Annotated in this window: 44 protein-coding genes (1 of these 44 running past the window's edge); 27 read left to right on the top strand and 17 right to left on the bottom strand. The window is 51.9% G+C overall.

Features of this window, described 5'->3' with window-relative positions; genetic code table 11:
• The 7 genes from nifE to H1S01_RS11565 form a co-directional block, all read right to left on the bottom strand.
• Positions 1–937 carry the 5' portion of a nitrogenase iron-molybdenum cofactor biosynthesis protein NifE gene (nifE, locus tag H1S01_RS11595; protein ID WP_188040649.1) on the bottom strand. 425 nt of this gene lie to the left of the window's left edge, so the window shows 937 of its 1,362 coding nt (coding positions 1–937); its start codon is at positions 935–937; the stop codon falls past the left edge of the window.
• A gap of 109 nt (positions 938–1,046) precedes the next feature.
• Positions 1,047–2,489, bottom strand: a complete 1,443-nt coding sequence (gene nifK, locus H1S01_RS11590) for a nitrogenase molybdenum-iron protein subunit beta (protein ID WP_188040648.1) — start codon at positions 2,487–2,489, stop codon at positions 1,047–1,049.
• Positions 2,489–3,955, bottom strand: a complete 1,467-nt coding sequence (nifD, locus tag H1S01_RS11585; RefSeq protein ID WP_188040647.1) for a nitrogenase molybdenum-iron protein alpha chain — start codon at positions 3,953–3,955, stop codon at positions 2,489–2,491. The genes nifK and nifD overlap by 1 nt, the downstream gene beginning before the upstream one ends.
• 70 nt (positions 3,956–4,025) lie before the next feature.
• Positions 4,026–4,880, bottom strand: coding sequence for a nitrogenase iron protein (gene nifH / locus H1S01_RS11580; RefSeq protein ID WP_155476315.1), 855 nt, complete (start codon positions 4,878–4,880; stop codon positions 4,026–4,028).
• 28 nt (positions 4,881–4,908) lie between these two features.
• Complete coding sequence (locus tag H1S01_RS11575) at positions 4,909–5,292, bottom strand: P-II family nitrogen regulator (protein ID WP_188040646.1); 384 nt, start codon at positions 5,290–5,292, stop codon at positions 4,909–4,911.
• A gap of 3 nt (positions 5,293–5,295) precedes the next feature.
• Complete coding sequence (locus H1S01_RS11570) at positions 5,296–5,613, bottom strand: P-II family nitrogen regulator (protein WP_155476313.1); 318 nt, start codon at positions 5,611–5,613, stop codon at positions 5,296–5,298.
• Between the two features lie 229 nt (positions 5,614–5,842).
• Positions 5,843–6,286 carry a HutP family protein gene (locus H1S01_RS11565; protein ID WP_188040645.1) on the bottom strand — a complete coding sequence of 148 codons (444 nt, stop codon included), beginning with the start codon at positions 6,284–6,286 and terminating at the stop codon, positions 5,843–5,845.
• A 597-nt stretch (positions 6,287–6,883) separates the two neighbouring features.
• Between H1S01_RS11565 and H1S01_RS21975 the strand changes: the two genes are divergently transcribed.
• Positions 6,884–7,897 (top strand): methyl-accepting chemotaxis protein, encoded by a 1,014-nt coding sequence (locus tag H1S01_RS21975; protein ID WP_279286997.1) that lies wholly within the window; start codon positions 6,884–6,886, stop codon positions 7,895–7,897.
• 203 nt (positions 7,898–8,100) lie between these two features.
• Complete coding sequence (locus H1S01_RS11555; protein ID WP_188040644.1) at positions 8,101–8,316, top strand: hypothetical protein; 216 nt, start codon at positions 8,101–8,103, stop codon at positions 8,314–8,316.
• A gap of 8 nt (positions 8,317–8,324) precedes the next feature.
• Here the strand turns inward: H1S01_RS11555 and H1S01_RS11550 are convergent, their stop codons facing one another.
• A complete protein-coding gene (locus H1S01_RS11550) occupies positions 8,325–10,349 on the bottom strand; it encodes a molybdopterin-dependent oxidoreductase (RefSeq protein WP_188040643.1) in 2,025 nt (674 codons plus the stop codon).
• A 266-nt stretch (positions 10,350–10,615) separates the two neighbouring features.
• Between H1S01_RS11550 and nifX the strand changes: the two genes are divergently transcribed.
• The 4 genes from nifX to H1S01_RS11530 all read left to right on the top strand — a co-directional run bounded on the left by nifX (position 10,616) and on the right by H1S01_RS11530 (position 14,422).
• Positions 10,616–10,990: a nitrogen fixation protein NifX gene (gene nifX / locus H1S01_RS11545; RefSeq protein ID WP_188040642.1), complete on the top strand. Its 375-nt coding sequence runs from the start codon at positions 10,616–10,618 to the stop codon at positions 10,988–10,990.
• Between the two features lie 29 nt (positions 10,991–11,019).
• Positions 11,020–12,591, top strand: a complete 1,572-nt coding sequence (locus tag H1S01_RS11540; protein ID WP_188040641.1) for a hypothetical protein — start codon at positions 11,020–11,022, stop codon at positions 12,589–12,591.
• Between the two features lie 107 nt (positions 12,592–12,698).
• Positions 12,699–13,400, top strand: a complete 702-nt coding sequence (gene cobI / locus H1S01_RS11535; RefSeq protein ID WP_188040640.1) for a precorrin-2 C(20)-methyltransferase — start codon at positions 12,699–12,701, stop codon at positions 13,398–13,400.
• A gap of 395 nt (positions 13,401–13,795) precedes the next feature.
• Positions 13,796–14,422, top strand: coding sequence for a tetratricopeptide repeat protein (locus H1S01_RS11530; protein WP_188040639.1), 627 nt, complete (start codon positions 13,796–13,798; stop codon positions 14,420–14,422).
• Here H1S01_RS11530 and H1S01_RS11525 read toward each other — a convergent pair whose 3' ends face one another.
• On the bottom strand, positions 14,423–15,421 hold the full coding sequence (locus H1S01_RS11525; RefSeq protein WP_188040638.1) for a helix-turn-helix transcriptional regulator: 999 nt from the start codon (positions 15,419–15,421) through the stop codon (positions 14,423–14,425). It lies immediately after the preceding gene.
• Between the two features lie 120 nt (positions 15,422–15,541).
• On the opposite strand from H1S01_RS11525, the gene modD reads away from it, so the two are divergent.
• Positions 15,542–16,387, top strand: a complete 846-nt coding sequence (gene modD / locus H1S01_RS11520; protein WP_188040637.1) for a ModD protein — start codon at positions 15,542–15,544, stop codon at positions 16,385–16,387.
• A gap of 112 nt (positions 16,388–16,499) precedes the next feature.
• Here the strand turns inward: modD and H1S01_RS11515 are convergent, their stop codons facing one another.
• The 6 genes from H1S01_RS11515 to H1S01_RS11490 all read right to left on the bottom strand — a co-directional run bounded on the left by H1S01_RS11515 (position 16,500) and on the right by H1S01_RS11490 (position 23,686).
• Positions 16,500–17,588 (bottom strand): ATP-binding cassette domain-containing protein, encoded by a 1,089-nt coding sequence (locus H1S01_RS11515; protein ID WP_188040636.1) that lies wholly within the window; start codon positions 17,586–17,588, stop codon positions 16,500–16,502.
• On the bottom strand, positions 17,534–18,283 hold the full coding sequence (gene modB, locus H1S01_RS11510; RefSeq protein WP_243237255.1) for a molybdate ABC transporter permease subunit: 750 nt from the start codon (positions 18,281–18,283) through the stop codon (positions 17,534–17,536). Before modB ends, H1S01_RS11515 begins: the two co-directional genes overlap by 55 nt.
• Positions 18,284–18,320: 37 nt before the next feature.
• Positions 18,321–19,124, bottom strand: a complete 804-nt coding sequence (gene modA, locus H1S01_RS11505; RefSeq protein WP_188040635.1) for a molybdate ABC transporter substrate-binding protein — start codon at positions 19,122–19,124, stop codon at positions 18,321–18,323.
• Positions 19,125–19,564: 440 nt separating this feature from the next.
• Positions 19,565–20,011 (bottom strand): hypothetical protein, encoded by a 447-nt coding sequence (locus H1S01_RS11500; RefSeq protein ID WP_188040634.1) that lies wholly within the window; start codon positions 20,009–20,011, stop codon positions 19,565–19,567.
• A 26-nt stretch (positions 20,012–20,037) separates the two neighbouring features.
• Positions 20,038–20,742 (bottom strand): nitrite reductase, encoded by a 705-nt coding sequence (locus H1S01_RS11495; protein WP_188040633.1) that lies wholly within the window; start codon positions 20,740–20,742, stop codon positions 20,038–20,040.
• A gap of 247 nt (positions 20,743–20,989) precedes the next feature.
• Complete coding sequence (locus tag H1S01_RS11490; protein ID WP_188040632.1) at positions 20,990–23,686, bottom strand: ATP-binding protein; 2,697 nt, start codon at positions 23,684–23,686, stop codon at positions 20,990–20,992.
• A gap of 246 nt (positions 23,687–23,932) precedes the next feature.
• Between H1S01_RS11490 and H1S01_RS11485 the strand changes: the two genes are divergently transcribed.
• From H1S01_RS11485 to H1S01_RS11465, 5 genes are all read left to right on the top strand, one after another.
• Entirely contained in the window at positions 23,933–25,192 is a 1,260-nt protein-coding gene (locus H1S01_RS11485; protein WP_188040631.1) for a threonine/serine exporter family protein, read from the top strand.
• Positions 25,193–25,245: 53 nt separating this feature from the next.
• On the top strand, positions 25,246–25,983 hold the full coding sequence (locus H1S01_RS11480; protein ID WP_341479089.1) for an HAD family hydrolase: 738 nt from the start codon (positions 25,246–25,248) through the stop codon (positions 25,981–25,983).
• Between the two features lie 95 nt (positions 25,984–26,078).
• Positions 26,079–27,320: a threonine synthase gene (thrC, locus tag H1S01_RS11475; protein ID WP_188040630.1), complete on the top strand. Its 1,242-nt coding sequence runs from the start codon at positions 26,079–26,081 to the stop codon at positions 27,318–27,320.
• Between the two features lie 74 nt (positions 27,321–27,394).
• A complete protein-coding gene (locus tag H1S01_RS11470) occupies positions 27,395–28,753 on the top strand; it encodes a PLP-dependent cysteine synthase family protein (protein ID WP_188040629.1) in 1,359 nt (452 codons plus the stop codon).
• A gap of 200 nt (positions 28,754–28,953) precedes the next feature.
• Positions 28,954–29,358 (top strand): VOC family protein, encoded by a 405-nt coding sequence (locus tag H1S01_RS11465; RefSeq protein WP_188040628.1) that lies wholly within the window; start codon positions 28,954–28,956, stop codon positions 29,356–29,358.
• 303 nt (positions 29,359–29,661) lie between these two features.
• Here the strand turns inward: H1S01_RS11465 and ssnA are convergent, their stop codons facing one another.
• Positions 29,662–30,993 carry a putative aminohydrolase SsnA gene (gene ssnA, locus H1S01_RS11460; protein WP_188040627.1) on the bottom strand — a complete coding sequence of 444 codons (1,332 nt, stop codon included), beginning with the start codon at positions 30,991–30,993 and terminating at the stop codon, positions 29,662–29,664.
• A 16-nt stretch (positions 30,994–31,009) separates the two neighbouring features.
• Positions 31,010–34,159, bottom strand: coding sequence for a putative selenate reductase subunit YgfK (ygfK, locus tag H1S01_RS11455; protein WP_243237253.1), 3,150 nt, complete (start codon positions 34,157–34,159; stop codon positions 31,010–31,012).
• Positions 34,160–34,456: 297 nt separating this feature from the next.
• On the opposite strand from ygfK, the gene dpaL reads away from it, so the two are divergent.
• From dpaL to ade, 15 genes are all read left to right on the top strand, one after another.
• On the top strand, positions 34,457–35,680 hold the full coding sequence (gene dpaL / locus H1S01_RS11450) for a diaminopropionate ammonia-lyase (protein WP_188040625.1): 1,224 nt from the start codon (positions 34,457–34,459) through the stop codon (positions 35,678–35,680).
• A 153-nt stretch (positions 35,681–35,833) separates the two neighbouring features.
• Positions 35,834–37,606 (top strand): sigma-54-dependent Fis family transcriptional regulator, encoded by a 1,773-nt coding sequence (locus H1S01_RS11445; protein ID WP_188040624.1) that lies wholly within the window; start codon positions 35,834–35,836, stop codon positions 37,604–37,606.
• 177 nt (positions 37,607–37,783) lie between these two features.
• Complete coding sequence (gene xdhA, locus H1S01_RS11440) at positions 37,784–40,066, top strand: xanthine dehydrogenase molybdenum-binding subunit XdhA (RefSeq protein WP_188040623.1); 2,283 nt, start codon at positions 37,784–37,786, stop codon at positions 40,064–40,066.
• Positions 40,067–40,097: 31 nt separating this feature from the next.
• Positions 40,098–40,979, top strand: a complete 882-nt coding sequence (xdhB, locus tag H1S01_RS11435; RefSeq protein WP_188040622.1) for a xanthine dehydrogenase subunit XdhB — start codon at positions 40,098–40,100, stop codon at positions 40,977–40,979.
• A complete protein-coding gene (xdhC, locus tag H1S01_RS11430) occupies positions 40,976–41,464 on the top strand; it encodes a xanthine dehydrogenase subunit XdhC (protein WP_188040621.1) in 489 nt (162 codons plus the stop codon). The genes xdhB and xdhC overlap by 4 nt, the downstream gene beginning before the upstream one ends.
• Positions 41,465–41,752: 288 nt before the next feature.
• Positions 41,753–43,102 carry a nucleobase:cation symporter-2 family protein gene (locus H1S01_RS11425; protein WP_207708791.1) on the top strand — a complete coding sequence of 450 codons (1,350 nt, stop codon included), beginning with the start codon at positions 41,753–41,755 and terminating at the stop codon, positions 43,100–43,102.
• Positions 43,103–43,249: 147 nt separating this feature from the next.
• Positions 43,250–44,491 carry a YgeY family selenium metabolism-linked hydrolase gene (locus H1S01_RS11420; RefSeq protein ID WP_188040620.1) on the top strand — a complete coding sequence of 414 codons (1,242 nt, stop codon included), beginning with the start codon at positions 43,250–43,252 and terminating at the stop codon, positions 44,489–44,491.
• A 281-nt stretch (positions 44,492–44,772) separates the two neighbouring features.
• Positions 44,773–45,777 carry an ornithine carbamoyltransferase gene (locus H1S01_RS11415; protein WP_155476289.1) on the top strand — a complete coding sequence of 335 codons (1,005 nt, stop codon included), beginning with the start codon at positions 44,773–44,775 and terminating at the stop codon, positions 45,775–45,777.
• 4 nt (positions 45,778–45,781) lie between these two features.
• On the top strand, positions 45,782–46,732 hold the full coding sequence (arcC, locus tag H1S01_RS11410; protein ID WP_188040619.1) for a carbamate kinase: 951 nt from the start codon (positions 45,782–45,784) through the stop codon (positions 46,730–46,732).
• Positions 46,733–46,837: 105 nt separating this feature from the next.
• Complete coding sequence (gene hydA / locus H1S01_RS11405) at positions 46,838–48,220, top strand: dihydropyrimidinase (protein WP_188040618.1); 1,383 nt, start codon at positions 46,838–46,840, stop codon at positions 48,218–48,220.
• 15 nt (positions 48,221–48,235) lie between these two features.
• A complete protein-coding gene (xdh, locus tag H1S01_RS11400) occupies positions 48,236–50,797 on the top strand; it encodes a selenium-dependent xanthine dehydrogenase (protein ID WP_188040617.1) in 2,562 nt (853 codons plus the stop codon).
• 140 nt (positions 50,798–50,937) lie between these two features.
• Positions 50,938–52,383 carry a selenium cofactor biosynthesis protein YqeC gene (gene yqeC, locus H1S01_RS11395; RefSeq protein ID WP_188040616.1) on the top strand — a complete coding sequence of 482 codons (1,446 nt, stop codon included), beginning with the start codon at positions 50,938–50,940 and terminating at the stop codon, positions 52,381–52,383.
• Positions 52,384–52,803: 420 nt separating this feature from the next.
• A complete protein-coding gene (locus H1S01_RS11390) occupies positions 52,804–54,156 on the top strand; it encodes an NCS2 family permease (protein WP_188040615.1) in 1,353 nt (450 codons plus the stop codon).
• Positions 54,157–54,361: 205 nt separating this feature from the next.
• Positions 54,362–55,705, top strand: coding sequence for a 5'-deoxyadenosine deaminase (locus tag H1S01_RS11385; RefSeq protein ID WP_480035607.1), 1,344 nt, complete (start codon positions 54,362–54,364; stop codon positions 55,703–55,705).
• 11 nt (positions 55,706–55,716) lie between these two features.
• Entirely contained in the window at positions 55,717–57,432 is a 1,716-nt protein-coding gene (gene ade / locus H1S01_RS11380; protein WP_341479088.1) for an adenine deaminase, read from the top strand.
• Positions 57,433–57,671: the final 239 nt, after the last annotated feature.

Here is a 57,671-nt window from a genome sequence, read left to right as displayed (position 1 = left end):
GTTGCGCCTTAAGGGGCTCGATGACGGCTCGCGTTTCCGCTTCCTTCTGGAGAATATGGGCTTCCGTCCGTTCGATCAGGCCGGCGTCTCCGAAAGCTTTGGCGATGGCTCGGAGTGTAGCACTTGTATCGTGGATGCCATAGAAGGATCCTTCGATGTATGGAATTCCATATTTTTGTTCCATCTGTTTGACCAGGTTGGTCAAGCTCTTCGAGCAAACCAGCACATTCAGTTTGGCTCGGTGTGCCGTACGGATGTCATCAAAACGAGCATCGCCGCTGATGCACGCTTGCAGCTTAATACCGATAGCCTCTAAGGAGGGCTGGATCCCCCACAAGTCGCCGGCGATGTTGTATTCACCGATGAAGTTGATGGCGAAAGGGTGGACTGTTTCTGGTTCAGCCGTGCCGATGATCTGGCGGAAGAGGACTTCGCCGGCGACACGGTTGCCGATGTTTTTATCGCCCATAAAACCAGGAGCGTTTACCGGGATGACCGGGACTGAGACGTCTTTTTGCGCTTCCTTACAGGCCGTTTCCAGATCGTCTCCGATTAAAGCCGAGACACAGGTGGCATAGACGAATACCGCTTTGGGCTGGTGTTTCCGGGCCACATCGATGATGGCTTGAATGAGTTTCTTCTCTCCACCGTAGACGACATCCATTTCCATCAGGTCTGTCGTCAATCCGCGGCGATAGAGTTGGGGTCCCGAAGACTTGGCGCCCCGGTTGTCCCAGGAGTTCCCCGCGCAAGCGATGGGACCATGGACAACGTGGGCGGCATCGGTCACCGGCATGAGGACGACTCTTGCGCCGTCGAATGCACAGGAACGCTCAGCACCTTCACCGGGCAGAGCTTTCATACACAGTTTCGGCGCCCCTTTATCAGTAAGGGGACATGTTTCTTTTAAGTCCAGTTTGGTAAGATTGACAAACACCGGTGACACCTCCTATATCACTGTTCCTCGGTTGTTTTTAGGTACCCCGGTGGCGGGCCGGTGGCGAATCCGCCACCGGAGCCGAATCCAACCTGGAGCATTAAAAGGTTTAGCGCAGCAGTTCGAAGAATCTGTCGGGGCAGGTCCGATCGGTCTGTTCCATGAAGGTGTTCGCGATCATGGTGACCAAGTTGATGGCGCCTTCGTAGCCAACGATGGGGCTGCGGTGCATATTCACGCGGTCGACAATCGGGAAGCCGATGCGAACGAGGGGGATGTTGGCATCTTTCGCATCGAACTTGCCGTGGGAATCACCCAGCAGCATGTCGACAGGTTCCGTCATCAGCAGGGAGCGCAGGTGCCAGAGGTCGCGACCAGTGTGTACGGTAGCTTCTTTGCCGAAGGGACTGCCGTCGAGGACCTTTTGCAGTTCTTTCCGGAAAGCTTCCGTACCGTTGGTGCAGACGATGTGTACGGGGATACCGCCCATTTCGAGCAGGAAGCCCGTCAGACCTAAGAGCAGGTCCGGGTCGCCAAACATGGCAAATCGTTTGCCGTGGATGTACTGGTGAGCGTCGGTAGCCGAGTCAACAGCGCGACCACGTTCTTTTTCCAGTTCAGCCGGGATGGGTTTGCCGGTCATTTCAGACAGCGCCATCAGGAAGTTGTCTGTATTCTTGATACCGATCGGCATGGTGACCATTTCGGTGTTGATTTTTTGGACGTTTTTGACGAATTTGTAAGTACCGGAAGTGGAGAACTTCTGGGTGAAGATGAAGCCCGAAGCATTGAGCGCATCGGCCAGTTCCGCCATAGTGGTCCCTTTCGGGTACATGTTGTATTCGCCCGTATGCGGTGCATCCATGGCTTCTTCGGCGTCAGGCAGTACGGTCAAGGGGATGCCCATCGCATGGACAAGCTTCTTGTATTCCCGAAGGTTACCGGGATAGGTGTCAAAGCCAGGAACCAGGTACAGGCGACCATTGGTCCATTTGCCATGACGAGTGTCGGCGAGGGATTGCAGCAGGGCTTTCAGCATGTTATCAAAGCCGGTGATGTGGGAGCCTACGAAGGACGGCGTTTGGGCAAAGGCGATGGGGAAGTCTTTCGGAATCGACTCGGCAGCACGAGCGTTATTGATAAAGGCGTTCAAGTCATCACCGATAACTTCGGCCATACAGGTGGTGAACACAGCCATCATGGAAGGTTTGTAGACTTGGTAGGCGTTTTTCAGACCTTCGATCAGGTTGTTCTGACCGCCGAAGACGGCTGAGTCTTCCGTCATGGAGTCCGATACGGTGGGAATCGGTTCACGGAAGTGACGGTTCAAGGTGTTGCGGAAATAGGCGGCGCAGCCTTGGGAACCGTGTACGAAGGGCAGGCAGCCTTCGATGCCGAGGGCGCAAAGGAGCGCTCCGAGGGGTTGACAAGCTTTGGCAGGGTTAATGGAGAGCGCTTTGCGGGCAAAGTTTTTCTCCTTGTATTCGACAGAGTTCAGGTATTCAACGGCTGCTTTTGTCGACGTGCAGGCACAGGTTGTGTTCTCGCTCATTAGCGCACCTCCTTCACGGTTTCTTTCTTCCAGGGAGCCTTCGCTAGGCCCCAGGTCGGGCTGCTCAGTGCGATATCCATGTCACGGGCGAAGATGGGGAAGCCGTCATAAGCGTGGTAGGGGCCGGAGTAATCCCAGGAGTGCATCTGACGGAAGGGATAGCCCATCTTTTCGAAGACATATTTTTCTTTGACACCGGATCCGATCAGGTCGGGTTTCATCCGGTTGACGAACTCTTCCAGTTCGTAAGCGGTGACATCGTCATAGATGACGGTGTTATCGCCCATCATCGGCATGGTGCGATCATAGTCGTCTTTATGAGCGAACTCGTAACCGGTACCGACGACTTCCATACCCAGGTCTTCGTAAGCGCCGATGACGTGGCGGGGACGGAGACCACCGACATAGAGCATGACTTTTTTGCCTTCGAGACGGGGGCGATATTTGTCGATGACGGCCTGCATCATCGGTTCATACTTAGCGATAACCGCTTCGCCTTTTTCTTTGATGTAGTCATCAAAATGGGCAGCGATCGCGCGAATGGATTGTTTAATCTTGGTGGGGCCAAAGAAGTTGAATTCCATATGGGGGATGCCATATGTTTCTTCCATGTGCTTACAGATGTAGTTCATACTGCGATAACAGTGAATCAGGTTCAATTTGACTTGGTGGGCCGTCTGCAGCATTTCGATGGTGGAGTCACCCGTCCAGACGTTCCGAACACGGAGGCCCATCTCTTCGAGAATCTTGATGGAGGCCCAGGCGTCACCACCGATGTTGTAGTCGCCGATGAGGGACACATCATAGGGGCCGACTTCTTCTTCTCGCTCTTTTTTACCGAGCAGGTGGTCGCGAACAGCATCGTTGGCGATGTGGTGGCCTAAGGACTGGCTGATACCGCGGAAACCTTCGCAGCGGACAGGAACGATAGGCAGATCCAGTTCCTTGCTCATCTTTTTAGAGACGCTCTCAATGTCATCACCGATGAGGCCGACGGGACACTCGGACATGACGGAGATCCCTTTGACGGTGGGGAACAGTTCTTTGACTTCCCGGCAGATTTGCTCCAGTTTCTTGTCGCCGCCGTAAACGATGTCGTTTTCAGAGAAGTCAGAGGTAAACTGGAAAGGCACGAAGTTGTTGACACCCAGTTCCCCTTCTGCCAGGTTACGGCGGTTACCCCAGGAGTAGTAGCCGCAACCGACAGGGCCGTGGGAGATGTGGACCATATCTTTGACAGGGCCGAAGACGACACCCTTGGCGCCGGCGTAGGCGCAACCGCGGGCGGTCATCAGACCCGGAACGGTTTTGGAGTTCGATTTGACGGAGCAGGAGGCGCAGCCTTCTGTTTTAACGGTGATGTGCTTGGCGCGCATCTTTTTCGCACGATCGGGGTATGCCGACAGGACTTCATCCACCATCTCTGGTGTGGCTGGGGTATATTTCGGCGTTTCTTGCTCAGCCATGAAAGCTACACCTCTTTCTATCTAAAGAATTGATGTACGATGAGACCGATAGGGGAGAGAGAAGGGGCGATTAGCCCAGTTTGGCCATCGCCGTTTCTTCGTCTTCCAGGATGCCGTAGGAGATGAGGAGGTCTTCCAGTTCGTCCATGGAAAGCGGTGTGGGAACAACGAGCATTTTGTTCTCGTCGATTTTCTTGGCCAGAGCGCGATATTCGTCGGCTTGGGGATGTTCGGGAGAGTATTCGATAACGGTCATGCGGCGCAGCTCGGCCCGTTGCACTTGGTTGTCACGGGGCAGGAAGTGAATCATTTGCGTGCCCAGACGGCTGGCCAACTCGGCAATCAGTTCGTATTCCTTGTCGGTTTTACGGCTGTTACAGATGAGGCCGCCGAGGCGAACTTTACCGGTAGCAGCGTATTTAAGGATACCGCGGGCGATGTTGTTGGCAGCGTACATGGCCATCATTTCACCGGAGGTCACGATGTAGATTTCTTGGGCTTTGTTTTCGCGGATAGGCATGGCGAAACCGCCGCAGACAACGTCACCGAGAACGTCGTAGAACACATAGTCCAGGTCAGGGGTGTAAGCGCCGTTTTCTTCGAGGAAGTTGATGGCGGTGATAACACCGCGGCCGGCACAGCCTACACCAGGTTCGGGACCGCCGGACTCGGCACAGCGGATGTCGGCGAAACCGGTGAGGAGAACGTCTTCCAGTTCGAGGTCTTCCACAGTACCTTTTTCACGGGCCAGGTCCATAACCGTCGCTTGGGCTTTGGAGTGAAGAATCAAACGAGTAGAGTCGGCTTTGGGGTCACAACCGACGATCATGATTTTTTTACCCATCTCGGCGAGGGCGGAGACGGTGTTTTGGGTGGTCGTAGATTTACCGATACCACCTTTTCCGTAAATGGCTATCTGACGCATTGGGGAATTCCTCCTTTTGTTGTGGGCCTTAGCTTACCGCTTGAGCGCCCCGTTCTTCTGTCCGAACACGAACGACTTCTTCCATGGGACAGACAAATATTTTTCCATCGCCGATGTGGCCCGTTTTGTTGGCCAGCATGATGGCATCAACAGCGCTGGAGACTTGGTCATCTTGGACGATGATGGTGATCATCCGTTTGGGGATCCATTTGATTTCGGGTTCAATATTTTGCAAGGCGTTTCCAAACTTGTTCATTTCCGGGTCCACTTCAGCGGCCCATCCGCCAATCCCCTTTTGCTTCCCACGGCCTTCGACGCTTTGGATGGTCATGGCCGGGAAGCCGGCTTCTTCAAGGGCCTTTTTGGTAGCCGGCAGCTGATGCCGGCGAATGAACGCCACGATTTCCTTCATGATTTATAACCCCCTTGCCCCCGTACGTACGGTGTAGGCTTCTTCAACCGGGGTAACGAAGATTTTGCCGTCGCCCATGGAACCGGTTTTGCCGGCTTCAACGATGATTTGAACGGCTTTTTCCACGCTTTCGTCTTCGACGACCATCAGAAGCATCGTTTTCGGGAACTCATCGTACACCACATCGCCGATGCGCATTCCTTTGGTTTTGCCGCGGCCAAAGACGTGCATTTTGGTCAAAGAGAACAGATTTTCTTGCGCTAATGCTTCAGCGATAACTTCCGCCCGTTCCGGCCGGATAATGGCGCGGATCATTTTCATGGATAAACGCCTCCCTCAATTTTCTTAAGATTGTGATAACAAGGTACATATAGGTATAAACGATTTGCTGGGCATCACCTCCTTAGCGACTGCAGCCCCAGGGAAACAAAAAGAGTCCTTGGTTTTTAGGTGCCAAGGGCTCTCTATCTCACTGACTCGCTACGACCCGCTATCGGGTCGGCGCCCATAATGAAGTTTTTAGATGGGAAACCTTGTTGATAGTACGATTCTAGAGATGCATAAATCCTAACCCGACCCGGCAGTGTTCGGTGAGCGGATGGACAGAGGATTTTCCAAAGATACCTACAGCTAACCACTTTCCATCACTGATCACGCTGATTTTCAGTGCCAGGCTAGCGTTTTGTGCATAATCCAGAAATATGCCTTTTAGTGCTTCGATGGTTGCATGGATTACAGCATGGACGTTTTCAGGTTTACTCTCAATCACTTTGGCCTTGAGCGCCGCGGTAACCACCGAGTTGGTTAATTTACCGGAGGTTTGAAGCGCACCGATGGTGCCTCCAACTTCTGTAACCACACAAGGAAGATGCCAAGTCTCTCCGTAGTATTGGCGAAGGCGAAATTCGCTCTCTCGCGTTTCACTCATCGCCAACATCATCGCGGCGCGTTCCAAAGAGGGTTTGGGTCGGCTCTCGTGGATAGTTTCCTTCATTTACCTTGCCCCCTTTATTCGCGCATGAGCCCGATAAAACATAAACGCCATTCCGAAGCGGTTAACTTCAGAATGGCGTCTCTGCCATCGTTTTCTTAATCTCTGTGGCTTAAAGATACTCCCAATTGATACCTTCTGTCACCTCTGATTTTCGAGCTAAAAAGGCCGGTTTCACACGAATATAACATTCGTGCTCAAAATATCTCCTGTTATCTCCTGATTTCAGTATAAACCATGTTTTTAAATTCAAATATAATCATGAGCATCCTATTTATGAGAGGATTTGATATGCGTGGTAAGCCAACGACAGCGATTGAATATTTACTCGCGATGAAGAAGGCAGTTAATGGTGGAGAGTCATAGTCATAAGGTAACCTGCGGTAAATGCCAGCTACAGGTATTAAACAGGATTAAAAATAAATGTTCGAGCTAGATTGCTTTTCCTGTAATACTATGGGAAGATAATGTGGTGAATTTTCACTATGGAACGACGATGTTCCGTACGCATCTCATCATAAGATGTGTCGGGCATCGTTTTGTTTTTTAGGGAAAAAGTGTGAAAGTGAAAGAAGGCGATAAGAAAAAGGAGAGCGAAACATGATGACTGGAAACCATGTGAACGTGTCGGCGCTGCTTAAAAAACTGAACACCGGTACAAGTCGGATGCGCCAATCTGTGAACACGATCGATCGGATTACCAAAAAGACGAATTTGATTGCCTTGAATTCAGCGATCGAAGCAGCCCGTGCTGGTGAAGCAGGCCGTGGCTTTCGGGTGGTCGCCGAGGAGATTCGTAATCTGGCCGATCAAAGTTTTCAAGTGACCAAAGATAGTTCTGATATTATCAGTGAGATACAGTTGACGGCGATGCAAGTCATCGCCGTTCGTACTGCTGATGTCGCATTCGATACGATAGACAAAATCGATCGCAATTTGTTTGAACGCAACTGTGACGTGCAAGCCTGGGCAACTTTTAAAGAGATCATCAACTGCGTATCTGGAGAAGAACCGGACCGGCAAGCACTGGCAACACAATTGATGCGAAAGATTATTGAGATCTATGAGGTCTATCACGACCTCTATCTAGCCGACGTACAGGGGAATATGGTATCCGTAGGGAAAAATCAAGGGTTGGTCGGAAAAAATGTGTCTCAGGAAGAGTGGTTTCGGGAGACCTTACGGTCCGGTAAGGTCTATGTGACCGATCTGTACTATTCGAATACCTTACAGAAGCCGACGATCGCATACTCCTGTCCGGTACGGGAAAAAGACGGACGAATCGTCGGTATTTTCTCTACACGATTCAATTGGGATTACATCTACGATATCATTGATTCGGCTAAAGTTAGCCCCGAGGGTAAGCTCTTTGTCGTTAATAAAGCGGGAATCGTCATTGGAACTCGAGATCGCCAGGGTATTTTGGAGACCGATTTGAGCAGCATATCGGCAGTGCAAAAGGCGATCTCTGGGGAACAATATGGATATACATTAGAACGAGAAATGAATGGGAAAGTTCAAATTTATGGATATGCCCACACCAAGGGTTATAATGCTTATTCCGGTAAGAATTGGTCTGCTGTCGTCAAAGAAGTAATGGAGACTGGAAAATAATCACCGAAACCTGAGTCGTTCCGCAAAATGGAATGGAATAGAATTGAAAGTAGGAACCTGTTGGATTACAATAAGAACATAACAGAGCGCAGACCGACAAGGCTATCTTGAACGCTTGCCAATGAGGGCTCTCGAAAGGCTTTAACTAACCTTTCGGAGCCCTTTTTTGATTCCCTTTTGATTCAGAATGGTAGGTGAAGTGTATGTATTGGCTGCTCGTGTTCAACCCCAATGAAATCTTCGATTTTCAAGTCCTTGACTTTGACCGCAACGAGGAAGTTGTTTATCGAACCATGTATGACTACGTGAATACGGGCATTTATCCGCAGAAAAAGATGATCATCTTGCAAGCACCATCATCGGCAGCTGCCTTACATTTAGCAGCGAAGAACCGTAGTTTATATCGTGGTAACAAGTGAGAATAAAGTTAGGCCAATTTCCTTACGGTTACTCTCGTCTCATAATAGGGGGCTCCGGAACCGACGTCACTGACCAGATCTAGCGTGAGCACGTTGGCGCTGCTTCCGCTTTGCAGCCACTTCCCCCGTGGAAAGACAATCGTGTCTCTGCGCTGCCGCTCGTCGAAGTGGACCCGGGCCTTCGTCTTTCCTACGGAGCTGGTAATCTCCACAATATCCGATTCTGCAATTCCCCATTTCGATGCTTCCGAGGGATGCATCCTGATCAGTGTCAGTTCTGATTGGTCCTCTGGGGTCAATTCGGAACAGAGCCACTCGAAAGGGGAGACTGACAGCAGGTGATAGGGATAGATAGTGATACTGTCAACATCCCTATTCTCGGCAGAAATCAAGCTTTCTTTTACCGAATCGGTAATGGGTAATCCACTATGAACAGGACTGGTATGTTTTTCAGGCAGTGTAAAATCCGTCATAAACCGGAATTTGCCGGAAGGTGTAGGAAAGATGCGGTCTTGGTAAGGGACGAGCGGCGCCCCCGGCATACGTACATAACCTGACCACAAGTCTTCCATGGTGACGCCTTGTGACAGCGTCGGCGCCAGCAACAATGACAGCCATTGCTCGGGGGTTCGATCGAAGTCTTTGGCAAAGGGAAAGCGTGATGCCAAAGCCCGGAACATCTCGAAATCGGATTTACACTCGCCCAACGGGTCGATCGCCCGGTTAACCGGCCCGATGTAGTTATGACCATAGCTGGCGACGATATCCTGTTCCTCCAAAAAGGTCGTACTCGGCAGGAAGATATGGGCCTGCTTCGCCGTATCGTCCAGAAAGTGACCGGAAACGACGACAAAGGGCGTCTTCGCAAAGGCTTCCGCTACCTTGTTGGCATTCGGCGCCATGCAGACGGGATTACCGGCTGTAACGAAGATCATCTCGATCGGGGGAGCTTGGGCGTCAAGAATCTCCTGACCGATGCGAGGCATCAGGAAGCGCCGGCGATTTGGATGGAGATGATCACCCGTCCAAGAGAGATCATAGGGCGCATACTCTTCAAAGCCTTGGCTGATACCACCGCCAGGTACGCCGATGATGCCGGCGATGGCACCGAGCCCGTCAATCGCACGGATCCCATGATGAGCATGGACCCAGCGGTGCAGTCCCCATCCAAGCAAAATCGCCGCCGGGAACTGGTCGATCAAAACCTGGGCGAGCAATTCGATCTGATCTACCGGAACATCACAGCGAGCCGCCAATTCATCGACGGTGAAACAGTCTAAAATCTGATGAAACGCTTCAAATCCTTCGCTGCACTCAGTGAGAAAAGTGCGATTCGCCTTCCCTAGATCGAGAATTCGTTTCGCCGCAGCCATAGCTAAGAAGGCGTCAGTTCCCGGGGCCGGTTGGATGTGGTGATCACAATGCTTTCGGGTCTCCGAAGTAACGGGGTCGATCAGGATGACTGTGCCACCAGCTTTTTGGATCCAGGCCATGATGGGAAGCAGATAGGGGTTCGTCGCCGCCGGATTTCGCCCCCAGAGAATCATGGACCGGCTATTCTGGTGGTCGAGGGGATCGTGAGAGATGCGCTCACCGAAGTCCAAATTTTGCGATGCCTGGCCAGTTCCGCCGCATAAGGTACCGCGAGTACCGGTGACTCCGCCGAAGAGATTAAAAAAGCGCTCATTGAGAAGTTTTAAGGCGGTACGTTGAGCAAAACCACGGTAATACAAAAGGGCTTCCGCCCCGTGACGGGATTTGATATCGTTCATTCGCCAAGCGATCTCATCAAGCGCCTCATCCCAGGAGATGCGACGCCACCGATCGCCTTCCCGTCGAAGGGGACTCGTCACCCGTTCGGGGCTGTAGGCTCGTTCAATGAATTTAGCGCATTTGTGGCAGCCTTGACTGCTGATCGGATGGGCGCGGTTGCCGAGCAAGGAGCGGACCCGGCCATTCTCCACCTTGGCAATAAGCCCGCAAGCATTCGGGCAATCGCGGGTACAAGTCGTGATGATTTCGCGGGTGGACATAACATTCCTCCTCTCCCTTCCTCCGTTGCTTTTTTTCGCATATTCGCTACCTATGAACGTTTCCCTCTATGTGACAAGCGATAGAAGGGAATTCCCTTATTCGCTTGACGGATCATTTGTAATTCCTTATGATAAGGGAAAAATAATCGATTTAAAACGAGGTAGAGTCTCATTGGCGAGATCGTCTGTTCGAAAGACTGGGAAGTCATAGAACAATCGGTCTCGCCTTGTTGTTTCCAACCGGGATGGTGAAGGGAGACGATGGCATGCGTATCGCTTTTGCGACGGATAATCAAAAGGAGATCGACGCCCATTTTGGTCAAGCAGAAGCATTCGCCATCTTCGAGGTAACCCCGCATGGATATGAGAGTCGGGGTATCGCATGTCCTCAAGAACTACAGTCTTCTGAAACCGATAAGATCGTTGCCCGTCTGGAAGTCCTGCAAGGCTGCACCTTGGTCTATTGCACCGATATCGGCGGCCCGGCGGCGGCCCGATTAATCCAAGAAAAAATGCATCCTTTGAAAGTCGAAGCTGGCACTCCTTTTGAATATGAATTGCAACGCTTGCAAAAGGCTTTAGCCGGGAATCTTCCACCATGGCTGTGCAAAATCGTACATAGGTCAGATAATCGCAGGTAACTGATTGGGAAAGAAAGGTGATGAACCTGATGGGGAAGGAGGATAGGGAATACAGCAATCAAGAGATCCCTCAGGTATCGGTTATCGCCTTTCGGACTTGTCCAATCTGCCGGAAGAAACATAGCCAAAAAGTATGTGAGCAGATTTCTGAGGCAGATTTGATGCATACCGATGCCATGCTGGTTGGCAAATGGTTGTATCCCATTCCAAAACTAACTTGTTGTGACGGTGCGATTGAGGCTACCCATGCCAAGCTGGTGTGGACCATTCCGCAACCGGGCGAATCTGTACCCTTTCGAATCGGCTCGAAAGATATTCCTGCCGTTTCTGAAAAGACCAGCCTCTATGGCGAGATCATATCGCCCAGGCGGTTGGCGGAACTGCAAAACCTATGGATCGCTCAAGAATGTCTATGGCTAGAGCAAAAGGAGGACTACGTCAAGCACAGCTTGGCCTTTTTTCACGCTTGCTGGCCTCAACCGGCAAAAGAGATGGATCCTTGGCAACTGGTTGATCTGTTAGACGAACTGAACATGCTGCCGGAAGATCTAAAAAACCTCACGAGAGACAAGTCCGTCCGGACGCGACCCCGGGGCGATAAGAAGCGTTACATGGTGGTTAAGCGAATCAAAGAGTATGTGATTCGCGAGTTTCCCAAATCGCAGTTAGACCTGTTTTTTTATCACACCGTCGATAGAATCATCTATTTTTCGCTGCTTCCCGGGATCTATTCGGGAAAATGGGATGTGTTCACTCACGAGAAAAGCCTGGGGCAAACCCTGCTGTCCTTCCTGCTGCTTACCTTTCCACTGATCGATCCATTGCGCTATTTACGTACCGAAGCGACGGTTGCCTTGCTCTCCGGTGCTGAGGGGAATCACGAATCAGAACTGAGGCGGTACGTAAAGCTAGTCAAAAAACAACTGGGTGAAAAGGAAGCCTCACTGCAGCGGGTAACGGTAGAACTACAGCAAACACGGGAGCGAACGGCCTTACTGGAGAGAAAGCTGTATGAAGCTAAAGAAGAGGTACGGAAGCTGCAAGAGCAATTAGTGGCCCTGCGAAAGGAAGTCTCGGAAACTGACTATATCCGAAAAATTAAGAATTTAAAGGGCTTGATCGACGATCTGCAATCGGAAATCAACCGATATCAAACCGAACAAAAAAAGAATTCACTGGCGAATTCCGCATCGAATCTACTGGTGAATCGGTCAGACGAACTATCCGATGTCATGTATATGGGGCAAAGACGTGCTGAACAACCACTCCAAATAGACGTTCTGAAAGGAAAGACTGTCGGAATCTTTGGGGCGGTTCGAGACCATGGCGAACGGGAAAAGTTACCTATCCGGATTCTTTGTCAGGATGGGGAAAAGCAAGCTGAATGCAAGAGGATTCTGCCTCAGTGTGATGCCATCGTGGTGTTAACCCAGCATATCGCTCACGGGACCATGTGGATGATCAAAGAATATGCCGCGATGACAAGTAAACCGCTGATATTCTCACGCCACACAAGCATTCCGCTCATCTTGCAGCAGTTGTCTCAAGTGTTGCCGAGAGAAAATGCTAACACATTATTTTCCCCTGAGGACAGAGGCTGAACGACCTCAGTTCGTTCCATTTCTCATGCCATCTCATGTAAAGAAGTGCACTTTCAGTACCTAAAAAGTAAATACGTTGATTTAGATTATGAAAGGAGAACTCTCTCATGACAGGTAAGCTATATGGAATTGGCGTTGGCCCTGGCGATCCGGAGTTACTGACGGTAAAAGCCGCATTGGCTTTAGGCAAGGCCGATGTCATCATCGCCCCTTATTCCAAGAAAAAAGGAACCCGTTGTTCTGCCTTGGGGATCGTCGGAGAATACATCCGAAAAGATGCGGAAATATGTGATTTGCCGATTCCGAGAGCGCAAGACGAAGAAAAATTAGCGGAAGCCTGTAGGCAGATCGCCAATCTGTTAGAAGAGGGAAAGAATGTCGCTTTTATCGCCCGAGGCGATTCGATGCTGTACAGCAAATATGTTCCCATCTTTGAACGGTTATCAAAGCAAAAATACGAAATCGTCAACATACCGGGAATTATCTCTTTCTCTGCCATCAGCTGCGCGGCTGGATTTCCCATCGCTGACGGCGACGAGGCGGTGACGATTATTCCTGTGAATGATAGCTGTGACAATATTGAACCATCGTTGGCCTCAGCAGATACAATCATATTATTGAAAGTACATAAAAATCTCGATCGTATCATAGACCTCTTAGCGATCTACGGTTTCAAAGAACAGGCCGTACTGGTCGGGCGCTGCGGGCTACCTGGGGAAATCATCGAAAAGGACCTGGAGAAGATGAGAGGCAAGACGCTGACCTACTTGTCGACGATCATCGCCAGAAGGCAGCCAAGTTCGGATTAACTTAAGTCACTATAAAGTGAACCGATTAAAAAAACCGCTCTGGGACTAAAGACGTTAGTCTCAGAGCGGTTTTTTCGTGATCAACTGCCATGCTTATTATTCCATGAACAACAGGTCAGGAACGTTTTATTTGAGAGAACGTCTTGACTTGTTTTATGTTATGTTTTATCATCTTGGTAACGAAAGTTAAACAGTGTTGAGTTGTGTTAAATCACATTTTATTATCTTTCGTTTTACTTACATCATCATTAACGATAAACGTAGAATCTCAGTGACGAGATTGTTCCGCGTGAACAGGAGGTCACTGAGATTTTTTTTACGAAGGAGGCAATTGAAATTTTTTTACAAAACACAAGAAGAGGATATTTTATATTAAAATGGAAGGGGAAAAACATATGCCTTTGCAAAGAGTGAGTCCTACTGAAGAATTGACTTCTTCCATTGAATATCCCAATGATCTAAAGTACAAACTGGACGAAAGAGAAGACTGGTTTTTTTTAGGACTTTGTTTTTTAGAGGGAATCGGAGTGGCCAAGGAAGCTGTCCTGGCGGCTGAACTATTTAAAAAGGCCGCGGAACGAGAACATTCCGGCGGCCAGTACGAACTAGGTGTCTGTTATTGTATGGGAAGGGGAATCGCCCAGGATGGGGAAGAGGCGTTAAGATGGTTTGTGCGTTCCGCAGACCAAGGATATGCCAAGGCACAACACAACCTAGGTGTACGTTATAGCATCGGCAAAGGGGTACCGCAAAATGCTGCCCAGGCAGCCCAGTGGTTTTTGAAGGCAGCCAAGCAAGGGCATGCCCTTTCCCAGTTTAAGCTGGCAGTGATGTATGCGCTAGGCTGGGGAGTTTCTAACGATCCAGAACAGGCCTCCGTTTGGTTTCATTGCTCCGGGGAATTCGGTGCTCGCGAAGCCGCTGTTTCAATTAATTCTATTCTGCAGGAAACGAACGATAGGGCCCTATGGTTTCAAGAGGCCCTCAAAAATGGATACACAGGAAGGGAATTCGTTCGCTAGTTACAGTTCTTCGACGATTTCTCCCATCTGTTCGATGCTGTAACCGCCCATGGTGGACACGCGATCTCGAAAGTCTTTCGAACGGAGCACATCCATGAGCGCCCGGAATCGAGCATCGTTGGCGTCGTTTTTCCGAATGATTAAATCGTAATGCTCCCTTTGCAAGGGGATGAAATCAAGGTTTTGGAACAGGGTGGTCACTTTTTCGATGCCTAAACCGACGTCGGCTCGTCCGGCCGATACGGCGCCGGCGACGGCCATATGGGAGAGTTCCTCCTGTTCATATCCTTGAATCATACGGCTGTCGATATTTAAACGGCGGAGCTGCTCGTCGAGAAGAACGCGAGCCCCGCATCCTCGCTCCCGGCTTACCATGGTGATATCGGCACGGGCAAGATCGTTCCAACCTTGAATCCCTTTCGGATTTCCCGATGGGACGTAAAAACCAGCCATTCGCGATACGAAACGGATAACGACCGTGCGGACGCCCGGTACGAGGCGTCGAACATAAGGGACATTGTACATACCAGTATCGCCGTCCCAGAGATGAGCTGTAGCCAGGTGAACACGGCCGCGATAGAGCGCAAGCAATCCATCCATACTTCCCGCATGATACCGCAGTGACTGAACGCCCGGCGAGTAGAGTTCCAGGTATCGACTTAACAAATCGAGGACCACATCTTGCCCGCAGATGATGAAGTTCTGAGCGTTATTGTTTGAGTCGCCGTAGCAGTGGGCGCCCCGGATCTCCAGTTCCGGTTGCGCCGCAGGATAAGTGGCAGTCGGAACAGGGCCGAGAAGGGGATGCTCTACTTCCGCTGCGCTGCCCTGTTTGCCACGATTTTTATAGTCATTCACGTCTTTCAGATCGACACGAAGTTTTCGACCCACACGGTAAGCAGGTAAATCGCCCCGTTTTATCATTTCATAAACGGTATTTTTACGTATTTTCAGTATTTCAGCGACTTCTTCAGGCGTTAACGATGCATTTTCGGTCATATCAATTCTCCCTTTGCATCTTACTAAGAAGAAAAACGGGACATTCCTGTTTGATTCCATTATAAATGAAGACGGAGTCGATGAGTAACTGCCGTCAAATTAATTTTTGAGGTGAAAATCATGATGTATATTGCCGAAGAGACGATTGAGAAGTTAATTCGGGAAGACGTCCCCTATATAGACCTGACCTCATTGGTCCTTGGAATCGACCATCAAGAGGGAGTGATGAGGTACTCAACTCGAGAAGAAGCTGTTCTTTGCGGCACCGAAGAGGCGCAGAGAATTCTTCTCAAATTGGGATGTCAAGTACGGTCCTTCGTCGCTTCCGGAGCCATCGTCCAACCGGGGGATACGGTCCTAGAAGCGATCGGGCCTGCCGGGCGGTTGCACATGGCCTGGAAAGTGACGGCCAATCTCCTGGAATACTGCTCGGGTGTAGCGACGAGAACAAAGAGGTTGATCGACTTGGCTCGGATGGTAAACCCCCATATCCAGGTCGTCACGACTCGAAAAAGTGTTCCCGGTGCTAAAGACACCTCGGTGAAAGGGATGATCGCCGGCGGCGGACTCCCTCATCGGTTGGGATTGTCGGAAACGATCCTCGTCTTCAAACAGCATTTAAACTTCATCGGAGGGATAGAGGGTCTGTTGATGAAATTAGATGACATGAAAAGACGATGTTGCGAAAAGAAAATCCTCGTCGAAGTGGAAAGCCTCGATGAGGCCCTCCGTCTGAGTGCAGCCGGCGTCGACGGAATCCAGTTCGATAAGTTTTCACTAGAAAAGCTGCAGCAGGCCGTCGATGAGATTCGAAAGATCAATCCACAGGTGACGCTTATCGGCACCGGCGGAATTAATGAGAAGAATGTAGCCCAGTATGCGAGTACGGGGATTGATGTGATCAACACGTCATCGGTTTTCTTCGGAAAGCCCATAGATATGGCTGTCACTATCCATGAGCGATAAAGAAAAAACGAAAATAGAATAGCTTTCATGATCTTCCATGATCGCTATCATGAATAAGCCCCGCCGGATCGGCGGGGTTTTTGGTACCCGAAAGTCATTCGCTTTATTTTATTTACCGTTCCTCATCCATGAAAAATAGGTCCTTGGTGTCGATTTCAAGCTGTAAAGGTTGAGCTTCCTTTTGTAAAAACTCCCACTCTTTCTTCGAAAGTTCCACTTGAAGAGTCGAGGAAGAAGCAGAAGTGGTAGGTCCTTTTACCGTCACCCGGATCGTTACGCGATGGGGAGACTCAATGGTTTGAACGATACGGCAGGGAAAGGTGTTCTGACGATGATCCTCTGCAGGCTCTGTGACTAAGCGAAGATGGTTAGCTCGAATGCCTGCGTGTTTCCAGTTGGGAGAGACGAGATGGTCTAATGTCAATAGACATCCCCAATCCAAGGCTTCTACCTGATGAGTTCCGGCGATGCGGATAGGTGATGTATTTTTACACCCTGTCAACTGGGCGACGGTGACGGTGGGCGGATGGGAAAAAATCCGTTTCTTTTCATCCAAGGCGATCTGTTTTCCTCTGGAAAGGACGAGGAGATGATTACAGACCCGATAGGCTTCTTCCAAATTATGAGTCACAAAGAGCGTAACGCCGGAATATTGCCTTAACGTATCGAGGAGCACCGTTTCCATTTGCGTGCGCAAGTGATGATCGAGCGCGGAAAATGGTTCATCGAGCAAAAGCACTTCCGGTTCAGTCGACAAGGCCCGGGCAAAGGCGACGCGCTGCAGTTGGCCGCCAGAGAGCTGATGAGGGAACCGGTTTTCGAGATCATGAAGTTGAAACTGATCGATGCTTCTGGCAACCCTCTGTATTTGCTCTTCTTGAGAGAGTCCCAACAGGCGAAGACCGAACAAGATATTTTCAGCTACCGACATGTGGGGGAAAACTGCGTAATCCTGAAAAAGGTATCCTATTTTTCGTTCCCGGCTCGGCAGGTTAATCCCTTGCTCAGAATCAAAGAGGATCCTTCCATTTAGGCTGATTCGACCTCGGTCCGGAGTCACCAGGCCGGCGATACAGCGGAGAATCATCGATTTCCCGGCGCCGGAACCACCAAGCAGGCCGAGTGGTTCTCGGCCTGCTGTAAAGTTTACTTGGAGATGGAAGCCGGGAAATCGCTTTTCGATGTGGACCTGTAGTTCCACTGAAATTGCCTCCTTATGCGAAACCGGGTAACCAAGGTGGATTGAAACTGGTTCCAATGGTTGAGAGTCACGATGAATCCCAGAGACAAGGTGACGATGATCAACACCCAGAGGAGCGCTTTTCCCATCTCCCCGCCTTCGGCGGCAAAGAAAATCGCTACCGGGATCGTTTGGGTAACCCCGGGAATGTTTCCGGCCAGCATCAGCGTGGCCCCGAATTCACCGAGAGCTCTGGCGAAAGAGAGGATCGTTCCAGCCACGATGCCCGGCCAAGCCAAGGGGACCGTGATCTGCCAAAAGACAGTCCATTCATCGGCACCAAGAGTTCGAGCCGCATGGAGGTAATTCGGATTTACTTGTTCAAAGGCGCCGCGGGCGGTTTTATACATCAGGGGAAACGATACGGTGGTGGCGGCGATGACCGTCGCCGCCCAAGAGAAAATGATGGAGTAATCGAAAGCTTGTAAAAGCTGACCGAACGGACCGTTTTTCCCGAAGAACATCAACAAGAAAAATCCGATGACCGTCGGGGGAAGGACCAGAGGGAGGGTCAGGATGCCATCGATGATGCCTTTACCAGGGCCTTGGTACTTGATCATCCCATAAGCAGCAGCGATGCCTACAAAGAAGGTGATCAATGTGGAGATAGAAGCCGTCTTTACGGAGATCCAAATCGGCATGGGATCCATGGTCATTCTGCCATCCCTCCTCGTAGTAGAAATGGTTGTCCTGTTATTTAGTGTGAACGGTAAAGCCGTATTTCTCAAACACCGCTTTGGCTTGCTCTCCTTGCAAGAACTGGGCGTAATCATTCGCCGCAGCCTGGTTCTTACTGGCCTTTACCACAGCCAGGGGGTAGAGGATGGGAGAGTGGGAGCCTTGAGGCGCTTTGGCTATGGTTTTCACTTTATCTGATGTTTTGGCATCGGTTTCATAAACGATACCGGCTTCCGTATTCCCTGACTCCACATAAGTAAGGACTTGACGAACATCTTTGGCAAATACACTCTTCGACTTTACCGCTTCAGCTATGTTGAGTTTCGTCAATACTTCTTGAGCGTACTGACCGGCAGGGACGCTCTGCGGTTCGCCGAGAGCCAGCTTTTTCACCTTTGTTCCAGCTAAGTCGGTAAAATCGCTAAGCGACGAATCTTTAGGAGCCACGAGGACGACTTCATTTTCTAAGAGGTCTATTCGGGAAGAGGCGTCGATCAGGTCTTTCGTTTGCAAATCATTCATCTGCTTGGAAGCGGCGGAAATAAAGAGGTCAACAGGGGCACCTTCCTCGATTTGCCGCTGTAAGGAACCAGAGGCACCAAAGTTATATGTAATGGTAACGTTCGGTTTTGCTTGTGTGTACATCACTTGTAGTTCGGTCATGGCATCTTTTAAGCTGGCGGCGGCAGAGATGGTTAGAGAGACCGGTTTGTTGGCAGTGGTTTTCGAAGTGCTTTGCTGGCTGCCGTTGCATCCCGTGAGAAAGAGGGCCAGACCGAGCAAAAAGCTGATCCCCCAGAGTATGCTTCCTCTTTTCATCTTGAAAACCTCCTCAAAATAAACGTAGGTTTATTAGATTTTATATGAAAATAAAACATCCCAACGGGATCTGTCCTTTTGCTGCGCAAAGGTACATCTCCACATTGAGATGTCGTCTAACGAAACGAGATATAACGTTATATTAAGTGTATAAATGAACTCTTGTGATGTCAAGAGGGAAGGGAAGTTTAATTTATTTGATGATCGGCTTTATCGTTTTGTTTATTTATGATGACTCTAGTTGGTGTTATATAGTCTCGTCATGAATTGTCTTGTTACGAATGGTTCTGTTCTTAGGAGCCTGTTCACGGCAGTTCAATAACAAAAGGCCAAGCGATTGCAGTTTCAGCAATGCGCTTGGCCTTTAGTTTAATCGAGGTTAGATATGTATGCTGTAACACAAATTGACTAATCCACGAATAGCGTCGCGAATAAAGAAATTACTTATTCTTCGACTCCATAAACTTATCCTTCAGCAACTTCCCAATCCGGTTGTTCGCATTATGGGCGTCGATAAAATAGATAGTGGTACTCCCGCGATAGGCCAAGCTGTCACCAAACAAAGCGTATTCGAGAGAGGTCCGAATTAAGTTCACCGAACAGTCGTCGTCATGATTGTCACGGCAGTCTTTGCATTGCTGAAGGACGAGTGACAGCGATTCGATCAGTTCATCTTCATGATAGGTTTTCAAGTCTTGTTTCGGGATCATGGAACAGCCCTGTGGGATTGTGAATACATTTTTGTTCATCGCATAATCGGCGACTTTCTTCGAGAAGAAGACAAGGCAGCGGTTTTTCTCACAACCCGTGCAAATTTCCCCGTTTAAGCAGAGATGTTCGAGATTTTGACGGATGCCATGGAAATCATAGTCATTCTGTGCGTTCATCGGCTATACTCCTTGATTGGCGAAATCTAATCATTGAGAAAATCAAAGAAATCGTTCGATGGCTCTTCTTTCGGTAACTCACCTTCCGGTAATACAAAGGGATCAATTCCGACACGTTTTATAGTGGAGCAGATCCGTTCAGCAGGTTCACCGAGGCTTCTATACACTTTCAGAAGGTGATCCAATACGACAAAAACGGCATCGCTTGATATGCTGGAGTACATTTTTTGACCGTGTTGAGGCCGACGACTGCCTCCACGACCGCCGATGTACACGTCATAGGTATCAGGTCCGGTTGCGATCAAGCCGAAATCTGCACAGAGGGGGTCGGTACATCCCCGATGACATCCGGCTACACTAATTTTAAAATCGTGAGGGGTCGGTTGGTTCATAAATTTCTTCTGAATTTCGACGGCCAGACCGTGAGCTTCACTTAGGCTGCGCATACAAAGAGAACTATTGCCGGCACAGCCTTTGACATTGCGAACAATATCACCAAAACTGCCGATATCCAGTCCGAGAGCAGTGACCCCGGCGGCAAATCGCTCTAAGGCTTCTTCTGGTATGAGTACGATAAGGGTTTGGCGGGTCGTGAGTTTGCTTCCGAGCGCCCCGACCTCCGGTAAGAGTTTACTTAATCCACCAAGTTGTTCTGGTGTGATTAAACCACAAGGCGTAACGATACCGACGCCGAATACGCCGTTTCGCTGTTTGAATATGGCTTTACCCAATTGGCCTCGCCTCCGCTCAAAGTCTACATAAAAAAACTGTTCCGGGATGGGATGCACAACAAAGATAAGCAAAAAATATTTTAATAATTATAGTATGAGTAGAAGAAAGGGGGCAAGAGAATCATCACCATTTCGATTAAATACTGATATAGAAAAAATTGAAAACCCCCTCTTCATCTGATGAAAAGATGGAGAGGGGGTTTTGTTAATAGGTTTAGATGGGCAACGGCGAGTTAAGCGTAGTAAATCAATTTAAGAAGGAAAAGGCTTTTTTGACAAGTGAGAATTGACGTTCGATTTCCTTAAGCACGGCAGAGCTACTTTCAAGCTGGTCGTTCTTAGCCATCATCTCCAGGTCACGGCAGAGTTTATAGAGATCCATGGCACCGACAGCGGCACTGGCTGATTTTAATCCGTGAGCGACGGAGCGAACCTGGAAAGCGTTGTTGCTTTCTATCGCTTCTTGCAGCGCAGCTAAGCGGGAAGGTGTATCTTGAAAATAAGCCGTATAGAGCTCACGAATCTTTTCTTCGGTGGACTCCTGTAACTCCGCGTTGATGCTCATCGCCTCCGGATCGATAGAAGGTCTTAGCGATAATTCCCTATCACCGTTTCCAAGGGAAAGCCAGTAGACGACGGTTTCACGTAATGTTTTCAGCGTCATCGGTTTTGTCAGAAAATCATCGACGCCGCTTTCGGCACGTTGTCTCCAGTCGGGTTCCTCACCGGAAATGATAACGATCCGAGAACGCCAAGTTAATTCATTCTCCCACTGACGAATCGCTGCGGCTGCTTGAATTCCATCAAGAACAGGCATACGGTTATCCATCAAGATCAGAGCATATCGTGATTGTTGGACCGCTTCTACAGCTTTTTGTCCGTTTGTCACCTCATAGAGGTTCGTAAAACCCATCGTCTCCAGTTGCATGCGCAGGACGAGTCGATTGGGCCGGTGGTCATCGACGATCAGAATGGGCTTGGATAGATAGGATTTTTCAATACGCCATGGGCCCGTCTCCATCATTTTGGAGGGAGAGGCTATTGTACTGGATTCGGAAGTAACGGCTGCAGAGAGAACATTGCTTCTATCGCAGGCAGCTTCAACTGCCCCATTCAACGCCTCTATGGACAGGAGTCTATCGACTGATGTATCTAATTCAGGCGATGGAGGCTCTTCCGTAAGCGGTATCGTAAACCAGAAGGTTGAGCCCACATTTGGGGTGCTTTGAACCCCAATATGTCCGCCCATGAGTTCCACCAAGTGTTTGCAAATCGATAGGCCTAAACCGGTTCCGCCGTACTGGCGGCTGATCGAACTATCGGCCTGCACAAATGGTTGAAATAACTTGTCCTGTACATCGGGGGAAATGCCAATTCCCGTATCGTGGACTTCGAAACGCAGCATCTTACCTGTATCGACAGATTCTTCGAGGCAGATATGCAGCGAAATCGTTCCTGCTTCGGTGAATTTAACGGCATTGTTCAATAGATTCAGTAGAACTTGCTTCAATCGTAAGGGATCACCTTGCACCACCGAGGGGATATGGATATCTGCCATGCATTGAAAAGTTAATCCTCGCTCGTTGATTTTAGGGGTGACAAGCTGGGATATAGCCTGCAAAAGGTCATTTAGATTGATTTTCGTTGTTTCTATAAGAATTTGCCCTGCTTCGATTTTGGAAAAGTCCAAGATGTCATTCATGATATTCGTCATCAACTCGGCTGAATCGCGAATGATGAAGGCTTGTTGCCGCTGCATGTCAGTTAAGGGAGTGGTCAACAAAAGCTCTGTCGTGCCAACGATCCCTTGCATAGGGGTGCGGATCTCATGAGTAATGGTGGAGAAAAAGTCGGATTTTATCTTATTTGCTTCTTCCGCTGCATTGCGAGCTTGTTCAAGTCGTTGAACCATGGAAAATATGGATGCCAGCCAAGCTACGAGTACGACGGCGACGATGACGATCCCAGTGCCGATTCGCACCGATTGGGCGTGAAGGGTGTATTGTAGATTACGGTCATTATAGACGAGTTCGATGATGCGAGAGTTGTAATAGTCCGGTTTTTTCTCCCCGTTAAAGGCAATGAAGGGAATATACCGGTAGGTTAAAGAACTCTGACTCTCTGGATCCCATCGAGTATATTCGACGGTTTTATTCGATAATATCGCTTCTTTTGCCATATCCATATAGGCCGGTCCCTTTGGTACGGGTGCCGAATCAGCGGAATAGTGGGATAGGGTACCTCGAATTTGGCTGTCTACTTGCAGGGAGTAAATTGTAGCCGATGTGACGGAGGGGTAATTCTGAACGGCATTCCGTGCTAAATGAACCAGATCGAGATCTTGCATCATATCGGTATATTTCGAAGCTTTAACACCGAGTTCAAATAAGTATTTATGATCCGGCGTGGGCATATAGCCGAACTTGCGAGTTTCCTTTTTTACGATAGAGATGATAAACCGGTCGCTGGTGAATTCGTTCTTACCAAGCCGATCTTGCAACATCTGAATAAATCTAGACGATTGTTTCTGCTTGAAGTTCAAATGCAAATCGCTGGGAACGGTCGTGTGCACAACGGTAAAGTTGTTATCGATGATATAGATATCAAAATCATCGAACTGACGTTTCAAAGCTTCCAAATCCCATTGCAACACATTGGGGTCGCGGTTGTACTTTTTAATCATCGCTTCGCTATAGAGTTTCATTTTTTCTTCAACGGAGGCTTCAATGATCTGGTAGGCTTTATCAGCATTAGCCGTTAAGGTCATGATATTTTTTTCGATCAGTTCCTGTTGGTACTTACGTTCTTCGTATAAGGTATCCTGTAACTCAACATAAAAATAGTACGAAATAAGGCACTGCAACGTGATAGCCAGTAACCCGATACCGATTAACCACTTTATTTGCACCGAACTTCTTATTGCAGTCAAATTAGGTTTAAACAAAGAATCACCCTCTTAAGGTACACTGTCTGAACTTGGTACATTCTGGCATACCAATGCCTACATCTTTCGACAAAAGACAGGTAATTTCCTCTCAAATTCTAAAAATTACGAATTCCATCGGACCGATTTAGTTATTTATTTCTCCTGAGAGGCATATTCGGAGGCTTTAATTTATGCTATGGTGATAATGGGTGCATATAAATATTAATATAGAAAACGTCCATTGAACTGAGGTGAATCAATCGCATGACGAACCGCTCCGTCGAATTCGTTGTACAAGCTGGGCGAACCTTGCTCGAAGCCGGGGCGGAAGTGTACCGGGTGGAAGATACGGTGCAAAAGATGGGTGATGCCCTAGGTATTCAACTTCTCGAAAGTTATGTAACGCCAGCAGGGGTATTTATCAGTTATATCGATAGTGCTGGCTCGCCGGGCACCTTTTTTCGTAAGGCTGCGAAGCGAGGCGTCAATTTAAGCAAGATTTCTGCTATCAATAACTTATCGCGGCAAGTGGCTCAAAAAGAGGTTGAACTGGACGAAGCCTTTACGATCCTCGGACAGATTGAATCGGCAGGGCCAACCTATTCGACCCTGATCAAGATCAGTTGCGGTGCCGTCAACGCAGCAGCGATTACCGTGATAAACGGCGGCAGTTGGCAGGACTTTTGGATTGCCTTCATGGTTACTCACCTGGTATACCTGTTGATTGACGCCACAAGGATACTTTCCATTCCCTTTTTGCGGGAACTGCTTATTGGGTCTGTCGGCACGGCGTTGGTGCTGGCGACTCGCACAGTGATCGATTTTGACATCAACACCGTTATCGTCGGTGTCCTGCTCTCGGCGATCCCCGGCGCTTTTATGGTAAATTCCGTCCGTGATGTCATCGCCGGTGACCTGATATCGGGGGCTATTCGCGGATTTGAAGCGGTGGGACTGATGGTGGCTCTCTTCGGGGGTGCAGGGATTACGATCGGCATTGTAGGCCTGGAGTACCTGCCACAGCCCGTAGAACCGGTGACACCAATCATCGCCCTTGGATTTTTTGTATCGGCCTTGTTCAATATATATAATCAAGCACCGAAACGGACGGTCCTCGGGGCGGGATCGGTGGGCCTGTTAAGTTCATTCGTCCTTTACTGGACGATGCAAAGTCCCTTTTCCATCATATTGGGGATGTTGTGGGGAGCGATGGCTGCCTCCATAGCTAGCGAAATCCTCGCGCGCATCTACCGTGTGCCGGTGACCGTGTTTATCATCGGGGGCTTTGTTCCCTTGCTTCCGGGGGTTTGGTTCTTCCGGGCTACCCAGTTTTTGTTTACAGGCAACTATCCCTTGTTCTTTGAACCGCTCTTGATGGGTGTGACGGGGATTATGGCAGTGGGAGTCGGTGTCGCTGTGGTGACAGCGATCGTGCGTCATTGGAAGCGGAAGCATCAGGATATTTTACTTGATGAGCGCTTTTTTCGCCGGAAGCATAAAGGCAGTAGGCAAGCAAAAATGTGACCTATAATTGGGATAGTATTAACGTAAGGAATTAACGTAAGGAGCAATGACAGGTGGACTTATCGCTACATAAAGACGCTGTAAAAAAGGATCTGAGCCGCTACGGACTGTTGCTGTTCGATCTGGACGGTACGCTGACAGACCCGAAAATCGGCATTACCAAGAGTGTTCAGTATGCGCTGCGAAAGTACGGAATCGTCGAAGAGAATCTGGACAACCTGGTCAAATTCATCGGACCACCGCTGATTGATTCTTTTATGGAGTTCGCCCATTTCGATGAAGCGACAGCCCGGCAGGCCGTAGAGTACTACCGGGAGTATTTCTCTGTGTATGGGCTCTATGAAAACGCCCTGTTTCCACAGATACCGGAACTGCTTGCAGGGCTGAAACAGTCCGGAAAGGAACTTCTTGTGGCCACGTCCAAGCCGACGGTCTTCGCAGAAAAGATTTTGGAACACTTCCACATCGGCGTGTATTTCTCGGCCGTCATTGGAAGCAACCTTGACGGGACGCGTTGTGCCAAAGACGAGGTGATCGAATACGCCTTGTCTATCGCCGGGCAGGGAAACGATTCCTCTGTCTATGCAAAAGGTGGAGGCCGTCCTTTTGGAAACGCACTGATGATCGGTGACCGCAAGCATGATATCATCGGGGCACAGAAAAACAATATTGACTCTGTAGCGGTTACCTACGGCTACGGATCTCTGGAGGAACTAGAAAAAGCAAAACCGACCTACATGGTTCATTCGGTCGATGAATTGATAGCTTGTTTCCTGCGAGCTAATGTGTAGACCGCAAATGTCCGATCGTAGCCGCCGTGACCTTGGCGGCTTTTTCGTTTGTATTGGCATAGATCTTGCATATCTATCAAGGCGAGGTGAGTAACATGCAATTTGTTCGTTATCTCCAATGTGTCCATTGCGGCGGAATCTATCTACCTGGCGTCGTGGACTATTACTGCCCGAAATGCGGTTACCAGCATGGAATCCTGGACGTAATTTATGACTATGACGCCGTGGAAGCGAATCTGAATCCTCAAAGTCTTGCTGCCGATCCAGTCCGCACCATGTGGCGATATCTGCCCTTGTTACCGGTGGCGAATCCAGAATTGATCCCTCATCTGCAAGTCGGCTGGACACCCTTGTATAACACACCGAAACTGGCTGAATGGCTCGGGGTGGAGCAATGCTGGGTCAAAGATGAAGGTCGCAACCCGACGGCCTCCTTCAAGGATCGCGCCAGCGCCGTCGGTGTCGTCAAAGCGCTGGAGAAAGGTGCCACTCGAATCACTTGTGCATCGACAGGAAATGCAGCGTCTTCATTGGCCGGTTTTTCGGCCGCTGCCGGGTTGCCGGCGAGCATTTTCGTGCCTCGCCGTGCACCGGAGGCGAAAGTAGCCCAACTGCTCGTCTTTGGCGCTCAAGTTTTTTCGGTCGGCGGTACTTATGATCAGGCTTGGGAGCTGTGCATGCTAGCCAGTGCTGAGTTTGGCTGGTATAATCGAAATTGCGCGATCAATCCCTATCTCATCGAAGGCAAAAAGACGGTCTCCCTGGAATTAGCCGAGCAATTCTATGAGTTGACGCCTGGTAAGTTCCCCGACTGGGTTGTTGTGTCTGTCGGTGACGGCTGCACGATCGGCGGTGTCTGGAAAGGGTTAAAGGAGATGCACCGCCTTGGCTTCATCCCCCGGCTACCGAAAGTACTCGGAGTCCAAGCGGAGGGATGCCAGCCTTTCCTGACGGCATGGCGGAACCATCAGCCCTTGCAGCCCTGTGACGCCGATACGTTGGCCGATTCCATCGCCGTCGGCCATCCCCGCAACTTCCACAAAGGGATGCAGGCGGTGGTGGAGTCCGGAGGGGCTTTTGTCGCCGTTCCCGATGAAGCCATTTTGGAAGCGATGACGACGCTGGCTCGCAAAGCGGCAGTCTTCGGCGAACCGGCTGGGGTCACTGGTGCAGCAGGAGTGAAAGCGGCCGTACAATCGGGGATCATCGACCCGGCCGAATCGGTAGCCATCATCGTGACCGGAAATGGCCTCAAGGACATCGCCAGTGCCATCAAAGCTGCCGGTGCGCCTACCTTGATCGAGCCGGATCTGGAAGCGGTTCGCAAGGCCCTATAAATCTCTATACCACAATAAGTTCCGTACCTCATAGGTTTATAAATAAGTACAGACGAGAAATGGAGGACGATCAAATGCCTCAAATCCCTTTTGGTCCGAACTATGATGAAATGCTGCATCCAGAGACGATTCCAACAGAAGTGCGGGAGAAAGCGCTGGCGGCGCTGAATCAGGATGAACTCAACCCCGTCAACCTCTTCAACATCACCTGGAAAAACAGCACGAATCAAGTAAGAAAAGTGGTGCTTCCGCCGGCCTTGACCGGTGTTGACGCCAACATCGTCGTCATGTTCGGTTGCGGTTTTCCTTCCGGTTCACACAAAGTCGGTCCGGCCTACAGCACACTGATTGAAGGGCTTGTCAACGGGGAGATCGTTCCGGGTGAACATACGATTCTCGGGCCGTCGACGGGGAACTTCGGTATCGGCACAGCCTACATATCGCGGCTCCTCGGTTTCAAGGCTATCGTCATCATGCCGGACAACATGAGCAAAGAGCGCTATGAGCGGATCCGTAAGTACGGTGGCGAGTTGGAGCTGACGCCGGGCTCGGAGTCCGATGTGATCCTGACGCTGGAACGGACCCACGAGATGATGAAAAACCCGAAAAACAAGGCCCTGGCCCAGTTTGAACTTTTCCCCAACTACCGTTTCCATCGCCATGTGACCGGCAACAGCGCTATCGACGCTGTGAAAGGGGTAGGCAACGGCCGGATCGCCGGGTTTGTGTCAGCACCTGGTTCTGCTGGTACGATCGCCGCCGGAGATCAGATTAAGACGGTCTTCCCCGATGCGAAAATAGCCGCACTAGAACCGTACGAATGCTCTACGCTGGCTAACGGCGGCCGGGGGCAGCACCGGATCGAAGGCATCGGTGACAAGATGATCACCTTGATCCATAACGTCCTGACGACAGACTTTGTCATTCTCATCCGGGACGAAGAGACTGTGCAAGGCCTGAAGCTTTTCCGGGACGGTGTGGACACGCTCGTCAGCCTTGGCATGGACCGCGATTTCGCCCTTGCTTTGCGAGACAGTTTCGGGCCTTCCGGGATCTGTAACGTCCTCGGCGCCATCAAAATGGCCAAGTTCCTACGCTTAGGACCGGGAGATAACGTGGTCACTGTGGCCACCGATGGATTTGATCGCTATCAGTCTGTCCTTGAGGAACTGGACCATCGTTACCTCGAGATAGAACCCTTCGTCTTGGAACGCTGGGCAAAAGATATCTTCCTGGGAGCAGATGACCGCCACATCTTCGATTTCCGCAAACCTGCTATGAAGGAACAACTCTTCACACAAAAAGAAAAAGACTGGCTCAAATTCGGCTATTCCCAGGCTTTTCTCGATGCCATGCGGGAACCGGCCTTTTGGGAAGCAGAGTACGCCAAAGTGGTCTTGTACAACGAAAAGATTGCAGCGATGCGGGGATAACGGGACCGGACTGCCCGCATAAAATATATGATCGTAAGAACGGAAGAAGGCCAAACCTCCAGATTGGGGTTAGGCCTTCTTCTATTATTAGGTGGGACTGGGGCGGAAGTTGACTCTTTTTACTACGGCCCTAAGGCATAGGTGGAGCCAGTGCGGTTACTCTATCAAAGAGAATCAAAGTGAGGAGAGAGGATTAGTTCATGGCAAAGCTCTACCCCTATATTTATTCGGACGATGCGAAATACCAAGCTGAGTTCTATGTGAAGGCCCTAGACGGCGAGATCATCATGCTTAAAACGTTTGCCGAACTACCCCAGCAAAATGCGAAGATGGAACTGATCAAAGATAAGGTAATGCACCTTCGATTGAAAGTAGCCGGGCAAATCTTTTTTATGTCTGACTCCGTCAATGAGCCGGTTCGGCGAGGAAACGGCTTGGATTTAACGTTAGAGTTTGAAAGGGAGGAAGAGGCACGAAAAGCCTTTGAGGGACTTGCTGACGGAGGAACGGTGCTCATGCCCTTTGCGAAGCAATTTTGGGGAAGCATGTCTGGTATGGTGGTAGACCCGTTCGGCATTCGCTGGCAGATCGCCACAGAACTCTAATCGTTTTGCCCGAAAAAAGCCGTGTATTCGGCTTAAACATAGTTCTAAATCCGGGTGTAATGACCCCACTCGCTAAGAGCTCCACGGCTGTTCGCTCGGTTGCTACGCAGGTGCGCCAAACCTCTGGGTTTTTCTGCATGTAAACCGTGGCGCACTTATCCGCTTCGCAACTTTCGCTCTCGACGCCGTTCCGCTCAAATCGCTCGCTCCGTCATCACACCCAAGGATTAGCCATTAAAAGCGATGGAATTAAACTCGAAAAAAATCCCCCGGATAACCGGGGGATAGATGAATCAAAGGGTATTAATCGGCTAATTTATCCATCCGCTCCCACAACCGCTGGGCCGCCTTGCGGGCTTTTTCGTAGATGGGTTGAATATCCATGGGGAACTCCCGGTTTTCCAGCACGACCTTACCGTTGATGATGACGGTCTTCACGTCCCGCGAATCCATGCCGAAGGCGATGTGGCCGCCGATGTTTTCCGGTGCGAGCGGTGTCGGTGAGGCATAGTCGACGATCGTCAGATCGGCCTTGTATCCCTTGGCGACCTTACCGAAGCAGCCGCCGAAATAGCGTTGCAACAGGTCGTTGCCGTTATAGAGATACTTGAGGAAACTATCGGGCCAGAGAGGACCGCCGGCATCACGGTGCTTGAAGAAGGCGAACTTGAACTCCTCGAACATGTCGCTGCCGATTCCGTCGGTGCCGAGAGCGAAGTTTTTGTACTGGGGGATTTTGTGGTTGTATCCCACGTGGTTGTTCATGTTGGAGCGGGCATTGTGGGCTAGATAAGCATCATGATCGTTGATGATCGCTACGTCGGTATCGGAGAGGTGCACGCCGTGGACGAGCAGTGCCTTCTCGTTGATCAGTCCCGCATCATATAAGCGGGGAATGATATCTTTGCCGTATTTGTGGTGGGAGTGGGAGACGTCATAGCGGTCTTCTGCGACGTGGACGTGAATCCCTCGACCGGTTTCTTTGACGGCTTCGGCCATCAGCCGGAGGGCCTCATCAGGCATGGTCACCGGTGCGTGGCCGCCGATCATGGCCTCTACGAGATGGTTGCCTTTGCTCGCTTGCTTGTCTGCTTCACAGAGCTTGGCGAAATCGACGTTTTCCTGAACGCCTGCCTCCACTTCAGTGAGGCCGCCGTTGCGGTCTGTCGTCTCGTAACAGGTGATCCCGCGTAGGCCAGTCTCTTCAAAGCCCTGTTTCAGCACCTTCAGGGAACCTCCGATGAAGTTCGGTGAGGCGTGGTGGTCGATGACGGCGGTGGTACCGCAGCGGATGGCTTCGAAAGAGCAGACAAGGCCGCTGTAATAGAGGATCTCTTCGTCGATCGCCCGGTCCAGACGCCACCAGAGGTTCTGCAGGACTGAGATAAAGTCCGGGCTCGGCTTGATGCGGGCCATGATGCCCCGGGACAAGCCCGAATAAAAATGGTTGTGGCTGCAGACGATACCCGGCATCAGCATAGCGCCTTTTAGGTCAATCACCCGGTCGGCTACATACTTGCCTGAGAGATTTTCTCCCACTTCCATGATTTCCGTTCCGTAGATGTATACGTCCAAACCCGTTCGGACGCTGGGCGGCTGAAACTCGACGATGGTTGCGTTCGTTAACAAAAGCATGGGGAAGTACCTCCTGCTACTCGTCTACATGCCCGAAGAGGGACGGCCGGTTTTGGTACAGTTTCGCGAAGAGTCGGGACAGCTTGCTCCATTCTCCATCGCAGCCATCGGCGGTGAAAGTGCCGTCCGCCAGGGCGAAGGTGCGCACTTCTCCGTTCAGCCGAACATGGATTTGCTCCCCTTCGACAAAGAAGCCGGGGTTACGGCTTTCCTCAAAATCATTTCGCATGCTGAACAAGGTGGGTTTATCGGTATAAGGGCGCCCTTCCCAGGGGCAGAAGCTGGCGCAGTTGCCGCATTCATTGCAGTAAGCGTCGATGTGGACGATCTGATAGTAGTTGCGGAATCCGCCTTCGTTGCTCATCGGTACGGCCACATTGGCCCGGTTCGGGCAGACTTCCACACACTTGTTGCAGACGCTGTTGCATTCTACGCAGCGATGATATTCCTTATCGCCTACGGCGAGATTGACCTCATTGCCGGCTTCCACGGGAACGTCAGACTGGGCGGTGAGGCCTTGTTTTTTAGCGGCGATTCGCGTTACCTGCTCCGCGCTGGTCGGGGAAGGGGTAAAAGGGCTTGGCTGCCAGGCAGGATCTTCGATGCGGCAGATGGCGTCGGCGGCTTTGCGCCCGTCAGCGATACCGTTGACGATGGAGGAAGGACCCCGGTGAGCATCACCGACGAGGTAGACCCCTTGAAGGACCGTTTCGCAATTGAGCTTGTTCGTCTCGGGCGGCATCTTGTCGGAAACAGTGAGTCCCAGACGGTGTAATAAGGCGTAATCGATATCTTCGCCGATGGCGGTGATCAACGTATCGACGGGGAGAGCGCGGAATTCTTCTGTTTTTTCCGGTTTTCTACGTCCACTGCTGTCCCGTAGTCCCAGTTTCATCACCCGGCAACGGAGCGTACCGTCAGCGTCAAAGGATTCGGGATTCAAAAGAAAATGGAATTTCACCTTGTCGGCTAGGGCGAGTTCGTACTCTTCCCGGTAGGCCGGCATTTCTTTTTCGGTCCGGCGGTAGATGACTGTCGATGATTCTACACCGGGCAGTTTCAGGGCCGTACGGCTGGCGTCCATGGCCGTATTGCCAGCACCGACGACAGCTACATGCTTGCCGAGTTGCAAGGATGCCGGATCGCTGTTGTAGCGCTGCAGGAATTCCAAGGCTGAAATGATCCGAACGGAACTGGAGACCTTTTCAAGGGGGAAATCTTTTTCCGCACCGGCGCCGACGGCAACGATGACATAGGTAAATCCGTGCCCTTTCAGGGCTTCCGGCGTCAGGCTGCGGTCTGCACCAAAGTGGAATTTTACACCGTGGTCTTTGATGAATTGGATGTCACTTTCGATAGCTTCATCGCTGATTCGAAAGCGAGGGATCACATGGCGGACCGTGCCGCCGGCCGATTGACGGGGCTCAAAGACGGTCACGTCGAAGCCTTCCCGAGACAAGAAATAGGCTGAGGCGAGACCGGCGGGACCGGCGCCCATGACGGCCACTTTGGCTGCATGCTTTTTGGCCGGCACTGCCCATTTTTCGCGATACTCTGCAAAGCCTCGTTTGACGGCGATGCGCTTCATTTCCCGGATGAGGACACAGCCTTCGTAATCCATGCGGGTGCAGTGGTATTGGCAGGCATGGTCACAGATATGACCGGTGATCGATGGCAAGGCATTTTTCTCATAGATGAGCGCCAGGGCTTCGGCGTAGCGTTTTTCGCCGACAAGGCGGATGTATTCAGGGATGTCTTGGTGGATCGGACAAGCGGTTTTACAAGGCGCCTCGGCACAGTCAAAGAGCGGCAGTGGGCCCTTGATAGACGCTTTCGCCGTGCCCCGGTACTGTTTTTGCGTAAAGTCGGCTTGCAACGCTTTTTTGGCGAGGGCTGATAATTTATCCACATCGATGCGGGTCCCAGCCCAACCACCGAGGTCCTCCAGCTTTGCGGCCATGGCGGCGAGGCGCCCGTACCCGCCCGGCTTGAGCAGGTCTGTCGCCACGGTGATAGGCTTGATGCCCGTCTGGAACACATCGACGATGTTATGTTCGTTGATCCCGCCGGAGAAGGAGATGGGCATTTCACCGCTAAATTCCTTGCTGATTTTCGCGGCCAAGTTAATCGAAATCGGGAAGAGGGCCCGGCCGGACATGTACATTTCACCGCCGGGAAGGCGTCCTTTAAAGTTGACGGAACCGAGGGTGTTCGTCAGTTTAACGCCGAAGAAGCGCCCATGCTCCTGGGCCAATCGCTTCAGCCGGTGCAGCATGGGAACGGCGTCAGTATATTGTAAATCATGATCGAAGGATTCTTGGGCCAGTTCGACATAATCGAAACCGAGGTTATCTAGAACCTGGCGCACTACCGGAAAGGTGAGCAGCGTAGGATTCAGTTTGACATAGGTCTCCATTTTCTTTTCCGTGATCATGTAGGCGCAGATTTTCTCAATCTCGGCGGGTGGGCAACCATGCATCGTCGACAACGTGACAGACTTGCATACCTTCGGCGAGATTCGTTCGGGCAGCGATTGAATCTCCGGAAGTCGCCCTTCCAGACCGGTGTCGGCAAAAAAGCTATCATCTTTTATGATCGAGTCGAGTTCGTTCAAGCAGCGGATGAAGCAAGGGTGATCGGAAGCATCTCTTAGATCATCGATATACCGGTTCATCCGGGGAGAACAGATGCCTTCCATGTTGTAACCGACGCTCATATTAAAGAGGAAGGAGCGCTCATCGCTCGCCCGGAGGGCGAAGATCTCTTCAATCAGGTGCAGGGCAACCCAGGCCTTGATGTATTCTTCATAAGCTTTTTCAACGGTAAACTCAGAGGACCATTCCGTGTTGAACCCTTCGTCTTCCGCATCGATGCAGGGTTTGGCCACGGGCGGTTCTTTTTCTTGTACCGTTTTCAGTTCAATAAATCGGCTTCCCGCCAAATATGATGTAACGATGTTCTGGGCCAACTGGGTATGGGGGCCGGCAGCCGGGCCGACAGCGGTCTCACAAGGTTCTCCGAAAAAACGAACCTGTTTCGTGCCTCTTTTACAAAAAAAGCTTTCCTCAGGCAAAGAGAAAATTGATCTCTCTGCTGTATACTCCTCGAATATCCGTTGAAGCAGTTCTCGAAACGGAATCGGACGCATCATGTCTCCCAATGACATTCCCTCCTCGCGATGATCAAAGCAACAATGCCTTTGGTTATGAAAGTACTGCAAGAACTATGCCAAGTTCAAGAAACTGCAATCGTTTTCTTGTTCATCCATTATCGCATGTTTCAATTCGAAGTGGCTATTCGGAAACTAAGTAAAATCTGGGGTGCATTGATGGAGTCCTTAGCGAGCAGAGTCATGCAACCCCGAATTAGAACAATGTTAACACCGTGGAGATACGTACTTCACCCCTTTGGCGCGATTCTTGCATAAGAGAGTAAACATCAACACCCCGAGGAGGAAATCATCATGGACGCAACCATTCACTGGATAAGCAATTCAATGCAAAAAACAGGCGATGCCGGCACTTCAACGAGCTTTCTCAGTCGAAAGGAAATTCACAAAGCCAAACAATTTCATATGAGCTTCCCCGAATACTCGGCCACACCGCTGCAAAATTTGACGGGCCTAGCCAAAACGTTGGGCATTTCAGGTGTCTATGTGAAAGATGAATCGTACCGTTTCGGCCTCAACGCATTTAAGGTCTTAGGCGGATCTTACGCCATCGCACGCCACTTGGCGAAACGGTTGGGTCGGGACATCGGTGAACTTCCTTACCATGTCCTCATTTCCCCGGAAGTAAAAAGTCAGTTGGGCGAGATCACCTTCGCTACTACGACTGACGGCAATCACGGCCGGGGCGTCGCATGGACGGCGAAACAACTCCGGCAAAAGTCGGTCGTCTACATGCCGAAAGGTTCTTCTCTCTACCGCCTCGAGAAAATCCGGGAGGAAGGGGCCCACGCTTGCATCACCGATTCCAACTACGACGATACCGTCCGGATGACCGCCGAGCAGGCCGAAAAGCATGGGTGGGTCATCGTGCAGGATACAGCCTGGGAAGGGTACGAAGAGATTCCCACCTGGATCATGCAAGGTTATGGCACGATGGCAGCGGAAGCGCTGGAACAGCTGCAGTTAATCGGTGTGGAGAAACCGACTCACATCTTCGTCCAAGCCGGAGTCGGCTCGCTGGCCGGTGCGGTGCAAGGATTTTTCCAAGACATCTTCCAAGGTGACCGACCCAAACTGGTCATCGTTGAGCCTGATCAAGCCGATTGTTTTTACCGTTCCGGCTTAGCTGGCGACGGTAACCCGAGAGCCGTTGGCGGCGATATGGCCACCATCATGGCCGGATTAGCCTGCGGTGAACCGAACCGGATCGGCTGGGAGATTCTCCGGGATTACTGCGACATGTTTGTCTCCTGCCCCGATTGGGTCGCCGCCAAAGGCATGCGCATCCTGGGCAACCCCTTAGGAACAGACCCCCGGGTCGTCTCCGGCGAATCGGGTGCAGTGACCTTGGGCCTGCTCGAAACCTTCTTGCTCGATAAGCAGTATGAAGCAGCCCGGGAAGCCTTAGGACTTACCGCAGATTCACGAGTGCTGCTCTTTAGCACCGAAGGAAACACCGATCCAAACAAGTACCTAAGCATCGCCTGGGACGGTGAATGCCCTGTTCCCCGGGATTGACGCAAACTGCGAAAAAAATCTCAAAATTATACGAAATGCAAAATGTCCCGCTGGTCAAACGGCGTGGTTCGTGCTAGTGTTTAGTTGAACAAACAAAAGCAGTGGAACGGAAAAACGCACGAACGGTTTGGAAACGGCGGGAGGGGACCGCATATGTACAACCTTCGCGATATTAAAGAAACGGTGCAGCAGACGGCGGAAGCGATCGCCGAAGCGCTGCTGATCGAAGTGGAAATCGCCGATCGAGAACTGGTGAGGGTGGCCGGTACGGGGCGCTATAAAGAGGGTCGTGGCCGCGTACTCAAAGACGGCTTTGTCTACGGCCACATCCTGCGAACAGGCCAGCCAGTCATCATCGATAAACCGGGTCACCATGAACTCTGCCAGCCCTGCCTCTCCCGAGGCAACTGCTCTGAAAAAGCCGAGGTGGCTGTACCGATCCGGATCGAGGGAGACACCGTCGGGGTCATTGGGCTCATCGGGTTTGAAGTAGAACAGGCGAAGCGGCTCCTCGGACGTAAGGATTCGCTGCTTCGCTTTTTGGAAAAGATGGCAGACTTGATCGCTGTCAAAACGCAAGAGAACCTACAAAAAGAGCAACGGGAAACGCTCGTCCGGCAGTTAGAGACCATGTTAAATGTCTTAAATGACGGCCTGATGGTAGTCAATGCTGAAAAAACAGTCATTCATTATAACCAGTTGGCCGCCCAGATGACCGACATGGTGGCAGAGCAAGAAGTCTCCCTATCCCAGATCATGGATGAGAAAAAACTCTGGAAGTCCATCGAGAAGGGGAAACCCTTTTCCGGCCAGGTCAAGGGACGGCGGGCTCCCTCCCAGTGGTACTGTGACGCCGTGCCGATCCATGGCGACGGCGGTGAAGAGACCGTAGAAGGCGCCATCATCATCCTCAAAGATGTGCAAGAGATCAAGCGCCTCGTCAAAGACACCACCGTCAGCGACATCGCCACCGAGTTTTCCCAGATCATCGGCGAAAGCAACAAGATTAAGGAACTGAAAGAGCTGTCCTGCAAAGTGGCTGCTGGGAACTCGACCTTGTTGATTCAAGGCGAAAGCGGCACCGGAAAGGAACTGCTCGCCCGGGCGATCCACCAGAGCAGCACCCGAAGCCAACACTCCTTCATCGCCATCAACTGCGGCGCCATCCCGGAGACGCTCCTCGAAAGCGAACTTTTCGGGTACGAGGAAGGCTCCTTCACCGGGGCCAAGCGCGGCGGCAAACTAGGCAAGTTTGAACTGGCCCACAACGGCACGATCTTCTTAGATGAAATCGGCGACATGCCTTTGCACCTGCAAGTGAAAATATTACGGGTTCTCCAGGAACGGCGCGTGGAGAAAGTAGGCAGCTCCCGGTCGACCCCTGTCGACGTCCGGGTCATCGCGGCCACCCACCGAAATCTTGAAAAGATGGTGGCGAGCGGTGAATTCCGAGAAGACCTCTATTACCGGTTGAGCGTCATTCCCCTGAACATCCCCCCGCTGCGGGAACGGCCCGAAGATATCCCCTTGTTGATCGAGCACTATTTGGAGCATTACTGTACCGTTCTCGGGAAAAACGTTACCCGGCTGACACCCGATGCAGCCTTGCTGCTCAGCAAGTACAGCTGGCCAGGAAACGTGCGGGAGCTATCCAACGTCATCGAGTATGCCGTCACCATGGCTATCGGCGGATCCATCACCGTCAAAGATCTGCCCAAGCGGATTAAGACGGAAGAGCCCGTTAAAGCTCAGGAGAGTTGCCTTCACTTAAAAACCTTAGAGAGGGAAGCGATCGCTAAAGCCTTGCAGGTAGCTACATCGGAGGGAAGCAAGGATAATGCCGCTCATCTTCTCGGCATCAGCCGGGCCACCCTCTATCGCAAGATCAAAGAGTACAACATTGCCGAACATAAACTATTTTCTTAAAAAATCTCACAAACCGACAGAAATCTTAAATCGAGAATCTCGTCTCGAAATGAGACGAATTGCCCTGGCTGTCTGTGCGTAAGAAATAGCAAGAGCATAATCGTTTCAAAATGCACCAAAGTATCTCAACTTGAGACACTGCATCAAGGTTCAAAAAATCCAGGGAGGTAAGACTGCATGGAAATCGTGGGTCGCAGCATCACACGGGTCGATGCCGTCGCCAAAGTAAAAGGCACGGCCAAATACGTCGACGACCACTTTGTACCCGGCATGCTCCACGCCAAAGCTTTTCGAAGCACCATCGCCAATGGTTGGGTCAAAAGCATCGATGTGAGCAAAGCGAAAGTACTGCCTGGTGTCGTCGCTGTCATCACGTATGAAGACGTTCCTACCCACACCTTCCCCACAGCCGGTCACCCCTACTCCAAGGATCCTTCCCACCAGGACGTGGCCGATAGAAACCTCTTAACCCGCCGTGTTCGCTACGTGGGGGACGAAATCGCCGCCGTCATCGCGGTCGACGAACTGACAGCAGAAAAAGCGCGTCAACTCATCAACGTTGAGTACGAAGAGTATGCACCGGTCCTGACGGCAGAAGCGGCCTTACAGCCAGGGATACCCGAGATTCACGCAGGCACCGGCAATGTGCTGGGACGAGGCGGTTATGAGGTAGGCGACATGGCAGAAGCGGTGGCCGAATCAGACCATACCTTTGTCGACGAGTTCTCCACCCAAGTCGTCGCCCACTGTGCCATGGAAAACTACAGCGCCTACGCCTATATGGAAGAAAACGGCCGCATCGTCGTCGTCTCATCGACCCAGATCCCCCATATCTGCCGACGGATCGTTGGTCAGGCCCTCGGTATCCCCTGGGGACGAGTTCGGGTCATCAAGCCCTACATCGGCGGCGGTTTTGGCGGAAAACAGGATACGGTCGTTGAACCGCTCGTCGCTTTCTTGACGACGAAAGTGCACGGACGGCCGGTCAAGATGGAATTGAGCCGGGAAGAGTCCTTCATCTCATCGCGGGTCCGTCATCCCTTCCAGTTCCGCATCGAGACCGGCGTCACGAAGGATGGAACGTTGTCCTTCCGGAATCTTGAAGCGATCTCCCTCAACGGAGGCTACGCTTCCCACGGCCAGTCCATCGCCAACAACTGCGGCACCAAGTTCCGCCAGCAGTACCGGCAAAAAGCGATCAAGTACAGTTGTAAAACCTTATACACCAATATGCCTGCTGCCGGCGCCATGCGAGGCTACGGCGTCCCCCAAGCCATGTTCGTCATGGAAAGCCACCTCGATGATATCGCCCGGGCCTTAGACATGGATCCCGTGGAAATTCGCCTGAAAAATATTCCCGAAACCGGTCATAAAGATCCCTTAAACGGTATTGTCGCCCTTAGCAACGGCCTGAAAGAGTGCCTGGTAAAGGGCAAGGAATTGATCCGTTGGGATGAAAAAAAAGCGGCTCAAGCGAACCAAACTGGCACGAAGCGCCGCGGATTAGGTGTAGCTTGTTTTAACTACGCCTCTGGAACTCACCCGGTCGGGCTGGAGGTTGCCGGGGCCCGCATCGTCATGAACGAAGACGGCTCGGTACAACTGCAAGTCGGTGCCACCGAAATCGGTCAGGGCAGCGACACTGTGTTCAGCCAAATGGTCGCTGAGACCATTGGAATTCCCCTATCGATGGTACATATCCTCTCAGAACAAGACACCGATATCTCGCCCGTCGACCTCGGGTCCTACGCCTCCCGGCAGACCTACATCACCGGTATGGCTGTCCGTAAAGCCGCCGAAGAGATCAAAGCAAAAGTCCTCGAATACGCCTGGGGAATGACCGATATTCCCGCCCAAGTTATGGACATCGTTGACGGCTGGATCGTCTACAAACACAACGGTGAAAAGATCACTCCCTTGATTGAAATCGCACTCGACGCTCATACCGATGTGGTCCATGCGAAGCCCTTTACAGCGGATGTGACCAATAACGCCCGCGTGAACGCCCTCGCCTTCGGTTGTACCTTCGTGGAAGTGGAGGTGGACATTCTCACAGGCAAGGTGGAAATCCTCGAAATCTACAACATCCACGACTCCGGTACGATCGTCAACCCGACATTGGCTGAAGGTCAAGTCCACGGCGGCGTGAGCATGGGATTAGGCTATGCCCTCTATGAGCAGATGCTTTTCGATCCAAAGACTGGGAAGCCGCTCATCCATAACCTCCTCGATTATAAACTGATGACCGCCCTCGATACGCCCGAAATCGGGGCTCACTTTGTAAATACCTTTGAGCCAACAGGTCCTTACGGGGCGAAAGCCCTCGGGGAACCGCCAGCGATTACACCGGCACCGGCGATTCGCAACGCCATTTTGGATGCGACCGGTGTCAAATTCAACGATCTGCCCATGACACCGCAGCGGCTGATCGCTAAATTCCAAGCAGAGGGCCTGATCTAGTTAGAGGGTCAGAAGTAAGGGAGGCATATTCATGTATGACATCGCCCGTTACGAAGAAGCCCGGACTGTTGACGAAGCCGTGGCCCTCCTGGCGGCGAATCCGAACGCCCGGATCATCGCCGGCGGCACCGATGTGTTGATCCGGATCCGCGAAGGACATCAACCATCGGCTGAACTGGTGGGCATCCGCCATATCGAAGAACTTTCGAAAATCGAACTACGCTCCGATGGCACCTTGTCCATCGGAGCGGCAGCAACTTTCAGCCGCATCTCCAAACACTCCTTGATCACTCACCTCGTCCCTGCCTTAGGCGAAGCCGTGGAGACCGTCGGCGGTCCCCAGATCCGGCGGGTAGCCACCATCGGCGGCAACGTCTGCAACGGTGCCACCTCTGCCGACAGTGCCTCAACGCTCTTCGCTTTTGACACGGTGCTGCAGATCCAAGGTCCCGAAGGGGTACGCCTCGTACCGATCCGGGAGATCTACCGCGGACCAGGCAAGGTCCACCTCGGTCAGGCCGAGGTGTTGACCGCTATCTTGATCTCACCGGAGAACTATAACGGCTTCGGCGGTCACTACATCAAATACGCCATGCGCAAAGCCATGGACATCGCCACCTTAGGCTGTTCCGTCAACTGCAAGGTCGGTACAGGCAACATCGTGGAAAAAGCCCGCCTGGCCTTTGGCGTTGCCGCCCCGACACCGATTCGCTGCCCCGGTGCGGAAGCCCTCGTAGAGGGAAAACCTTTTAGCGCCGCCCTAGTCGATGACTTCGGTAAAGCGGCTGCCGCTGAAATCAACCCGCGCACCTCCTGGCGGGCGAGCCGGGAATTCCGGCTGCACCTTGCCGAAGAGTTGAGTAAACAGGCCTTGGTCCGAGCGTTCATCAAGGCAGGGGGGAAGGTACAATGACATCGACTATATCTGGAAGAACCCAAAAAATCACCTGCACGATCAATGGCGAAGCCGTAACGATGGATGTCGATATCCGGGAATCACTGCTCGATGTGCTGCGCAACCGCCTTTATCTGACCGGGACCAAAAAGGGCTGCGGTGTCGGTGAATGCGGCGCCTGCACCGTCTTGATCGATGGAGAAGCTTACGACTCCTGTCTCTTTCTCGCCGTCTGGGCCGACGGAAAGCACATCCGCACGATTGAAGGCGAAGCCAAAGAAGGCCAACTGTCAGAAGTGCAAGAGGCTTTTGTGGAAAGCGGAGCCGTCCAATGCGGATACTGCATCCCTGGCTTTGTTCTATCGGTGACGGCATTGAAGGAACAAAACTGCCACTGTGACCGGGAAAGCCTGAAAAAAGAGCTTTCCGGGCACATGTGCCGCTGCACGGGATATCAGAACATCATCAAGGCGGCGGAGAAAGTACTGACCGAAGACAAGTAGTCTAGTTGATGGGAAGTCAAGTCTTGTTCGTCTCATCTTGAGATATATGTATCTTTTTCATACGGCTGAATATCTCAAAACTCCAAACTTGGTATCACCTTGAGACGAAATCGCAACCATTTGTAATTATTATTGCAATTGCGTGGTTGGCATGTAATTTGCAATAGATAAGACCATAGTTGAATCCGACGGAACAGGGAAGCGGAAATGCAGAGGGAGGTCGATAGGACGGTTCCCGACAGGTACAAATAGCGGTATGTAAAAACGTGAGGAATGAGGTGCAACTCAATGCAGCAGGGAAAACACCCAGTTGACGAAATGCTGCCACTAGGCCAATTGTTTGCCTACGGCTTGCAGCACGTGCTGGCCATGTATGCGGGTGCCGTAGCCGTCCCGTTGATCATCGCCAACGCTTTGAAACTCAGCACAGAACAGCTTATTTTCCTCATCAACGCGGACCTTTTTACATGTGGTATTGCTACCATCATCCAGACCGTAGGCTTTTGGAAAGTCGGTGTCCGAATTCCCATGATCCAAGGGGTCACCTTTGCCGCCGTTACGCCCATGATCATCATCGGCACGACACAAGGGTTACCGGGGATCTATGGTGCCATCATCATTTCTGGTTTAGTCACCTTCTTAGCAGCACCGTACTTTAGCCGGTTGCTTCGCTTTTTCCCGCCGGTCGTCACAGGCACGATCATCACAGTCATCGGGATTACACTGATGCCGGTAGCGGTACGGTGGGCCGGTGGCGGAAACCCGGCGGCACCGAACTTCGCCGAACCCCTCTACTTAGGACTATCCTTGGCGACTCTGGTCCTGGTCCTGTTCTTCTACCGCTATTTCAAAGGTTTCATGAGCAACATCGCCGTGCTGCTTGGACTCGTCGGCGGTACCGCTCTTGCGATTCCTTTCGGCTTAGTGAACTTCTCCGAGGTGGGAAAAGCCGGCTGGATCAGCATCACCACCCCCTTCTGGTTCGGCATGCCTACGTTCGATATTGCCTCGATTGCTGCTATGGTCCTGGTCATGCTCGTCGTCATGACAGAGACGACGGGTGATTGCGTCGCCATCGGTGAGATCATCGACAAACCGATCACCCAGGACGATTTGTCTCGTTGCTTGCGGGCAGACGGGCTGTCCACGATTCTCGGTGGGATCTTAAACAGCTTCCCTTATACGGCTTTCGCCCAGAACGTGGGGCTCGTCGGTTTGACCCGCGTACGAAGCCGCTTTGTCGTAACTGCTGCCGGGGTCATCCTCGTAGTCCTGGGACTTTTCCCTAAACTGGCTGCGGTGATCGCCGCCATTCCCGCTCCAGTTCTCGGCGGCGCCGGGATCGCTATGTTCGGCATGGTCGCCGCAAGCGGCATCAAGACCTTGTCGAAGATCGAATTCGAAGGCACCCATAACATCATGGTTGTCGCCATCAGCATCGGTCTCGGCCTGATCCCCCTGGCTGTGCCGACCTTCTATCAAAAGTTTCCTGGCTGGACGCAGGTCATCTTAAACAGCGGCATCACTGCCAGTAGCCTCATGGCCATCGTCTTGAACGCAGTGCTGAATGGTACCGGAAAATCGGCGGAACAACTGGGCGGCAAGCCGGTGAGCGCCGGGATGCATAGCAGTAAATAGGTTGCCGCGATAGCATTCCTCCGGTTACCTCCAAATTGTATCTACTCAATCAGACCGCCCAAGCGATGGGTCATTATCATGCTCCATCTTGTCCGAATCTCGGACAGTGGATATAAATGTCAAACGGGTTATAAGGAGATGTAGGTTTTGGACAAGTTTACGGAGGTACTGAAACTCGCGGAGAAGTACCAACCGGACATGACACGGTTCTTACGGGATTTGGTGGCCATACCGAGTGAAAGTTGCAACGAGAAGGATGTCGTGCTTCGCATCAAAGAGGAAATGGAGAAGGTGGGCTTTGACCGCGTCGACATCGACCCCATGGGCAACATCCTGGGAACGATCGGCCGGGGCAAGCACGTCATCGCCATGGACGCCCACATCGACACAGTCGGTGTCGGTAACCTCGATAACTGGCAGTATGACCCCTATCAAGGTTACGAAGACGATGAGATCATCATCGGCCGAGGAACGAGCGACCAAACAGGCGGCATGGTCTCCATGGTATACGCCGGAAAAATCATCAAAGACCTGGGCCTCGAAGATGACTACACGTTAGTGATCGTCGGTTCCGTCCAGGAAGAAGACTGTGATGGTCTCTGCTGGCAGTACATCATCAATGAAGGTAAACTCCGTCCCGAGTTCGTCGTCATCACCGAACCTACCGACGGCAAAATTTATCGTGGCCAGCGGGGCCGGATGGAAATCAAAGTCTCAACCAAAGGCATCAGCTGCCATGGTTCTGCGCCGGAACGGGGAGACAATGCCATTTACAAAATGGCAGGCATCTTGACCGAACTCCGGGCGCTCCATGAAAACCTGCAAGATCATCCCTTCCTCGGAAAAGGAAGCTTAACCGTATCGGAAATTTTCCATACCTCGCCGTCCCGCTGCGCTGTGGCGGACAGCTGCTGGATCTCCATCGACCGCCGCCTCACCGCTGGCGAAGATGCGGAACTGGCACTGGGACAGATCCGCAACCTGCCGGCTGTACAAGCTACCGGAGCTGTCGTCGAGATGTACACTTATGAACGCCCCTCTTACACCGGGTTGGTCTACCCGACCGATGCCTACTTCCCAACATGGCTGATTGAAGACGGCCATCCTGTCTGCGGCACTTTGGAAGACGCCTACAAAGGCCTTTTCGGCACCGAACCGGTCGTCGATAAGTGGACCTTCTCCACCAACGGCGTCTCCATCATGGGCCGCTACGGGATCCCTTGCATTGGTTTCGGACCCGGTCATGAAGACCAGGCTCACGCGCCCAATGAGCGCACCTGGAAAAAAGAACTGGTCCAAGCGGCGGCCATGTACGCTGTGATCCCGAGCATCTATGTGCAGCAATATGCCGAGAAGATGCCCGAAGATACGAAAAACCTGGTCGAATAATCAAGCCAGAAACAGCTCGTAGCCCCTGGACATAACTTCTGACGAAAAATTGCCCTCATAGACGCGGCAATTACGATTGACCGGTCGATCACGAGAACGGTCGCCCTGCCGAAGGGGCGGGCGACCGCCCCCAAAACATAGGTACGCAATGTGAGACCGTAACCATACGGTTGTCCAAATAAAAAGACATGATCCCGGTGAAAGCTGATACTGCATTCACAGATCATGACATAAAGCTTCACAGAATCCTAAGAAAAACTACCACGAGGAGGATTTTCACGATGCAATCCATTTTCCGCGGTCGTCATTTCATCAACCTGGAAGATTTCAATAAAGAAGAAGTCGATACCATGCTGGAGGTCTCCTTCGACCTCAAGAAAAAGTTTGCCATGGGCGTTCCTACGCCGTACCTGCTCCACCAGTCCATGTTCCTCATGTTCTTTGAACAGTCCACCCGGACTCGGAACTCCATGGAAGCCGGTTTTGCCCAACTGGGCGGCCATGCCGGATTCCTCGACTCCAGCAGCATGCAAATCGCCCACGGCGAAAGCGCCAAAGATACCGCCATCATCCTGTCCCGCTTCGGTCATGCCATCGCTTGCCGCTACTGCAACTGGGGCTACGGCAACAAGTACCTGACCGAAATGGCTCAGTGGTCCACCGTGCCCATCATGAACCTGCAGTGCGACCTGTACCACCCCTTCCAAGCCCTGGCCGACCTGATGACCATGAAAGAAAAAATCGGCGATCTCAAGCGCGTGAAAGTCTCCATCATCTGGGCCTACGCCGAAAGCCATAAAAAGCCCATCTCCGTACCGCTCTCCCAAGTGCTGCTCTTCCCCCGTTACGGTATGGACGTCTGCCTGGCTCACCCGAAAGGCTGGGAGCTTCCCGACTGGGTTATTGAACAAGCCAAAGCGAACGCAGCCCGTTACGGCGGTACCGTCACGGTGACCAACAACGAAGAAGAAGCTTACGAAAACGCCCATATCGTCATTCCGAAGAACTGGGGATCCTGGGTAAACGACCAGACCGGTGCTTCCATCGCTGGGGCCACTAAAGTCGTCGACGACAAGCTCATGGCACAGAAATCATGGAAGTGCACCGAAGCTAAAATGGCCACTGCCGACAAGGATGTCATGTACATGCACGCGCTGCCGGCTGACCGCAACAACGAAGTAGAAGACTCCGTCATCGACGGCCCTCATTCCATCGTTTACGATGAAGCAGAAAACCGCCTCCACACTGCCAAAGCGGTCATGACATTATTAATGGGTGGTCGGTAATTCTATGAAACAACTGGCTGTCGTAGCGATCGGCGGCAATTCGCTCATCATCGACAACGCCCACCAAGCGGTGGAAGATCAATATCGTGCGGTCTGTGAAACGGCGAACCACATTGCCGGCATGATTGAACAAGGTTACGAGGTTATCATCACCCACGGCAATGGTCCGCAGGTCGGATTTATCCTCCGGCGTTCTGAAATTGCCTGTGAAGTGGCAGGTATGCACCATGTCCCCCTCGTGAGCTGCGGCGCCGATACGCAAGGAGCCATCGGCTTTCAGATCCAGCAGGCCATGGACAACGAATTCAAAAAGCGAGGCCTGACCAAATCAGCCGTCACCATCGTTACCCAAGTGGCCGTCTCCCCGGAGGACCCGGCCTTCCAAAAACCGACCAAACCGATCGGTTCCTTCTACACGGAGGAACAGGCACAAGCGCTCTGCAAAGCTCATCCTGATTGGGTCATGGTCAACGATGCCGGACGAGGATACCGCCGGCTCGTTCCCTCGCCGAAGCCGCAGCAGATCATCGAAAAAGAGGTGATCCGCATGTTAGCGGGTAAAGGCTACTGTGTCATCGGTGTTGGCGGCGGCGGAATCCCTGTCGTACCCCAAGATGACGGTACCTTTAAAGGGATCGATGCGGTCATCGACAAAGACTTTGCCTCCAGCCTCCTGGCCTCGGAGATTGACGCGGACGTGCTGATTATCTCGACGGGCGTGCCGAAAGTGTACATCAATTACGGAAAACCGGACGAGAAACCCCTCGATAAGGTCACCGTGGCGGAACTGAAGCAGTACGTTACTGAGAACCACTTTGCTCCTGGCAGCATGCTGCCCAAGGTGCAAGCGGTCATCGACTTCCTCGAACGGGGTGGCAAAAAAGCCATCATCACTAACCCCGAATCGTTAGAAGAAGCGGTCGCGGGAAGAACGGGCACCCATGTCTTTCCGTAAATCATAGAACCGAACGATTGATCTCATGAAACAGTTGAGACTGCGCCCGCCTGAACCGGGCGAAGCGCAGTCTCTTTCCCTTTCGTTAGAGAAAGGAGGGGAAGAATGGGTCTTATTCTTCGCGGCGGGACTGTCGTGACCGCCCTAGAAACCTACCGGGCCGATGTCCGCAACGATGGCGAACAGATCGGGATGATCGCCCAGCATATCGAACCGACAGCTGCAGACCAGGTGATCGATGTAACCGGCAAGTATCTACTTCCGGGCGGGATCGACGCCCATACCCACTTTGACCTACCCTTCGGAGACATGTCCACTGCCGACGATTTTGAAAGCGGCAGCCGGTCCGCCGTCATGGGTGGGACGACGACGGTCATCGATTTCGCTACCCAATTCCGCGGTGAGACCCTGACAAAGGCGCTCGAGAACTGGCATGATAAAGCTCGCGGAAAGAGCTATTGTGACTACGGTTTTCATATGGCCATCTCTGAATGGAAGCAGGGTATGACGGCCCAGATGGAGGAACTAGTCCGAAAGTCGGGCGTCACCTCTTTCAAGCTGTACATGGCCTACAAGGGAAGCATGCAGGTCGATGACGGCGTACTTTTCGACGTATTGCGAAAAAGCAGCGAGATGGGAGCTCTAGTCTGCCTGCACTGCGAAAACGGTGATGTAGTCAACCTTCTCGTTCAAGAAGCGAAAGCTCAGGGAAAGGCAGCGCCGTCGACCCATCCACTGACACGACCACCGGCTGTCGAAGAGGAAGCCGTCGCCCGGGCCATCGCGCTGGCGAACATGGCCAAAGCACCCTTATACATCGTCCACTTATCGACTCGCGGTGCCTTGGAAACGGCAGAACGAGCTCGGCAGCAAGGTGCCTGTGTCTATATAGAAACGTGCCCGCAGTATTTGCTCCTCGACGATCGCCGCTACGAAGGCGAAAGCTTCGAGAGCGCCAAATACGTTATCTCGCCGCCATTGCGTTCGCCTGAACATGGCGAAGCCTTATGGGAAGGAATCCGGCGAGGCGCGGTGGATACGATCGCCACAGATCACTGCTCCTTTAACTATCAAGGCCAGAAAGAACTGGGCCGGAACGACTTCAGTAAAATCCCTAACGGCATGCCCGGCGTTGAACATCGACTGGGGCTGCTCTACAGCGCTGGTGTCGTCCCCGGGAAAATCAGTCTCAACCAATTCGTCTCCCTCACCGCGACCCGTCCGGCCCAATTGTTCGGAATTTTCCCCCGTAAGGGAACGATTGCCGTCGGTTCCGACGCCGACATCGTCCTATGGGATCCCCAAGCAACGAAAGTAATCTCAAAAGTAAATCACCACTGCCATGTCGACTATGAACCATACGAAGGATTTTCCCAAACCGGCTTGCCTGTCCATGTGTTTCTCCGGGGACGGCAGATCGTTCGCGACGGCAAACTGTTAGACGCTGCGCCAGGAGGCCGGTATCTCTTCCGGAAACCGCTAAAATAGAGAAGGAGATGCTCTATGCATACCATCCATGTAAACGGCGCGGTCCACAGTGTCAACGACGATGAAAATCTGCTCGACTTTTTGCGAGATACACTCCATATCACGTCCATGAAAAACGGCTGCGGTGAAGGAGCCTGCGGTGCCTGCATGGTCCTCATCGATGGGAAAGCCATGCGAGCCTGCCTGTACACGCTAGCCAAGGTGGACGGAAAAAAGATCCTTACCGTCGAAGGCCTCTCGGAAGAAGAAAAAGAAATCTACGCCAGGGCCTTTGCCGAAGCCGGTGCGGTGCAGTGCGGATTTTGCATTCCCGGCATGGTCATCAGTGCCAAAGCGTTACTCGATAAACAGCCGAATCCGACGACCCAGGAAATCAAAGCGGCCTTACGGGGCAATATCTGCCGTTGTACAGGCTATGTCAAAATCGAAAAAGCCATCGCCATGGCAGCCACAGTGCTCCGGGGCGAGATGATGATACCTTCCAGTGACCCCCATTCCGGGATCGGTGTAAACATCAACCGGGTCGACGCTCACGAAAAAACGCTGGGCACGGGCCAGTATGTGGATGATCTTCACGTAGAAGGAATGCTCTACGGCGCCGTACTGCGTACGAAGACGGCCCGGGCCTACATAAAACAGATCGATATCTCGGCAGCCCTTGCGCTGCCCGGCGTGGAAGCGGTGCTCACCGCTAAGGACGTGCCGGGACAGCGCCATTGGGGGTTCATCTTCAAAGATTGGCCGGCATTGATCGCTGAAGGAGAAGAGACTCGCTATATCGGCGACGCCTTGGCCATCGTAGCCGCCAAAACGAAGCGAATCGCCCGAGAGGCTCTGCACCTGATCCAGGTGGACTATGAAGAACGGGAACCGGTGGTGACTCCGGCAGATGCATTGGCTCCTGAAGCGCACCAGATCCATGAAAAAGGGAATCTCCTCTCAACAACCAAAGTTCGCCGTGGGAATCCCGAAGAGGCGTTATCCCGTTCCGCCCATGTGGTCACCCACCGTTACACGACCCCGGCGACAGAACATGCCTTTTTGGAACCGGAGAGCGCCCTGGCCGTCCCCGGAGAAGACGGTCTCCTAACCGTTTACGTGAGTACCCAAAGCGTCTACAAAGACCAGCAGGGAATCATGGCGATACTCGGTTTGCCTGCCGAAAAAGTGCGAGTCATCAGCAAACTCGTCGGCGGCGGCTTCGGCGGGAAGGAAGACCTATCAGTTCAGCACCATGCGGCATTGCTCGCCTATAAAACAGGAAAACCGGTCAAGTTGACCTTAACGCGCCAGGAAAGCATCTATGTCCACCCGAAACGGCATGCCATGGAAGTCGAACTCACCACCGGCTGTGATGACGATGGAAAAATAACGGCCATGATTGCGCGGATCACTGCCGACACGGGAGCCTATGCCTCCCTGGGACCAGCCGTGCTGGAGCGGGCCTGTACCCATGTGGGCGGCCCCTACCATGTGCCTAACGTCGACATCACCGGTCTTTGTGTCTATACCAACAACCCGCCAGCCGGGGCTTTCCGCGGATTCGGCGTTCCACAGTCCTGTTTCGCTTGTGAAGGCAACTTAGACCTACTTGCAGAAAAGACGGGTCTATCGCCTTGGGAAATACGCTATCGCAATGCCTTAGAACCGGGCATGACGAACGCCACCGGCCAAATCGCCGATGAGGGCACCGCTATCAAAGAAACCCTGCTGGCTGTCCGGGAAGTCTACGAATCCCACCCGTACGCTGGGATTGCCTGTGCTCTAAAAAATACAGGCATCGGCGTAGGCAAACCCGATGTGGGCCGGGTCAAGCTGCAAGTCAAAGGGGGAAAGGTACGGATTCTGACGAGTGCGGCTTGTATCGGGCAAGGGTTAGCCACCATCGTAGGCCAGATCGTCTCAGAAGTGACCGGCTTGTCCCTCGACAATCTCGAACTCGTCGCACCGGATACGTCGGAGACCCCCGATTCAGGGACCACCACCGCCTCCCGGCAAACCTTGTTCACCGGTGAAGCAGCCCGACAGGCAGCCATAGCTCTGGTGCAGGGGTTAAAAAGCGCCTCCTTAGAAGAACTGGACGGACGCGAGTTTTTTGGTGAATACCATGGTGTCACCGATCCCCTTGAATCGCCGAAGCCCCATCCAGTGAACCATGTGGCCTTCAGCTATGCCACCCACGTCGTTCTCTTAGACGATCAGGGCAAGGTCACCAAAGTCGTCGCCGCCCACGATGTGGGCCGGGCCATCAACCCGAAAGCGATCGAAGGCCAGGTGGAAGGAGCCGTCGCCATGGGCCTCGGCTACGCACTAAGGGAGGATTTTCCGCTCAAACAAGGGGTTCCACAGGTCAAGTTTGGTACGCTCGGCTTGTTCCGTTCTACAGACATGCCTGAAGTAGAGACCCTCTTGATCGAAAAGAATCCTTCGCCGCTAGCCTTTGGCGCTAAAGGAGTCGGCGAGATCGCCACTATCCCCGTAGCCCCCGCTGTTGCCTCGGCCTATTTCCGGTTTGACAAACAGCTTCGCTTTTCCTTACCCTTAAAAGGGACCGCTTATGACAAGGGACGGAAATAGAGAAATCGCGTTTTTGCAACGTTAACGAAGTGCAATTTTGTTGTGCAATTTTTAAGGATGTTCATTCCACCGATGGTATCGAGTTCGACCTAGTTCTATTCTCGATTACTCACGGCGGGGGCTGAAGGAGAGGTTATCTTATGAGAGATAGCTGCACCGGCAGTTACGATGTAAAAAGCAAGTGGGTTGCTGAGGCCGCCCGCTTGCTTTCCCCGTTTCCGGCGGTTGTGGCCTTGGTAGGCGGCGGCGGGAAAACGACACTGCTTTATGCCTTGGGGCGATACCTGCATCAGTCGGGCAAACGAGTGCTCCTGTCGACGACGACGAAAATGTATCCTCCCGAGCCGGGACAAGCGTCCTTATGGCTAGGTTCGGAGCCACCGCCGCGTGACTCGCTTTGCTTATGGGGGAAGGGGATAAGCCCGGAAGGAAAAGTGGAAGGCCTCGACGCCGGTCTTTTTTCAACCCTAAAAACGGATTACGATGTCATCCTGGTCGAAGCCGATGGCAGCCGAGGTCTCCCCTTAAAATTCTGGGGGCAGGGAGAACCGGTGCTTCCTTCGGGAGTTACCGATATCTTCTGCTTGGCTTCTTTGCAGGCGTTCGCAAAGCCTGTCCCAGAGGTGCTGCATCGAGCCGAACGGGCCGATGAGTATTTTGCACTGCCGGAGCAGGTGGATCGGGAGTTATGGAACGCTCTTCGCCAGTATCATGAGAGGACACTGAGGCAGCTTGTTGACGATGGCGTAAGGGTTCGATTGATTGACCACGGTGCTCTGGACCTATGGCGAAAAGTCTGTGACGAATCCTACTCCGCTTATCTATGGAGCGAAGAGGACGGTTGTTTCGATCAAAAGAGCATTCGGAGAACCGGAAAAAGAACTAAACAAAGAATTGAGATAAGGAAAGCAAAAAGATTCAGTCGTAGATGGGACTCGAAGGGAACAGTCACGAAAGGGGAGAGGGAGATTTCTATCGCCGCTGTCGTTCTAGCCGCCGGCCAGGCGAGTCGGTTTGGCGGAGGCAAACTCCGGGCGCCTTTGGCCGGTCGTCCACTCTTGGCTTGGACACTGCGGTTGATCAATTCCATCCCTTTTTCATTACGACTAGTCGTCACCGGCGCAGACTTCGGTATAGAGGAATTAGCAAAGAAGTATGGCTATACGGCGGTGACGAATCAGGACTGGCAGAAGGGAATGGGCACTTCATTGGCGACAGGTGTTCAAGCGCTGCTATCTTCTCGTAGTGAAAAGGAGATCGATGGGGTGCTCTTCTTTTTAGGCGATATGCCCTTGATTCAGCGAAAAACAGTGAGTTACTTGCTGCAGCAGATTCGCTCCGCCAAACCGGATATCGCCTATCCGACATACCGGGGGAAAAAGGGCCATCCCGTCTATTTTCAGCGCCAATGTTTTAGCGAATTGGCTTCTTTGTCAGGAAATGAAGGCGGTCGCCAACTGATGGCGCAATTCTCCAATCAACTAACTGTACCTGTTGATGATAAAGGGGTGCTCACCGACGTAGATAGCCAAAAAGAACTGGAAACAGTGAGTGGGATCTTAAACAGCAAGTGGGATATTAAATAGTCGGTGAAAAATTAGCTTGTAAGCAGTCTCAATATTATTTAGTAAGCTCAAATTGAGACTGCAGATCTTTCGTAGGTATAGTGGATTTGTTGCTCGGGATTATAAGTTCTATCTCAAAATGATTCTGACATCATTGGCAGACCTATTTGTTGAGGAAAAAAAGTACGAAACCGCCTGTACATAGGTTACAGAAGAAGGGCCCTGGGTAGCTGTTAGCTGCAATACCCGTAGACAGATTGGCACGATTATTGCATTAACCTAAATGTTGTGAACGTTCGTGCAATAACTGTTGCTTCCGGCCAATCGTTGAATGAGGGGGGATTTTTTCCGGGGATGTACGTTGCCTCCGCGCAAGGTTGTGATAGTTCTTGCATGGGTAGTTGCCTATTCCCTATGAAAAAGAGTAGAGGAGGAGTATCGATGTCCACCAAAGTATCCACCTCAGCCCCTGTTGAAAAAGGCCTATTGGACAAGCTTTTTCATCTTTCGGCTAAAGGGACCGACGTAAAAACGGAGATTCTCGCTGGTGTAACCACCTTTGTGGCCCTTGCCTATATCATCTTTGTCAACCCCAATATCCTCGCTGATGCAGGTATCCCCAAAGAGGCTGCCATCGCGTCTACCATATACGCGACCGTCGTGGCCACCTTGCTGATGGGCCTGTGGGCTAACTTTCCCATCGCTGTTGCACCGGGTATGGGCCTGAACGCCTTTTTTGCCTATTACGTCTGTGGTGTGCTCGGCCTTCCCTGGCAAACGGCCTTGGGGGCTGTCTTCTTCTCCGGTTTGTTGTTCTTAGTACTGACCCTTGGCGGAGTCCGTCAAGCGATCATCAAAGCCGTACCGATGAACTTAAAAAGCGCTATCGGTGTCGGGATCGGCCTTTTCATCGCCTTTATCGGGCTGAAAAACGCGGGCATCATCATCGCCGATAAAGCCACCTTTGTCGCCGTTGGACACTTGACGGCTCCAGAGCCGCTCCTCGCCTGCATTGGCATGATCCTTACAGCGGTTCTCATCGCCAGAAACGTTAAAGGGGCCATGCTCATCGGCATTTTCGGCACAACGCTGCTCGGTATGATTGCCGGCGTTGTAGCTATCCCCAAGGGAATTGCCGACGTCATGAGCTTTACCCTGCCGAGCGTCGGTCCCACATTGCTGCAGTTGAACATCGCCGGTGCATGGCAGTACGGGATCTTTTCGATCATCTTTACCTTTACCATCGTCGAACTTTTCGACAATATGGGGACCTTGATCGGCTTAACACGCAAGGCCAATTTGATGGATGATCAAGGCAATATCGAAAACATTGACCGTGCTCTCACCACCGACGCAGTGGGGACCCTCTTCAGCGCCATCTTCGGTACATCGACGGTGACTTCCTATGTGGAAAGTGCCGCAGGCATCGCCGAAGGTGGGAAAACAGGACTGACGGCCTTGACGGTTTCCGCCTTATTCCTGATATCGCTAGTTTTTGCTCCGCTCATCGGGATCGTCCCCGGCTTTGCCACCGCCCCAGCGCTCATTCTGGTCGGTGCCATGATGCTTGCCGAGATCAAACATGTCAGTTTTGACGATTTCACCGACGGGGTCCCGGCCTTCCTGACGGTGATCATGATGCCCCTGACATTCAGTATCGCCAACGGATTTGCTTTCGGCTTTATCAGCTATACCTTCTTAAAATCCTTGACTGGCCGGTTCAAAGAAGTGAGTATTTTTATGTGGCTCATCTCCTTTGCTTTCCTCATCAACTTCTATATGCGTCTCCACTAGCCCGGGTAGATTCAACCCCCCCGGGAATCGCAGTAAATGATAAAATGAAAAAGTCTTCTCTTCGGATGTCGTTACAGGTGGAATTATCTCTATGTAAGGACAAGCTGGAAAATCCGGTGTGTATATATAATGTCTACCTGCTAAATTTCTAGTAACTGTCCGGGTGAATCCCCAGAGACTCCTGAGTGACTGAATAATTGCGGAGGTGAGTGCCTTGTCTCTGTTAATTAAAAACGGAACGATCGTGACGATGAACCCGAACCGAGATATCCTCACAGGCGATATTTATATTGAAGGAAACCGGATTACCGCTATCGGCGATAATTTACCCCATCAGGCGGGACGGACCATCGACGCCAAAGGAAAAGTCGTCATTCCTGGTTTGATCCAGCCACATATTCATCTATGTCAGACCTTATTTCGCGGACAAGCGGATGACCTGGAGCTGCTGGACTGGCTCAAATTAAAGATCTGGCCCTTAGAAAGCGGTCATGACCCTGAGTCGATCTACTATTCGGCTATGCTCGGTACCGGTGAACTGATCAAAGGCGGCACGACAGCCATCGTCGATATGGCTACAGTGAACCATACGAATGAAAACTTCCAAGCTATCTACGACAGCGGTATCCGGGCTATTTCGGGTAAGTGTATGATGGATCTGGGTGACGAGGTTCCCGAACCGATGCGGGAAAAGACGAGAAATTCCATCGACGAGAGCCTCCGCATGCTGGAAAAATGGCATGGAAAAGGGAACGGGCGCATACAATACGCCTTTACGCCCCGCTTTGCCGTGTCCTGTACGGAGGACCTGCTCCGAGAAGTGGTCAGACTGGCTCAAGAGTATCAGGTGATGATTCATACACACGCTTCGGAAAATAAAGGCGAAGTTGAATTCGTATACCAGATGAGCGGGATGCGCAATGTCCTGTACCTGCAAAAACTGGGCTTGACGGCGCCAAACCTCATCGTAGCCCATTGCATTCATTTAGACGAAGAGGAAATGGAAACCCTCGTCCAAACACAAACCAAAATCGCCCACTGCCCTAGTTGTAACTTAAAACTAGCCTCTGGGTTCGCCAAGATTCCAGAACTACTCGACCGGGGTGCTTATGTATCAATCGCCGCCGATGGCGCACCTTGCAACAATTATCTCGATGGATTTATCGAAATGCGCATGGCTGCCCTGATCCAAAAGCCTTTTTACGGGCCGAGAGCGATGCCGGCGCCGAAGGTCTTTGAGTTGGCCACGATCGGTGGGGCTAGAGCAATGGGGTTGGAAGCGGAAATCGGCAGCGTAGAAGTCGGCAAAAAGGCAGACTTGGCGATCATCAATCTGGACGAATTGCGGACGACACCGCAAAAAGGGGTCAACATATATTCGCAACTGGTTTACCAAACCCAGAGCTCCCAGGTCGAGACGACCATAATAGATGGAAACATCCTGATGGAGAACCGCGTGCTGAACGGGATGGATGAAAAAGAAGTCCGGCGAAAAGCTAACGAAAGTCTCGAGCGGGTCGCCAAACGAGTGGGCATATCGATCGCCTAGAGGTGAGAACGGTGAAAAAGCCGGTAAAAAATCTGATAGCCGTGGCAAATGGAGAAAGACCAGCGGATCTAGTCTTAAAAAATGCGGAAATCTTCAATGTCTTCACAGGTGAATTCGAACGGGGAGACATCGCTCTCGTCGGGGGATACATCGCTGGGGTGGGCGACTATTCCGGCGAGGTGGAATACGACTGCTCAGGCCGGTACGTAACACCGGGCTTTATTGACGGCCATGTTCATATCGAAAGCTCCATGGTGAGCCCTAGCGAGTTCGCTCGAGCCGTGGTCCCTTTGGGAACGACGACGGTCATCGCCGACCCTCATGAAATCGCCAATGTAGCCGGCCGAGAGGGTATCCGGTTCATGCTGGACTCGTCAGAACAAGTCCCGTTGAACGTCTACTTGATGCTCCCCTCGGCGGTACCGGCAACGACATTGGAAACATCCGGTGCCACCTTGAACGCCTCCGACTTAGCCGAATTCCTTGACCACCCCCGGGTCCTCGGCTTGGGTGAGATGATGAACTTTCCCGGACTCTTATCGAGAGATGAACAAGTGGTCGCTAAGCTGGAAATGGTAGGGGAACGGGTCATCGACGGCCACGGGCCGACCTTGACCGGCAAAGCGTTGAACGCCTATATCGCGGCGGGAGTCCGTTCGGATCACGAATGCACCACTGCCGCAGAAGCATCGGAACGGTTATCTAAAGGAATGGTGATGATGCTGCGGGAAGGATCGGCAGCGAAAAACCTGCTCGATCTCCTGCCGGCCGTAAAACCGACAACGTCCCGGCGCTGTATCATGGTGACCGATGACCGCCATCCTGACGATTTGATACAATCGGGCCATATCAACCAAATGGTGAAAATGACTGTCGATGCCGGAATCGATATCGCGACGGCGATCCAGATGGCCACAATCAATACGGCCACCTATTTCCGACTTCATGACTTAGGTGCGGTAGCTCCAGGCTACCGGGCCGATTTGCTCGTCTTTGATGATTTAATGAACTGGAAGCCACAAGCAGTCTTTAGGGCAGGAAAAAAAGTGGCCGAGAAGGGGCGGCCCCTCTTTGAGCGGATGCTGGTATCAGGAACGCCAGTGCACCGCTCGCTTCATATCGGTGATCTTACTTCAGAAGATTTACAAGTACCGGCGCGATCTAAGATGGCCCGTGTCATCGAATTAGCACCCCGGCAAATCTTCACTCGAGAGCGGATCATGACTGTCCCTGTCCGGGACGGACGGTTTGTGGCGGCCCCGGAGGAGAACCTGCTCAAGCTGGCCGTCATCGAGCGGCATAAACAGACTGGAAATGTTGGCGTCGGTTTTGTCTATGGCTTAGGGCTGCGCGTCGGGGCCATCGCTTCCACCGTCGCCCATGACTCTCATAACTTAGTCGTCGCTGGTGCTACTGATGCAGATATGTTGCTCGCCCTAGAGGAAATCGAGCGCAATGAAGGAGGTTTGGCTATCGTCGCCGATGGACGAGTACTCGGTTCATTGCCCCTTCCCTTAGGCGGTTTAATGTCAGAGGGAGATATTTACGAGGTGCAGACCAAGCTGAACGAATTACTGCACATCGCTCGGCAGTTGGGCGTTCATCGGGAGTACGACCCGTTCCTGACGCTGGCTTTTCTCAGCCTCCCTGTCATCCCCGAATTGAAGCTGACCGATAAAGGGCTCGTCGACGTGCGACAGATGCAGTTGGTACCGGTATCCCTATGAAGCCAATAGCAAGTTTTAGAAAGTGTCGATTAGGAAGAGTAAGACCCGGGAAGCTATCTCTATGGATATCTTCCCGGGTCTTACTACGGTTTTTTAGATATAGATAGACTTTTCGATTCAGATAGGGAAGACTTTTTTGTAAGGCAGGAATTTGTTTTAGAACGCGTTTTCAACACCCCTACCGTAAGTAAAAAAAGAATTTTGGCCTAATGGAATTTTTTGCAATTTAAAGGATTATG

Origin of the sequence: Heliobacterium chlorum, from assembly GCF_014502795.1 — a bacterium.
GTDB lineage: Bacteria > Bacillota > Desulfitobacteriia > Heliobacteriales > Heliobacteriaceae > Heliobacterium > Heliobacterium chlorum.
The sequence above is the reverse complement of the archived record's forward strand: the minus strand, read 5'-3'. Positions and strand labels throughout refer to the sequence as shown.

Excerpts from the sequence above, each read along its gene's own strand:
- thrC (WP_188040630.1), top strand. The coding sequence starts at position 26,079 with ATGCAATTTGTTCGTTATCTCCAATGTGTCCATTGCGGCGGAATCTAT.
- modA (WP_188040635.1), bottom strand. The coding sequence starts at position 19,124 with ATGAAAAGAGGAAGCATACTCTGGGGGATCAGCTTTTTGCTCGGTCTG.
- dpaL (WP_188040625.1), top strand. The coding sequence starts at position 34,457 with ATGGACGCAACCATTCACTGGATAAGCAATTCAATGCAAAAAACAGGC.
- H1S01_RS11550 (WP_188040643.1), bottom strand. The coding sequence starts at position 10,349 with ATGTCCACCCGCGAAATCATCACGACTTGTACCCGCGATTGCCCGAAT.
- hydA (WP_188040618.1), top strand. The coding sequence starts at position 46,838 with ATGGGTCTTATTCTTCGCGGCGGGACTGTCGTGACCGCCCTAGAAACC.
- H1S01_RS11565 (WP_188040645.1), bottom strand. The coding sequence starts at position 6,286 with ATGAAGGAAACTATCCACGAGAGCCGACCCAAACCCTCTTTGGAACGC.
- H1S01_RS11525 (WP_188040638.1), bottom strand. The coding sequence starts at position 15,421 with ATGACCGAAAATGCATCGTTAACGCCTGAAGAAGTCGCTGAAATACTG.
- nifD (WP_188040647.1), bottom strand. The coding sequence starts at position 3,955 with ATGGCTGAGCAAGAAACGCCGAAATATACCCCAGCCACACCAGAGATG.
- modD (WP_188040637.1), top strand. The coding sequence starts at position 15,542 with ATGATGTATATTGCCGAAGAGACGATTGAGAAGTTAATTCGGGAAGAC.
- ssnA (WP_188040627.1), bottom strand. The coding sequence starts at position 30,993 with ATGCTTTTGTTAACGAACGCAACCATCGTCGAGTTTCAGCCGCCCAGC.
- H1S01_RS11445 (WP_188040624.1), top strand. The coding sequence starts at position 35,834 with ATGTACAACCTTCGCGATATTAAAGAAACGGTGCAGCAGACGGCGGAA.
- H1S01_RS11470 (WP_188040629.1), top strand. The coding sequence starts at position 27,395 with ATGCCTCAAATCCCTTTTGGTCCGAACTATGATGAAATGCTGCATCCA.
- yqeC (WP_188040616.1), top strand. The coding sequence starts at position 50,938 with ATGAGAGATAGCTGCACCGGCAGTTACGATGTAAAAAGCAAGTGGGTT.
- xdhC (WP_188040621.1), top strand. The coding sequence starts at position 40,976 with ATGACATCGACTATATCTGGAAGAACCCAAAAAATCACCTGCACGATC.
- cobI (WP_188040640.1), top strand. The coding sequence starts at position 12,699 with ATGACAGGTAAGCTATATGGAATTGGCGTTGGCCCTGGCGATCCGGAG.
- nifX (WP_188040642.1), top strand. The coding sequence starts at position 10,616 with ATGCGTATCGCTTTTGCGACGGATAATCAAAAGGAGATCGACGCCCAT.
- H1S01_RS21975 (WP_279286997.1), top strand. The coding sequence starts at position 6,884 with ATGATGACTGGAAACCATGTGAACGTGTCGGCGCTGCTTAAAAAACTG.
- xdhB (WP_188040622.1), top strand. The coding sequence starts at position 40,098 with ATGTATGACATCGCCCGTTACGAAGAAGCCCGGACTGTTGACGAAGCC.
- arcC (WP_188040619.1), top strand. The coding sequence starts at position 45,782 with ATGAAACAACTGGCTGTCGTAGCGATCGGCGGCAATTCGCTCATCATC.
- xdhA (WP_188040623.1), top strand. The coding sequence starts at position 37,784 with ATGGAAATCGTGGGTCGCAGCATCACACGGGTCGATGCCGTCGCCAAA.
- nifH (WP_155476315.1), bottom strand. The coding sequence starts at position 4,880 with ATGCGTCAGATAGCCATTTACGGAAAAGGTGGTATCGGTAAATCTACG.
- H1S01_RS11500 (WP_188040634.1), bottom strand. The coding sequence starts at position 20,011 with ATGAACGCACAGAATGACTATGATTTCCATGGCATCCGTCAAAATCTC.
- H1S01_RS11425 (WP_207708791.1), top strand. The coding sequence starts at position 41,753 with ATGCAGCAGGGAAAACACCCAGTTGACGAAATGCTGCCACTAGGCCAA.
- H1S01_RS11555 (WP_188040644.1), top strand. The coding sequence starts at position 8,101 with ATGTATTGGCTGCTCGTGTTCAACCCCAATGAAATCTTCGATTTTCAA.
- H1S01_RS11415 (WP_155476289.1), top strand. The coding sequence starts at position 44,773 with ATGCAATCCATTTTCCGCGGTCGTCATTTCATCAACCTGGAAGATTTC.
- modB (WP_243237255.1), bottom strand. The coding sequence starts at position 18,283 with ATGACCATGGATCCCATGCCGATTTGGATCTCCGTAAAGACGGCTTCT.
- xdh (WP_188040617.1), top strand. The coding sequence starts at position 48,236 with ATGCATACCATCCATGTAAACGGCGCGGTCCACAGTGTCAACGACGAT.
- H1S01_RS11485 (WP_188040631.1), top strand. The coding sequence starts at position 23,933 with ATGACGAACCGCTCCGTCGAATTCGTTGTACAAGCTGGGCGAACCTTG.
- H1S01_RS11530 (WP_188040639.1), top strand. The coding sequence starts at position 13,796 with ATGCCTTTGCAAAGAGTGAGTCCTACTGAAGAATTGACTTCTTCCATT.
- H1S01_RS11575 (WP_188040646.1), bottom strand. The coding sequence starts at position 5,292 with ATGAAGGAAATCGTGGCGTTCATTCGCCGGCATCAGCTGCCGGCTACC.
- ygfK (WP_243237253.1), bottom strand. The coding sequence starts at position 34,159 with ATGTCATTGGGAGACATGATGCGTCCGATTCCGTTTCGAGAACTGCTT.
- H1S01_RS11390 (WP_188040615.1), top strand. The coding sequence starts at position 52,804 with ATGTCCACCAAAGTATCCACCTCAGCCCCTGTTGAAAAAGGCCTATTG.
- H1S01_RS11465 (WP_188040628.1), top strand. The coding sequence starts at position 28,954 with ATGGCAAAGCTCTACCCCTATATTTATTCGGACGATGCGAAATACCAA.
- H1S01_RS11540 (WP_188040641.1), top strand. The coding sequence starts at position 11,020 with ATGGGGAAGGAGGATAGGGAATACAGCAATCAAGAGATCCCTCAGGTA.
- H1S01_RS11570 (WP_155476313.1), bottom strand. The coding sequence starts at position 5,613 with ATGAAAATGATCCGCGCCATTATCCGGCCGGAACGGGCGGAAGTTATC.
- nifK (WP_188040648.1), bottom strand. The coding sequence starts at position 2,489 with ATGAGCGAGAACACAACCTGTGCCTGCACGTCGACAAAAGCAGCCGTT.